The sequence below is a fragment of the Planococcus sp. NCCP-2050 genome (assembly GCF_023708025.1).
Taxonomy (GTDB): domain Bacteria; phylum Bacillota; class Bacilli; order Bacillales_A; family Planococcaceae; genus Planococcus.
This window is the reverse complement of record NZ_BRCX01000010.1, coordinates 1-47145: the sequence shown is the minus strand read 5'-3', so window position 1 is coordinate 47145 and position 47145 is coordinate 1. Positions and strand designations below refer to the sequence as shown.

At 45.6% G+C, this 47145-nt stretch carries 42 protein-coding genes, 17 tRNA genes and 2 rRNA genes; 14 read left to right on the top strand and 47 right to left on the bottom strand.

Translation table 11 applies throughout. The annotated features are described in order from the left end of the window. Nucleotides 1-131 precede the first annotated feature (131 nt). The 5 genes from yhaM to NFU07_RS17495 form a co-directional block, all read right to left on the bottom strand. Nucleotides 132-1073, bottom strand: coding sequence for a 3'-5' exoribonuclease YhaM (gene yhaM / locus NFU07_RS17515; protein ID WP_251480547.1), 942 nt, complete (start codon nucleotides 1071-1073; stop codon nucleotides 132-134). Continuing rightward, complete coding sequence (locus tag NFU07_RS17510; protein ID WP_251480545.1) at nucleotides 1070-3901, bottom strand: ATP-binding protein; 2832 nt, start codon at nucleotides 3899-3901, stop codon at nucleotides 1070-1072. The genes yhaM and NFU07_RS17510 overlap by 4 nt, the downstream gene beginning before the upstream one ends. A 3-nt stretch (nucleotides 3902-3904) precedes the next feature. Next, nucleotides 3905-5122 carry a metallophosphoesterase family protein gene (locus NFU07_RS17505; RefSeq protein ID WP_251480543.1) on the bottom strand — a complete coding sequence of 406 codons (1218 nt, stop codon included), beginning with the start codon at nucleotides 5120-5122 and terminating at the stop codon, nucleotides 3905-3907. Nucleotides 5123-5223: 101 nt separating this feature from the next. Next, a complete protein-coding gene (locus NFU07_RS17500; RefSeq protein WP_251480541.1) occupies nucleotides 5224-6474 on the bottom strand; it encodes an ABC transporter permease in 1251 nt (416 codons plus the stop codon). Then, on the bottom strand, nucleotides 6467-7366 hold the full coding sequence (locus tag NFU07_RS17495) for an ABC transporter ATP-binding protein (RefSeq protein ID WP_251480539.1): 900 nt from the start codon (nucleotides 7364-7366) through the stop codon (nucleotides 6467-6469). The genes NFU07_RS17500 and NFU07_RS17495 overlap by 8 nt, the downstream gene beginning before the upstream one ends. 120 nt (nucleotides 7367-7486) lie before the next feature. Between NFU07_RS17495 and NFU07_RS17490 the strand changes: the two genes are divergently transcribed. Next, nucleotides 7487-7672: a YhzD family protein gene (locus NFU07_RS17490; protein ID WP_235198650.1), complete on the top strand. Its 186-nt coding sequence runs from the start codon at nucleotides 7487-7489 to the stop codon at nucleotides 7670-7672. A 185-nt stretch (nucleotides 7673-7857) separates the two neighbouring features. Here NFU07_RS17490 and NFU07_RS17485 read toward each other — a convergent pair whose 3' ends face one another. The 3 genes from NFU07_RS17485 to NFU07_RS17475 all read right to left on the bottom strand — a co-directional run bounded on the left by NFU07_RS17485 (nucleotide 7858) and on the right by NFU07_RS17475 (nucleotide 10241). Then, entirely contained in the window at nucleotides 7858-8637 is a 780-nt protein-coding gene (locus NFU07_RS17485; protein ID WP_251480537.1) for an enoyl-CoA hydratase, read from the bottom strand. Nucleotides 8638-8723: 86 nt separating this feature from the next. Beyond that, entirely contained in the window at nucleotides 8724-9071 is a 348-nt protein-coding gene (locus tag NFU07_RS17480; RefSeq protein WP_052652301.1) for a YlbF family regulator, read from the bottom strand. Between the two features lie 12 nt (nucleotides 9072-9083). After that, nucleotides 9084-10241, bottom strand: a complete 1158-nt coding sequence (locus tag NFU07_RS17475) for a DUF445 domain-containing protein (protein WP_309296791.1) — start codon at nucleotides 10239-10241, stop codon at nucleotides 9084-9086. 72 nt (nucleotides 10242-10313) lie between these two features. Between NFU07_RS17475 and NFU07_RS17470 the strand changes: the two genes are divergently transcribed. Then, nucleotides 10314-10517 (top strand): YheE family protein, encoded by a 204-nt coding sequence (locus tag NFU07_RS17470; RefSeq protein WP_235198647.1) that lies wholly within the window; start codon nucleotides 10314-10316, stop codon nucleotides 10515-10517. 549 nt (nucleotides 10518-11066) lie between these two features. Here NFU07_RS17470 and NFU07_RS17465 read toward each other — a convergent pair. Both NFU07_RS17465 and NFU07_RS17460 read right to left on the bottom strand, forming a co-directional pair. Beyond that, nucleotides 11067-12821, bottom strand: a complete 1755-nt coding sequence (locus NFU07_RS17465; protein ID WP_251480533.1) for an ABC transporter ATP-binding protein — start codon at nucleotides 12819-12821, stop codon at nucleotides 11067-11069. A gap of 2 nt (nucleotides 12822-12823) precedes the next feature. Next, a complete protein-coding gene (locus NFU07_RS17460) occupies nucleotides 12824-14560 on the bottom strand; it encodes an ABC transporter ATP-binding protein (protein ID WP_251480531.1) in 1737 nt (578 codons plus the stop codon). 476 nt (nucleotides 14561-15036) lie between these two features. Between NFU07_RS17460 and NFU07_RS17455 the strand changes: the two genes are divergently transcribed. Continuing rightward, a complete protein-coding gene (locus tag NFU07_RS17455; RefSeq protein WP_251480528.1) occupies nucleotides 15037-15468 on the top strand; it encodes a universal stress protein in 432 nt (143 codons plus the stop codon). Between the two features lie 166 nt (nucleotides 15469-15634). After that, the gene (locus NFU07_RS17450) at nucleotides 15635-16069 is read left to right on the top strand and encodes a phosphatase (RefSeq protein ID WP_251480527.1); all 435 of its coding nucleotides are present in this window, start codon (nucleotides 15635-15637) and stop codon (nucleotides 16067-16069) included. Between the two features lie 53 nt (nucleotides 16070-16122). Here the strand turns inward: NFU07_RS17450 and NFU07_RS17445 are convergent, their stop codons facing one another. From NFU07_RS17445 to chrA, 3 genes are read right to left on the bottom strand one after another with little or no spacing between them, the layout of a single operon-like run. Beyond that, entirely contained in the window at nucleotides 16123-16746 is a 624-nt protein-coding gene (locus tag NFU07_RS17445) for a cyclase family protein (protein ID WP_251480525.1), read from the bottom strand. Then, a complete protein-coding gene (kynU, locus tag NFU07_RS17440) occupies nucleotides 16747-17994 on the bottom strand; it encodes a kynureninase (protein WP_251480523.1) in 1248 nt (415 codons plus the stop codon). It lies immediately after the preceding gene. 15 nt (nucleotides 17995-18009) lie between these two features. Next, nucleotides 18010-19179 (bottom strand): chromate efflux transporter, encoded by a 1170-nt coding sequence (gene chrA / locus NFU07_RS17435; RefSeq protein ID WP_251480520.1) that lies wholly within the window; start codon nucleotides 19177-19179, stop codon nucleotides 18010-18012. A 201-nt stretch (nucleotides 19180-19380) separates the two neighbouring features. Here chrA and NFU07_RS17430 point away from each other — a divergent pair, with 201 nt between their 5' ends. The 3 genes from NFU07_RS17430 (at nucleotide 19381) to NFU07_RS17420 (ending at nucleotide 22232) form a co-directional block, all read left to right on the top strand. Next, complete coding sequence (locus NFU07_RS17430) at nucleotides 19381-20685, top strand: hemolysin family protein (RefSeq protein ID WP_251480518.1); 1305 nt, start codon at nucleotides 19381-19383, stop codon at nucleotides 20683-20685. 76 nt (nucleotides 20686-20761) lie between these two features. After that, the gene (locus NFU07_RS17425; protein WP_251480515.1) at nucleotides 20762-21649 is read left to right on the top strand and encodes a cation diffusion facilitator family transporter; all 888 of its coding nucleotides are present in this window, start codon (nucleotides 20762-20764) and stop codon (nucleotides 21647-21649) included. 13 nt (nucleotides 21650-21662) lie between these two features. Beyond that, the gene (locus NFU07_RS17420; RefSeq protein WP_235198637.1) at nucleotides 21663-22232 is read left to right on the top strand and encodes a hypothetical protein; all 570 of its coding nucleotides are present in this window, start codon (nucleotides 21663-21665) and stop codon (nucleotides 22230-22232) included. A 40-nt stretch (nucleotides 22233-22272) separates the two neighbouring features. Here NFU07_RS17420 and NFU07_RS17415 read toward each other — a convergent pair whose 3' ends face one another. The 4 genes from NFU07_RS17415 to NFU07_RS17400 all read right to left on the bottom strand — a co-directional run bounded on the left by NFU07_RS17415 (nucleotide 22273) and on the right by NFU07_RS17400 (nucleotide 25671). Then, the gene (locus NFU07_RS17415) at nucleotides 22273-22677 is read right to left on the bottom strand and encodes a YndM family protein (protein WP_235198636.1); all 405 of its coding nucleotides are present in this window, start codon (nucleotides 22675-22677) and stop codon (nucleotides 22273-22275) included. Nucleotides 22678-22764: 87 nt separating this feature from the next. Continuing rightward, nucleotides 22765-24051 carry a DUF2254 domain-containing protein gene (locus NFU07_RS17410; RefSeq protein ID WP_251480512.1) on the bottom strand — a complete coding sequence of 429 codons (1287 nt, stop codon included), beginning with the start codon at nucleotides 24049-24051 and terminating at the stop codon, nucleotides 22765-22767. Nucleotides 24052-24142: 91 nt separating this feature from the next. Next, the gene (locus tag NFU07_RS17405; protein WP_251480510.1) at nucleotides 24143-25339 is read right to left on the bottom strand and encodes a cytochrome P450 family protein; all 1197 of its coding nucleotides are present in this window, start codon (nucleotides 25337-25339) and stop codon (nucleotides 24143-24145) included. Between the two features lie 110 nt (nucleotides 25340-25449). Further along, nucleotides 25450-25671: a hypothetical protein gene (locus NFU07_RS17400; RefSeq protein ID WP_235198633.1), complete on the bottom strand. Its 222-nt coding sequence runs from the start codon at nucleotides 25669-25671 to the stop codon at nucleotides 25450-25452. A 322-nt stretch (nucleotides 25672-25993) separates the two neighbouring features. Between NFU07_RS17400 and rsgA the strand changes: the two genes are divergently transcribed. Further along, nucleotides 25994-27055, top strand: a complete 1062-nt coding sequence (rsgA, locus tag NFU07_RS17395) for a ribosome small subunit-dependent GTPase A (protein WP_251480554.1) — start codon at nucleotides 25994-25996, stop codon at nucleotides 27053-27055. 59 nt (nucleotides 27056-27114) lie between these two features. Here the strand turns inward: rsgA and NFU07_RS17390 are convergent, their stop codons facing one another. The 4 genes from NFU07_RS17390 to NFU07_RS17375 all read right to left on the bottom strand — a co-directional run bounded on the left by NFU07_RS17390 (nucleotide 27115) and on the right by NFU07_RS17375 (nucleotide 32563). Beyond that, a complete protein-coding gene (locus NFU07_RS17390) occupies nucleotides 27115-27750 on the bottom strand; it encodes a response regulator (RefSeq protein ID WP_251480507.1) in 636 nt (211 codons plus the stop codon). Between the two features lie 17 nt (nucleotides 27751-27767). Then, nucleotides 27768-28883 (bottom strand): GAF domain-containing sensor histidine kinase, encoded by a 1116-nt coding sequence (locus NFU07_RS17385; protein ID WP_235198632.1) that lies wholly within the window; start codon nucleotides 28881-28883, stop codon nucleotides 27768-27770. Nucleotides 28884-28986: 103 nt separating this feature from the next. Beyond that, nucleotides 28987-30687: a phospho-sugar mutase gene (locus NFU07_RS17380; RefSeq protein WP_251480505.1), complete on the bottom strand. Its 1701-nt coding sequence runs from the start codon at nucleotides 30685-30687 to the stop codon at nucleotides 28987-28989. Nucleotides 30688-31018: 331 nt separating this feature from the next. Further along, a complete protein-coding gene (locus tag NFU07_RS17375) occupies nucleotides 31019-32563 on the bottom strand; it encodes a carbon-nitrogen hydrolase family protein (protein ID WP_251480502.1) in 1545 nt (514 codons plus the stop codon). A 129-nt stretch (nucleotides 32564-32692) separates the two neighbouring features. Between NFU07_RS17375 and NFU07_RS17370 the strand changes: the two genes are divergently transcribed. Genes NFU07_RS17370 through NFU07_RS17360 form a run of 3 tightly spaced genes read left to right on the top strand, consistent with a single transcriptional unit; the run spans nucleotide 32693 to nucleotide 34519 of the window. After that, entirely contained in the window at nucleotides 32693-33118 is a 426-nt protein-coding gene (locus NFU07_RS17370) for a disulfide oxidoreductase (protein ID WP_235198631.1), read from the top strand. Nucleotides 33119-33146: 28 nt separating this feature from the next. After that, nucleotides 33147-33617 (top strand): thioredoxin family protein, encoded by a 471-nt coding sequence (locus NFU07_RS17365; protein WP_251480551.1) that lies wholly within the window; start codon nucleotides 33147-33149, stop codon nucleotides 33615-33617. A gap of 56 nt (nucleotides 33618-33673) precedes the next feature. Next, on the top strand, nucleotides 33674-34519 hold the full coding sequence (locus tag NFU07_RS17360; RefSeq protein ID WP_251480499.1) for an RluA family pseudouridine synthase: 846 nt from the start codon (nucleotides 33674-33676) through the stop codon (nucleotides 34517-34519). A gap of 28 nt (nucleotides 34520-34547) precedes the next feature. On the opposite strand, the gene NFU07_RS17355 is transcribed toward NFU07_RS17360, so the two are convergent. Further along, nucleotides 34548-35378 (bottom strand): aldo/keto reductase, encoded by an 831-nt coding sequence (locus tag NFU07_RS17355; RefSeq protein WP_251480549.1) that lies wholly within the window; start codon nucleotides 35376-35378, stop codon nucleotides 34548-34550. A 149-nt stretch (nucleotides 35379-35527) separates the two neighbouring features. Between NFU07_RS17355 and NFU07_RS17350 the strand changes: the two genes are divergently transcribed. Beyond that, entirely contained in the window at nucleotides 35528-36829 is a 1302-nt protein-coding gene (locus NFU07_RS17350; protein ID WP_251480496.1) for an NCS2 family permease, read from the top strand. Between the two features lie 122 nt (nucleotides 36830-36951). Here the strand turns inward: NFU07_RS17350 and NFU07_RS17345 are convergent, their stop codons facing one another. The 3 genes from NFU07_RS17345 to queG form a co-directional block, all read right to left on the bottom strand. Further along, entirely contained in the window at nucleotides 36952-37260 is a 309-nt protein-coding gene (locus NFU07_RS17345) for a hypothetical protein (protein WP_251480482.1), read from the bottom strand. Nucleotides 37261-37754: 494 nt separating this feature from the next. Continuing rightward, entirely contained in the window at nucleotides 37755-38228 is a 474-nt protein-coding gene (trmL, locus tag NFU07_RS17340; RefSeq protein ID WP_235198626.1) for a tRNA (uridine(34)/cytosine(34)/5-carboxymethylaminomethyluridine(34)-2'-O)-methyltransferase TrmL, read from the bottom strand. Nucleotides 38229-38238: 10 nt separating this feature from the next. Then, nucleotides 38239-39384, bottom strand: coding sequence for a tRNA epoxyqueuosine(34) reductase QueG (gene queG / locus NFU07_RS17335; protein WP_251480472.1), 1146 nt, complete (start codon nucleotides 39382-39384; stop codon nucleotides 38239-38241). Nucleotides 39385-39454: 70 nt separating this feature from the next. Here queG and NFU07_RS17330 point away from each other — a divergent pair, with 70 nt between their 5' ends. Next, nucleotides 39455-40117 carry a B3/B4 domain-containing protein gene (locus tag NFU07_RS17330; protein ID WP_251480469.1) on the top strand — a complete coding sequence of 221 codons (663 nt, stop codon included), beginning with the start codon at nucleotides 39455-39457 and terminating at the stop codon, nucleotides 40115-40117. 148 nt (nucleotides 40118-40265) lie between these two features. Then, nucleotides 40266-41312: a C45 family autoproteolytic acyltransferase/hydrolase gene (locus tag NFU07_RS17325; protein ID WP_251480466.1), complete on the top strand. Its 1047-nt coding sequence runs from the start codon at nucleotides 40266-40268 to the stop codon at nucleotides 41310-41312. A 36-nt stretch (nucleotides 41313-41348) separates the two neighbouring features. On the opposite strand, the gene NFU07_RS17320 is transcribed toward NFU07_RS17325, so the two are convergent. From NFU07_RS17320 to NFU07_RS17215, 22 genes are all read right to left on the bottom strand, one after another. Further along, nucleotides 41349-42401, bottom strand: coding sequence for a C45 family autoproteolytic acyltransferase/hydrolase (locus tag NFU07_RS17320; RefSeq protein ID WP_251480463.1), 1053 nt, complete (start codon nucleotides 42399-42401; stop codon nucleotides 41349-41351). A gap of 324 nt (nucleotides 42402-42725) precedes the next feature. Then, nucleotides 42726-42809 (bottom strand) — tRNA-Leu (locus NFU07_RS17315). 162 nt (nucleotides 42810-42971) lie between these two features. Further along, the gene (locus tag NFU07_RS17310) at nucleotides 42972-43970 is read right to left on the bottom strand and encodes an inorganic phosphate transporter (protein WP_251480460.1); all 999 of its coding nucleotides are present in this window, start codon (nucleotides 43968-43970) and stop codon (nucleotides 42972-42974) included. Between the two features lie 15 nt (nucleotides 43971-43985). Then, a complete protein-coding gene (locus tag NFU07_RS17305) occupies nucleotides 43986-44603 on the bottom strand; it encodes a DUF47 domain-containing protein (protein WP_251480458.1) in 618 nt (205 codons plus the stop codon). A gap of 636 nt (nucleotides 44604-45239) precedes the next feature. Beyond that, a tRNA-Leu gene (locus NFU07_RS17300) sits at nucleotides 45240-45323 on the bottom strand. 10 nt (nucleotides 45324-45333) lie between these two features. Further along, nucleotides 45334-45407: transfer RNA gene (locus tag NFU07_RS17295), tRNA-Cys, on the bottom strand. Between the two features lie 7 nt (nucleotides 45408-45414). Continuing rightward, nucleotides 45415-45489: transfer RNA gene (locus tag NFU07_RS17290), tRNA-Gly, on the bottom strand. A gap of 5 nt (nucleotides 45490-45494) precedes the next feature. Beyond that, nucleotides 45495-45566 (bottom strand) — tRNA-Gln (locus tag NFU07_RS17285). 9 nt (nucleotides 45567-45575) lie between these two features. Then, a tRNA-His gene (locus tag NFU07_RS17280) sits at nucleotides 45576-45651 on the bottom strand. Between the two features lie 43 nt (nucleotides 45652-45694). After that, nucleotides 45695-45770: transfer RNA gene (locus NFU07_RS17275), tRNA-His, on the bottom strand. Between the two features lie 19 nt (nucleotides 45771-45789). Next, nucleotides 45790-45863: transfer RNA gene (locus NFU07_RS17270), tRNA-Trp, on the bottom strand. A gap of 6 nt (nucleotides 45864-45869) precedes the next feature. Next, nucleotides 45870-45953 (bottom strand) — tRNA-Tyr (locus NFU07_RS17265). Between the two features lie 5 nt (nucleotides 45954-45958). Further along, nucleotides 45959-46034 (bottom strand) — tRNA-Thr (locus NFU07_RS17260). A 22-nt stretch (nucleotides 46035-46056) separates the two neighbouring features. After that, nucleotides 46057-46132, bottom strand: a tRNA-Phe gene (locus NFU07_RS17255). 19 nt (nucleotides 46133-46151) lie between these two features. After that, a tRNA-Asp gene (locus NFU07_RS17250) sits at nucleotides 46152-46227 on the bottom strand. 3 nt (nucleotides 46228-46230) lie between these two features. Next, nucleotides 46231-46307: transfer RNA gene (locus NFU07_RS17245), tRNA-Met, on the bottom strand. 74 nt (nucleotides 46308-46381) lie between these two features. Continuing rightward, a tRNA-Val gene (locus NFU07_RS17240) sits at nucleotides 46382-46457 on the bottom strand. 10 nt (nucleotides 46458-46467) lie between these two features. Continuing rightward, a tRNA-Glu gene (locus NFU07_RS17235) sits at nucleotides 46468-46542 on the bottom strand. 33 nt (nucleotides 46543-46575) lie between these two features. Next, nucleotides 46576-46665: transfer RNA gene (locus NFU07_RS17230), tRNA-Ser, on the bottom strand. Nucleotides 46666-46672: 7 nt separating this feature from the next. Continuing rightward, nucleotides 46673-46747, bottom strand: a tRNA-Asn gene (locus NFU07_RS17225). Nucleotides 46748-46759: 12 nt separating this feature from the next. Further along, nucleotides 46760-46875: ribosomal RNA gene (gene rrf, locus NFU07_RS17220) — 5S ribosomal RNA — on the bottom strand. A gap of 143 nt (nucleotides 46876-47018) precedes the next feature. Then, a 23S ribosomal RNA gene (locus NFU07_RS17215) occupies nucleotides 47019-47145 on the bottom strand; the annotation flags it as partial.

The following is a 47145-nucleotide window of genomic DNA, read 5'->3' as shown; positions in this document are numbered from 1 at the left end:
TTCGGTTTCCAAAACTTCGGACGTGCCCGCGCGAAAATATTACTGACACACAAGTACAAGAAGTTGGGAGTTCACGTAGGTTAGGGTGAGGAGAAATTCATCTCACCCCAACATTTGACGGAGAACCCTTTTTATTCAATCGTCGGTTTATAGAACGAACGGTTATCGAGCGGGAAAAGGCGTTCTGTAAACTCGCCTGCTTTTGTCTTGCCGAGCGCCCGGTCGAGCATCATCATTTTCGCGTCGATATTGTCGATATAATGCAGCATCTCCGCTTCTTTGATCATCGGTTTTTTCGGGCTCCCCCACTCTTCTTTGCCGTGATGGGAAAGGATCATATGCTGAAGCAATAGAACTTCTTCGCTGTCAATTTCCAACTCATCTGCTGTTTTGGAAATTTCCGTAACCATGATTGAAATATGGCCAAGCAAATTGCCTTCAAGTGTATAAGTCGTTGCAATCGGGCCAGACAACTCAAATACCTTGCCGACATCATGCAAAATGATTCCTGCATATAAAAGATCTTTGTTCAGGGATGGGTAAATTTCGCAAAGTGCTTTCCCCAGTTTCAGCATGGAAACCACATGATCCGCTAAACCGGACGCATAATCATGGTGATTTCTCGTAGCGGCAGGAAATGTCAAAAACGGCTGCTGGTATTTCTTTAAGATATGGCGTGTAATCCGCTGAATCTGCGGGTTTTCCATTTCAAATAAATACTGCATCACTTCTTCGAATAATTCATCCGTGCTTTTCTCGGAAGACGGCATCAAATCCGCTATGGACTGGTTTTCTTCCGGCTTTGCCGGACGGATGCTCTTAATCCGCAATTGGTTTTTGCCGCGGTAGTTGTGGATTTCCCCTCCTACTCGGACAATCGTCTCTGCTGCAAATAGCTTTTCATGTTCATCTTTTGTATCCCATAATTTCGCTTCAATGTCTCCGCTTTTATCTTGCAGCACTAAAGACATAAAGGGATTTCCGGTGGTCGTAACGCCTTTGACCGATTGCTTGATCAGCAAAAACTCATCGATGGTTTCGCCAACCGCTCGCTGTGTGATTCCTTTGCTCATGAATATACACTCCTTTCGATAGTAGCCACGTCTATTACATAAGCATCAGGCCAAACCTGCTGCATCATTTCATGACACGTAAAGTAGACGAACTGGTGGTCTTCTTGCAGCTCTGTTATTAAGTTTATCATTTGCTGGAGCCGCCGGCGATCAAAATGAACAAACGGATCATCCATGATGATCGGGAACGGATGGCTTTTGGCCATCGATACAGCCAGTGACAGCCGCAAGGACAGATACGCCTGTTCTTTTGTTGCTTGGCTCAGCTCTGCTATGTGGAATCGCATGCCGTCTTTTCGCACCGCTTCGAAATACCCTTCTTGCGTCATTTCCATTCCCGTATAGGAACCGGAAGTCAATTTCTCAAAATAAGCTTGTGCTTTTTGAATGGCAGCGGGCAAACTCTTTTCTTTTAATTCATCCATCGTCTGTTTAATCGCTTCTGTAATCGCTTTTCCTGCAGACCATCTTTTCGCCATGTCCGCCAATTCTTCTTTCTTTTCATTGAATAGCTGCAATTGAGTTTCGTAAGCTTCGTCGGTCAACAACTGCTTCGTGAATTGTTGTTTTTCAGCCTGTTCACCCAAAAGAGCTCGCCGCTCTTCTTTCAGCCGCTGCAGATCTGATTCAAGCTTCTGGATATTTGACTCGGCCCAACGCTCTTCATCTGCTTTCGAGAAATTTCCAAGCGCTTGCAGCTGCGATTGAATCGGTGCCATTTCTTTTTCAATTTGCTCTTTCTTCAGCCACTCATCACCCAGTAAATAAAACTCATCCACGTTCTGTGCATTGGCTTCTGCCAGCAAGGCCTGTTGTTCTCCATCAATTTGCCGGTTGAGGGCATGGAGTTGTTCGAGTTCTTCTTGGACAGCTGCCGCCTTTTCCTGTAATTTTTCCACAGCCGCACGCTGCTCCTGCCGTTTGTTCATTTCTGCGCGCAACACGGCATACAATTCATCGGCTGGCACAGGCTGATCAAGCACGGTTTCCACATGAGCGAGCCAATCTGCCTGCTCCTTTTCAAGCACTGCGATTTCCGCCTTCAACCGCTGCTCTTTTAGCGAAACAGCATGGATTTCCCGCAGTTTCTCAAAAAGGCCCAAGACCGTCGACCGGCTTGCATTTTGCGGCAGGCCTAAGTTTCGCAAGAAATGCTCATACGCTAAGCGCGCCTGTTCACTGCGGCTTTCTTTGGAAAGTTTGCCGATAGAGCGCTTCGCTGCTTCTACTTGCTCTATATAGCCATCCAATTTACGGTCATAGCTGTCCAATTTGGCAATCAATGCCGCATATTCCGTTTCTTTGCCTCCATAATGGCTTATTAAAGCTTCCTGTTCGGATCCAAGCGTTTCGGGCTTCCGGTTTTTCAGCATCAGCCAGAGCCCTCCTATGGCTGCTAAAAAGCCGATAACCGCCACAAGGTAATTCGATTGCCCTAAACCGATGATGAGTGTAAGCACTCCGATTCCCATCATCGCATAATTCACTGTCTGGCTGCTGGCGGATTTTTGTGCGTTCTTTGCCGCTTTCGCTTCAGCCACTTTATGGGCAATCGCTTGCCATTCTTCAGCCATTCTTCGATCGCTTTCACTAGGTTCATTCGCGAGGAAAATTTTCAGCTCTTTTTCGGTTTCGGCAAACTTTGCTTTTTCTTCTGCCAATTTCCGGTCCGCGTAGCGATTTTCTTCTTCTTCCCTTTCGGCTTGCTGAACGAGCAGGATCAATTCTTCCTCCCGGCTCAAGGAAACATCTGCTTGAAGCGCTATAGCTTCCTCTATTCCGATTAAGGAAAGAAGGCGTCTCCGGTCATCTTCCAAACGAATGGCCTCTTCCTGCTTTTGGCGAAGTACAGAACGCAATTGATGCCATTCCGATTCTCGCGCTAGCAAGGCATTCAAAGGACCGATGTCTGCGTGTCCGTTCTCTTGGACGGTCGTGCGTTCCGCTTCTTTTTCAAGAAACGCTTTTCGCGCCTTTGCTTCAGACAACCGGTCCATTAACCGGTCCATCCGCCGCTGTCCATCGGAAGGGAATGCGGTTACAGTCAACGAGTCCAATTCGCTTTGAAGCATTCTTTCTTTTTCAATCAACGGTGCAGCCTGCCGCTGCTTTTCGACTTTCTTCATTTCCTCGCTTGCTTCATCTTCTTCTTTATTGATCAAAAGGAGGCGCTGCTCTATTTCACGAAGGCGTTCTAGATAAGGACCGTAAAGTTCGGCACGGCTTCGAAGCTCTTTCAGCTCCGCTTCCATCGCACGGAGTTCTTCAACCAATTGATTGATTTCAGGGTTGCGCCCTGTTTTCTTAAAAATGCCAGCCATTTCTTTTTCCACGCGGTCTTCAAGTTTGGTAATGGCATCGATGCCGGTAGTCCCGGAAGCCAGTAAAGTTCGGCTCAATTCGTCTTCCGTCATTTTTTCCAAGCCTTGCAGTTCGTGGATGGAAAAAGAAAATACCGATTCAAAAGCCGACCGGTCGTAATCCCTCAAAAGCATTTTCAATTCAGCATCCGATCCGCGCGTGCCATCTTCAAAATAGACGGTGACTTCTCCAGCCGCTTTGCCTTTTACTCTTTCAATAACGACTTTGCCGTAGACGGGGTCGGTGATATGCAATTGCCCGCCGTATTTCCCTCCTGCTTTCGGTTCATACCGCTGCAGGTTCTGTGTACGAAGCGGATAGCCGAATAAAGTCTGGACAATAAATTGCTGAATGGTCGTTTTTCCGGCTTCATTGGCTCCGTAAAAGAGGTTCATCCGGCCGTTCAATTCAATGCTTACATCTTGGTGTTTGCCAAATCCGTAAATGATGGCTTTTTCAATTTTCATCAGCTATTCCTCCATCCGGACATTTCGGCGGATTTTCTGAATCGCGGCTGCTTGAATAGCCGCGGTTTCATGATCGTTCAACGAGTCAAGAAAACGGCTGCCTTTTGGATGCCGATACAAATCCTTTAATACATTTTTCCAATCGGCCAATTGCCAGGAATCCATTACGCCTATGATTTTCTCTGCCAACGGCGAGATTTCAAAAGCATCAGCCCCCAATTCAGTCTCTATTGAAGAGATCCAGACAAAAGCCTCCAGTTCTTCCAACGCTTCCTGGAGCGTTTCCATCAATTCTTTTTCTGTGACTTCTTCAAAAAGTTCTTTTGTCCCTGCATCTAAATGAGTCAAATGCAATTGGAGAATAGAAGGGCCATATTCCATCAACTGGTGCTCAACACCGTTTCTGCAGGCATCAATTAGTTCGTTCATATGCATGATGCCTTCACATCCAATCGAAAGGCGGTCAAATTGAACCGCCGAAACCGGTATAAATTGAAGGCTTGTGCCTGATTTGGACAGCGAAACATCGTAAAATCCTTTCGCTCCTGCCTCATTTTTATGGCGTCCCTGAATATTTCCTGGGTAGACAATTGAAGGATTTTGATGCAGTTCTTCCCTCATGTGGATATGGCCAAGCGCCCAATAATCATAATTTTTCTCGAGCAATTGCTGTTTCGTAAAAGGCGCGTAGACCGCGTGGGCTGTTTCTCCGTCCATGCTGCCATGGAGCATGCCGATATGAAATGCTCCCGATTCTTCAGCAGGCGGAAAATCATGGATCATCGCTCGTTTCACATGCCGTTCCCCGTAGCTGAAACCGGAAATGATGACTTCGCCGTTCTGCGTTGCTAATCTCTTCTGCGAAACTTCGGGTCCAAAAACATGGACATTTCCCGGCAATTCAAAACGCACCCATTGGCCGCTCAAATGGTCATGGTTGCCGTATCCAAGCACGACCGGCACTCCTGCATCCGCTAAGCGCTCCATTCCTTGCTGGAATCGATGCTGCGCTCGGATGTTGCGGTCTTCGCCGTCGTAAATATCGCCTGCAATCAAAACAAAATCAGGCATTTCCTTTATTGCGTAATCGATTAAACGGTCAAACGCGGCATACGTACTGTCTTTCACCCATTGCCACTGGTCCTTTTTCAAACCTTTCATGCCACTGAAAGGGCTGCCTAAATGCAAATCAGCCGTATGAATAAATCGGATATTGCCCATAATTCTACTCCTTCGGAAACCGAATATTTGTTCTTATTTTACCATGACAAACAACGAAAAAAAACTGTTTACCGGAAACTTCCGGTAAACAGCTTGAACGCTTATTTTTGATTGCCTAAGCGAATTGCTTTCTTTATGTCTTTCAATGATTGGGAAGAACCGTACATCAATACACCGCCGCGGTAAACGCGTGCGCCGAACCACCCAAGCAAGCCGATGGTCACTAACATGATCCCGATCGATAAGAGCGGTTCCCATAACGGAATGTCCAACATCCCGACCCGCAAGAACATGACGAGCGGAGCAAAAAACGGAATGTAGGAAGCGACGGTTACAAAAGTGGCTTCCGGAACGGAAATTCCTGAAAACGCGATTAACGAAGCGACAACAATCAGCATCATCATCGGCAGCATTAATTGCTGGACATCTTCCGTTCGGCTGACAAGCGAACCGAGTAAAGCAGCAAGGACCGCATAAAGGAAATAGCCTAATAAAAAGAACAAGACGGCAAAAAGGAATGTGCTGATTTTAACATCGGAAAAGCCGAAAACGCTAAACGCACCTTCCGTCAATGCTGTGCCGGCTGTTTTCATGGCCAGATAGCCCGAAAGCCCGAAAATCAACATCTGTAAAATACCCAGCGTTCCGATGCCTGCAATCTTTGCAAACATATGCTTGACGGGCGAAACACTGGAAATTAAAATTTCCATGACGCGGGAAGATTTCTCGTTTGCCACTTCCATCGCAATCATGTTCGGATAGTAAATAACCGCGATATAAATGAGCAAGATCAAAATGTAGACGAGCCCGCGCGCTTGGCTTAACTCTTCCTGGGATTTGGAGGATTCCGAAATCGCTTCCCGTTCAAACGCAACCGGTGTGAAAAGTTGTCCGACTTCGCTTTCACTCAAGCCCAGGCTTTCCGCTGTCACAACGGTTTGGAGTGATTGGACTGCCTGCTCAACGTCATTGCCGCTTCCTAGTTCATTCGCGGATTCCGACACATAGCGAGCAGTGAGCGTTCCTTCCTGTTCGAGCACAAGATAAGCATCGATTGTCCCTTCTCCAATGCCTTCTTTCAGTTCTGCTTCTGTCATATCTGTCGGCATCGCCTGGACATCACTGTTTTGCTGATCCAATTGAGCTTGCAGAATCGGTGCCAATTCCCCGCTTTCATCAATCACGTGGAGAACGTTCCCTTCTTCATCCGAACCTTGAAAAACCTCAATGATATTCGACAAATTCGCCAAGAGGAAAAAGGCAGCCACGACGATTATCGTGGTGATGATAAACGATTTGGTTTTGGCTTTCGTTAAAAATGATTGCTTAAAAATAATCCAGAAACTATGCATACGCTTTCCCTACTTTCGAAATAAAGATTTCTTCCAAGGAAGGTTCTTCGATCGCAAAGTGACGGAGTTTGCCAAGCTTCATCGAACTTTCCAACAAGCGCTCAGCCGTAGCTTCATCGTTAATTTGGAATAAGGCACCGTCATGGGTTTTCGTAAACTGGACGACTCCCACTGTATTTTTTAAGGAGGAAAGATCTTCATCCATTTTAATTCGGACATTCTGTTTCCCAAATGACCGTTTGACTTCCCGGATCGAACCGTCGACCACCACTTTCCCTTGGTCCATGATTGTCATATTGTCGCAGAGTTCTTCCACATGGTCCATGCGATGGCTGGAAAATACGATCGTAGCGCCTTGCTTTTGAAAATCCAGAATGGCTTTTTTCAGCATTTCCACATTCACCGGATCCAAACCCGAGAAAGGCTCATCTAATATGAGCAGCGACGGATTATGGAGCAGCGATGCAATCAACTGGATCTTCTGTTGATTTCCTTTTGATAATTCTTCCACTTTCTTCGCTGCGTAATGAGGCACTTGAAACCGTTCGAGCCAGACCATCGCTTCTTGTTTCGCTTTTGAAGCAGGCATTTGACGCAACTGTGCCAAATACATCAATTGATCCAAGACTTTCATTTTCGGATAAAGTCCCCGTTCTTCGGGCAAATAGCCGATTTCCGGACTTGCTGCATACGTAATAGGCTTTCCCTTCCACGTAATCACACCGGCATTGGGATTCAACAAACCAAGAATCATACGGAAAGAAGTCGTTTTTCCAGCTCCATTTGCTCCCAAAAATCCATGCATCTGCCCTTGTTCAACCGTCAAAGACAAATCGTCTACTGCTGTAAAATCACCGAATTTTTTCGTAGCATGTTGTATTGATAACGTCATCCTCATTCCTCCTCTTTCTTTAATACGCCGCAAGTTTCGAAATGTTTCAAAAGCGGAGGACTTTTTCTGCAAAACCCGATATACTTAAAATGAATAACCATTCAGAAGGAGTTGTCTAGCATGAGAACCTATAAACTGACGGCCTATGAACAAACAGGCAAACTAATCACAGAAGAAACTTTCACTGCAGAAAATGACGAGCAGGCAAAAGATAAAGGGCGCGCATTACTAGAAGAAAAAGAATTGACCAACCAAACGCACCGCTTGGCTTCGCCAGCTGGCAAATTGCTGCTTTTCCATTCATAGAAAATAGTGAATGCCATCCGTGAAACTGCGGATGGTATTTTTTGTCGACTTCTTTTTGGAATTGACTGAACGCGCGCATTCTTCTGTGAACGCGCGTATTTCCTCACGAACGCGCGCATTCCTCTCTAAACGCGCATAAAACTCCCATAAAGAAAAAAAGCATGGCGCAAGGCCATGCTTTTTGATCATTGCCCTTTAAATTCGGGTTTTCTTTTCTCGACAAAAGCTTGGATCCCTTCCAGGTGGTCTGCACTTTTGCGCATCGCTGACTGGGCTCTCGCTTCCATCTCCAATACATTTTCCAGCTCGCGAACTTTCAATTGATGAAGAATTTCTTTGGACGCGAGTTTCGCCTGGACAGGAGAACTCAGCACTTCTAAAGCATATGCTTCTGCATGTTCCATCGCCCGGCCTTCTGCTGTCACTTCTTCGATCAGTCCTTTTGCAAGCGCATCATGCGCTTTTAACGTCTGTCCGGCCCAAATCAATTGTTTCGCTTTTGGAACGCCGACGCGTTCTTTCATGAAGAAATGTCCGCCGCCATCCGGAACAAGGCCGATGCCGATAAAGTTCATTGCAAGTTTACTGTTTTCTTCTGCAATCACATGATCGCAGGCAAGTGCCATGCTGAAGCCAAGGCCAGCCGAAGCTCCATGGATTGCAGCAATGGTAATTTGCGGCAAGGTATAAAGTGACTTGGCAAGCTTCGTCACTTCTTTCATGACAAGATCGATATCCATCGGATTTTCAGGATCCATCATTTCTTTAATGTCCCCACCTGCAGAAAACGCTCTTCCTTCGCCGTGGATAATCAACACTTGCAAGCTCTTTTCATCCAATAACGACTCGAAACAGTCGGCCAACTCTTTCATCATCGTGCCATTCATCGCGTTCATCGATTTCGGCCGGTTTAATTTTAAATAGCCTGTGCGTCCTTGCTTCGTTAATTCGATCGTTTCATACATAAAAAAAGACACCCTTCCATAAAATGAATTGTCATTCATCTTTACGTATTCGGTGTCTATAAGAGAAAACCCTTTAATTTTTTTAATTACATTGATTCGTATAAGGATTGAACTGGTTTGATCAAGACGCGGTTCACTTCATCGATGATTTGGCTTAATCCCATTTCCGCTTCAAGCATTGCCAGGATTTTCGGATTGCCTTGAGCAGCTTGAGCTGTCGCTTGTGCGCTCATCATTTCTTCTTCCGTGATTTCTTCGCCTTGCGCTTGCTTTTGCTGAAGCGTCATTTGAAGATCGCGGAAGCCCTTGAACAAATCATTTGCTTCTGCATCCGCTGTTACGGCTTCAACTGCAGCTTGTAATTTCGTGAATTCTTCCGTGTTGCGGAATGTACTTTCCAATTTGTTGATGTCGTCATAAATGTTTACTGCCATTATGATTCTCCTCTACATTGTATTCAGTGCTAAGCTTAAGAACCCTTGGACAATCCCGATGACTCCTCCAAGCAAAAATCCTAGCGCTGTAATCATTTTCAATTCCCTTTGCGAAATCCCAAGAACGAGTTCTTCGAGGCGGCTTAACGGCAGAGAATCGACTTGCTCTTTTACCATGCCTTCCATGTTGATCTTCTGCAAGGCTTCTTCCAATTTCTCTTCCCCTTGCTGGAATCCGAAATCCACAACAAGCGGGATGATGTTTGCACTTGTCCATTCTAACCCGTTCGGCCAAGTCTCTGCAAGTGTCGCATCCAGGCGGCCTTTAATGTCGGCAGTTTCTCTTACATATTCTTTCACTGCCCCGATTGCCGGTTCAAAGTCAAATTCCTTCAAAAAGTCATCCGCTTTGCGGTTTTGCAACTTTTCCCATTCCCCGTAAGCCAAGGTAATGACCAGTTCAAAAGTCCGCGGCGAATTCAGGAATTTGATGATTTCCGGCTGGATGCGGTCGACAATGCTTTTTGACTCGCCAAGCAAGGAATGCAGCATATTGCCGAATCTTCCGCGTGAAGATAAAAACTCATCGATGAACGTCTTGATCGTCTGGCGCCCTTCCAATGAAGCAAAATAATCCGATCCTTGATCGATGGCATATTTGACGCCTTGGATCATCTTTTGCTCTGTTTCGTCACGCCAATTCTCGGGCATCAATTCTTTAATGGTTTTGCCTTCCACATAATTGCGGATCGACACCGTCTGGCGGTCTACCAATTCATCGAGCTTCGCTTCAATTTTCAGGTCCAAGCCGCCTTGGCCTGCGCCTTCCAACCATTCATTCAAAGTTTTTGGCGAATGAAAAACGTGCATTTCCAATTGCTTCCGAATCCATCTTTCGGCTTTACTCCGCATTTCATCATTAAAGAAACGCTTTTTAAATGTTTCCGGCGTCAATAAGTGCTGGACAATGGTGCGTCCCAACTGAGTCGATAATTCATCCCGCCGCTTCGGAATCAGCCCCGGCGTAAACGGCAGCCGCCATTTCCCGATATAGACCGCTTTATACGGACGGAAAAGCATCTTAATGGCGATGAAGTTGGTAATCCCCCCGATCAATGCACCTAAGACCGCCATAATCGTAATCGTCAATAAAATACTCAAGACCTTCACTCATTTCTTTTTGTCTTTGTGAATCGCTTTCAATCCCCTATAATGATAAGAAGAACCTAAAGGAGGATTTCCATGCTTCAGCACTTTAAATTTAAACCCATGTTTGAAAACCGCCAGTTGCCTGGCTGGATTGTTTCTTTCTTCTATAAGAACGAACGCATTACAGGAGAATACCATCCGGATGGATCGATTGTCTGGGTCTCCAAGGAACCTCAAGACGAAGAACAAGTTAAAACGATGATCCACGAATTGATGCTCTTTCATGTATACGATTAATGCGCTGGAAAGTTCCGGCGCTTTTTCATTATATGTAACAGAATGAAAATTTAACAGTAATTACTATTGATTTAGTTTCTAACTGATATTCCGCAAAACAGCTTCGCTAAAAAGATATGCTCCTGCATCGCTACGCTAGCTTCGTCGCAAAGACTCGGCCTTGCAAGCTGCGGCCCTTGTCTTTCCTGCGGGCTTGCGCCGAACTAACTTTGGCTAAATACCAAAGTGGATTTCGGCACTTCACTGTCCCGCGGGAGTCTCCGCTATTTTTCTCCATATCTTAAATAAACACTTTATAATTGGATGGTTTTCATTCAATAAGGTTAGTACTGTTAACTGTATATTCCTACATACATTCTAAAAGAAAGAGCGGAAGGCGGCGACTCCTGCGGGAGCAGTGACGGAGCAAAGCGACGGAGCGACACGAGCTGAAGACCTCTGACTGAGCGCAGCGAAGGAAGGTCTGAAGCCGTGCCCGCGGAAAGCGTCCGCCTGGAGCGATTTCTTCCCCCTTCTTAAACTCCCCAACAATAAAAAAGGGAATGCCCCTTACCCAACAATTTGGGTAGGAGACATCCCTGATTGAATTTGATACATCTGGTAATATTGGCCGCCGAGTTTCATCAGTTCATCATGTGAACCCGATTCCGCAATCCGGCCATGGTCGAGCACCAAAATGCGGTCCGCATTTTTAATGGTCGATAGACGGTGTGCAATTATAAAGGTCGTTCGCCCTTTTTTCAGCACTTCCATCGCATGCTGGATGATTTCTTCCGTTTCTGTATCGATATTCGAAGTGGCTTCATCCAAAATGAGGATAGCCGGATCGAATGCGAGTGCACGTGCAAATGATACCAATTGACGCTGCCCGGAAGACAAGGTGCTTCCTTTTTCGACAACCGGTTCGTCGATGCCTTTCGGCAAATGCTTCAACACCCGCTCGCCGCCGACCGCAGCCAGGGCATCTTCCACCCGTTTCCGCGAAATCCGCGAATCGCCGAGTGTAATATTGGATTCAATCGTTCCAGTGAAGAGATAAGGATCTTGCAAAACAATGCCCATATGTTCCCGGACCGCTTGGCGTGTCATATCATTGATATTCATGCCATCAATTTTAATGGCGCCTTCCGTGACGTCATAGAAGCGGAACAATAAGTTCATAATGGAACTTTTTCCAGATCCCGTATGCCCCACTAATGCCACTGTCTCGCCCTGCTTCGCCTCAAATGAAATATCCTTCAATACATATTCATCTTCCTCATAAGCAAACCAGACCTTTTCAAACCGTACATTTCCCCGATAACGGGCAATTTTCTCATCGCTGACCGGTTCGCCGGTGCGGTCAAGCAAACGGAAAACCCGTTCTGCCGCAACTAAGGCCTGTTCCAATTTCGCAAACTGATTGACGATTCCGCTGATCGGGTTGAACAAGCGGATAATGTAATCGACAAACGCATACAAAACACCCACAGTGACGGCTGAATTGACGCTCATCGAAGCCGTGCCGAAATACCAAATGAATAAAATGAAGATGAGCGAACGCAAAACTCCAACCATGTTATGGGAAGCCGTCGCTTCCAATATCAATAGTTTTTGCTGGAATTTGTAATGCTTATCATTCAATTCCTCGAATTCATTTTTCATCTGTTTTTCGCGTCGGAAAGCCTGAATAATGGTCATTCCTTGAATCGATTCGTTGATGATCGCATTCATGTCGCTCAATTTTTCACGTACGACATGATTGTATTTCGCTGCGAATTTCCGGTATACCAGCATCCAGCCGTATAATAACGGAATCAATACGAGCATCATTGACGCAAGCTGCCAGTCCAAATAGAACAAAGCTGCATAAATCCCCGCCATATACATGAAGCTCGTTGCAAATTGAGACAACACGGTCACGAACAGTTCCCGAATGGCTTCCGTGTCGTTCGTGATTCTGGAAACTACTTTACCTGCAGGCAAACTGTCAAAATAGCGGATCGGCAAAGTCTGAACATGCTCAAAGACATCGTTCCGCATCCTTTTGATGATGCTGTTCGCCCCTTTTTGCAGAAAGATATATTCCAGATACCGGAAAATGGACGCTACTATACCAAGCCCGAGGAAAATGGCCAATAGATAAGCGATCGGTTCAAAATTCACAGTTCCGTTTGCTGGAGCGATGTGGTTATCAATGATTTCTTTCGCAATGAGCGGCGCTGCCAAATCGGCTGCCACTGCCACTGCTAAAAGCATCAAGCCCGCGAGTAAAATCTTTTTAAATTGCATTGCGTATTTAACTAAACGTTTTCCTGTCCCCATTTTTACACCTCCTCGATCTGCTGTCGGAGGTATTGCTCATTGTACCAACCTTTAGCTTTCAGCAAATCTTCATGGGTTCCTTCTTCGATGACTTTTCCATCATCGAGTACGACGATCCAGTCTGCATGATGCACAGCTGATAAACGATGCGTCGTAATAATAGTCGTTTTTCCGGCTCGTTCTGCTTGGATATTTTCGATAATCTTCGCTTCCGTCTTCGCATCGACAGCAGACAGCGAATCATCCAAAATAAGAATTTCCGGATTTTTGATGAGTGCACGGGCAATGGAAATGCGCTGCTTCTGTCCGCCCGATAAAGCCACCCCTTTTTCTCCGACCAAAGTTTCCAAACCATTCGGCAGCATTGCCAAATCTTTTTCAAAATGAGACAAGCGAATGGCATTTTCGATATCTTCCTCTGTCGCATCCGATTTGCCGAAAAGGATATTGGCGCGGATGGTACGGGAGAATAACACATGATCTTGCGGCACATAGCCGATCCAGCCGCGAAGCTGGTCTTTCGATAAATCGTTCAAATCGATGCCGTTCATCGAAATCGAGCCATCGCCGAGCGGATACTCCCGCATCAACTGTTTGACGAAAGTCGTTTTTCCGCTCCCTGTTTTTCCGACGATTCCGAGCGTCTGCCCACTGTTCATCGACAAATTGATGCCTTGCAGATTGATCGAACTTGATTGCGGATACGTGAAGTTGAAATCCCTGAAACCGATATGCTCGGGTTTTTCCGTGAATTTCGGATGCTCCGGATCAACGACATCTTCTTTATAATCCAAGGTTTCATTGACCCGGTCGAGTGATGCATTGCCTCGCTGTAAGGTATTGATCAATTCTCCGATGGCAAACATCGGCCAAACAATCATTCCTAAATAGACGTTGAATGCAACTAAATCACCGAGCGTCATGCTTCCTTCGGCTACTAAAAAGGCACCGTAGCCGAGGCCGATCATGTAGCTGATCGTTGTTAACACTTTTGTAACCGGTGCAAATAGGGCATCGATCCGTTCAACGGCCATGTTCTTTTCGTAGACATCTTCTGTCATATGTGCGAAATCTTTTTCGGATGACCGCTCTTGTACATAAGCGCGTACGACCCGGACACCGCCTACCGATTCCAATACGCTGTCATTCATATCACCAAATGCATCTTGTGCCGCCATATAGCGCACATGGATTTTTTTGCCCAATATTTGCACGATGATCGCTAAAATCGGCAGCGGGATCAACGCAAACAAAGTCAATTCCCATGACACCAAGAAGCCCATGGCCACAATGATGGTTGCCATATAAAGCGTCGAATCGACCAGCGTCAAGATACCAAATCCCGCTGTTTCTGAAATCGCCCGCAAATCGTTGGTAGCTCGCGCCATCAAATCGCCCGTCCGGTTTTTTTCAAAGAACGTCGGTGTCATCTTTAAGAAATGACCCATTAAACTGGAGCGGAGCTGCCGCTCGATGACATAGGCGCCTCCGAACAGCTGGTATTGCCAGACAAAATTGATTAAATAGGCGAGCACCATCGAAATGGCCAAAACGCCGACATATTGCCAAAGCAATTGAACTGTTAATTGCTCCTGGGCAATCGAATCGATGGCGACTCCGATCAGCCAAGGCGGAATGATTTCAAGGATATTCGCAATGAATAATAGTCCAACTGCTATGGTATAGCGCAGCCAATTTTCTTTAAAAAACCATCTTAATTTCCATAAAACACTAAACATTTCTTATTCCTTCTCTCTGCTTCGATTTTAACTAATCGCCTTCTAGCGATTCCTTGATCATGATTTTCCGTTGCTGAAGTCTTTTCATCTTCATTCTCTCCTTCGATTTTCTTATTTATTTAAACAGCATTCGCTGATTAAACCCAAAAAAGCGCGCACCTATTTTTAGGCGCACGCGCATGAAAAAAAGGCAGGTTTGCAGACCTGCCCCTAAATATCCAGTTACCGAATTAATTCAACGGGAAAATTTAGGCAGACCTGACAATGCTATTAACTTTGATGAATGTACAAATGCTATTTTTTTCATTGTCATAACCTCCCTTTTCTCCGATTTAGTACTTTAAGATTACCACCAACAATTTTGAATTGTCAAGATTTTTTGAATTTATTTTTCAAGCTCGCATTTGATGAATGTTTCTAGAATTTGAATGAGGGGTAGTTTATTTAGTAAAGAAGCAGGTTAGGAGGAATTTCACATGTATCAGAATCTGGCAGTGGCATATGATGGATCTGACGGCAGTAAAATTGCGTTGGATAAAGCGCTTGAAATTAAAAAGTCCTTTCCTGAAAGCAAATTGAATGTCATTTACGTTAACGAACAAGTCAAAGAAAACATCGGTTTCATGGAAGCCGGAGGCGCTTCCGCCCCAGTGGTATCCGCAAACGTGGACAGCAATTATGCCCAGTTCATGCCGCCGGAAATCGGCGATGACGGGTACCGCGTTCCAAGTGATTATGCAGATGACTCGATTGAGTTTTCTAAGCATATGCATAACGCTATCCAGCAGAAGATCGATTTGCTGATTATCGGCAATAGCGGAAAATCGGGGCTCCAAAAATTCTTCGTCGGGTCCGTCAGCAAGAAACTATTGAAAGAAGCACCTTGTTCCGTGCTAGTGGTCAAGTAAGAAAGCCTGGTCCACGAGCTTAGAAATAAGCTTTGCTGGCCAGGCTTCCTTATTGCTCCCAAACTTTCAATAAAACCACATAAAAATATTAGTTTACAAATATTACAGATGGGTAAACATTACTAAGAGAAAAAAGGAATTTGTATAAAGGAAGAAGGGCACAGCTATGACTAAACATACGGTCTATTTCCTGTCTCCGCAACAGCATCGCGGGCTAATGGCTGAAATCTGGGCCAATCGCTTGAATCTCCCAGATTGGGATATTCGAAGTGCCGCTTGGGGCCAGCCATTACAGTCAGATACCCCCTATGAAATCATGAAAGAAATTGTACTGGATGTACCTGATGTAGAGCCGCGCTCCTATGATTCAAAAGAAGTGAGCGAAGCGGATTTGATCATTGCCTTGCATGATGGGGATTTCGAAGTCGCTGACATTCCAGCCGATTTGCCAGCACAGAAGTTAGTTCGCTGGAATATCCGCAATCCTGAATTGCGTGCGGCAGACGAATCGGAGCAATGGGCGATTTACCAGGAGGTATGCGATGAAATCGCTATGAATATAAAAGGCTTGGAACCGTATTTCCGGTCTAACTATATGTAAAACCCTCCACTTGATGGCTAAGTGGAGGGTTTTATTGTGATTTTAAAGTTTCTTTAACGGTAAAGAACAGCACGCACGGGGCTGCCTTCCGCCCCTTTGATTTTTAACGGAAGAGCAATCAGTTCGTAGACCCCTGCTTCCACATCATCTAATACAATGCCTTCAAGGATAAAACGGCCATTTCGGCTCATGGACATATGGGTTGGCAATTCCTTGCTCGTTTCGGCATCCACTGAAGGGACATCGACTCCGAGCAGCCTGATCCCTTTTTCAACCATCCATTCAGCTATGCTTGGATCAAACAGCGGCCAAAAATCCGGAAATTGTGTACGGTCTTTCCATGTATCTGATTTTAATAGGAGCGTTGTTACGCCTTCTTCCAGCTCTGGCAGATCTTCCGGCGTGATTTTAGCCAATCCCCGCACATCTGCAACTTGAGCAGCTGAACGGTAAACATCTAGAGGCAATTTATCTATTTTGATGCCGTCGTTATTATAATGGAAAGGCGCATCCACATGGGTACCGATGTGGGTACTTGTTTTGAACTGGCCCACATTCACCGAACCGCTTTCTTCTTTCGTGACCGACAGTTTGTAGTCAAACGCGACATCTCCCGGCCATTCAGGCGTTTGGCTGCTCAATTCCATCGTGATATCAATGATTTCTGTTTTCTTCATTTATGCCACCACATTTCTTTCATTGGAATAGTTTTTGTAAAGTTCCTGTTTCATGATCTTTTCCAAGCGCTCCACCATTTCTTCTACTTCTTTGAAAGAAATGTACAATGCTACAGGTGCTAGGCGGATAATATCCGGCGCGCGAAAATCCGGAACAACTCCCTCTTCTTTTAACGCTTTGCAGATCCGTGCCGCTTCTTTATGGGCAAGCGCAATATGCCCGCCCCGCTCTTCGGCCGCTGTTGGAGTCACATCTTGAAATTCCGGCAGTTTTTCTGCAATCAATTCACGCAGATAGTTCGTCAATTGCAGGGAACGCTCCCGAATTTTATCGATGCCCAGTTCTTCGAAAATTTCTACGCTTCCGAGAAGCGGCGCCATGCTGAAAATATTAGGCGTACCAATCTGATAGGCCCCTGCCCCTTCCGCTTTTGAAAACTGATGGTCCATATCGAATTGTTTCGCTTTGTCTGATCCAAACCAGCCGGCATTTCCCGGAAGCAAGTGGTGGTGCCGTTCGTGGATGTAAAGGCCGCCCGTACCTCCTGGCCCGGAATTCATGTACTTATAATGGCACCAGACAGCAAAATCTGCTCCTATGCCGTGCAAGTTATGTGGAAGTGCACCAATTGAATGGGCCAAATCGAATCCGGCGAGTATCCCTTTTTCATGTGCTGCTTTTGTAATTTCTTCCATCGGCAACAATTGACCGCTCCGGTACAGTACGGATGGCAATAGCACAACGGCAACATCATCCGTCAATTGTTCTTCGATATCTTCCATTTTTAATGTGTAGCCATCCCGGCTCTTCACTTTCCTCATAGCCGTTTCTGGGTCTAAACCGCGGAGGCGCAGATGGCTCTCCACTGCATAAATATCAGATGGAAAATTCAATTCATCGACGACAATTGCAAACCGCTCTTCAGTCGGCTGAAAAACGGTCGACAGCATTTGGTGGATATTAGCCGTGATCGAACCTGTGACCATCACTTCATTCGGCTTGGCGCCGACAAGCGGTGCAATTCTTGCACTCAAGTTTTCCGCTAAAGAGAACCAAGGATGATTTCCTTCAGTCCAGCCCTCAATTCCGTAAACTTTCCAGCTATCCGCTAGTTCGATCAACTTTCGTTCGGATCGTTTCGACATTAATCCGAGTGAATTCCCGTCCATGTATAGCTGATTTTTACTTTGATAAAATTCTTCTTTATAAAGAGCGAACAAATCCATTTGATCTTTCTGCACAGACATCTTGCTTCCTCCTTGTTATAGAACTGCATATGCTCCTGCACCAAGCAATGCCGTTATCAAAACAACAATCCACGGTGCCAGTTTAAAATAGACTAACATTGCAAAGGCAAACACTGCAATGGCGAAGTCTGCCGGCACCCGGATAGCTGAAGTGAAAACCGGATCATACAAGGCAGCAAGCAAGATTCCGACTACTGCCGCATTGACCCCTTTTAAGGCAGCTTGGACAGAAGATTTTGTGCGGATGATGCTCCAGAACGGCAAAGTTCCGACCACCAATAAAAACGAAGGCAAGAACATCGCGATTACGGCAAGTGCTGCCCCCATTCCACCGTCCATCACCTGCCCTAAATAGCCGGCCAATGTAAATAATGGACCCGGTACGGCTTGGGCCGCTCCATAGCCTGAAATGAATAAGTCGGCTGTCATCCAATTCGGGACCACTTCCCGCTCAAGCATAGGGAGTACGACATGCCCGCCTCCAAAGACAATGGAACCAACACGGTAGAAAATATCAAAAATGGCATAATAACTCGATTCAATGATTGGACGGAGCAGCGGCAAGCCGATTAATAAACCGGCAAAAATCGTCCAGGCCGCAATTCCTGTCTTTTTCCCGAAAGTCAGCACGAGCTTCACCGCTTCAGGTGCCTCTTCCTTCCGGTAAATCAAGTAACCGATCACTCCGGCAATCAGTATAACGCCAATTTGCGCCCAAGCTGTCGGCATCAATAAAATAGCTGCAGCAGCTGCCACCGCCAAAGCAATTCTCGGTCTATCCGGCGCTAGAGATTTCCCCATGCCAAGCAAAGCATGCGCAACTACAGCAACCGCGACAATCTTTAATCCCTGTATCCAGCCGCTGTCAAAAGAGCCGTTCGTCACCAACATGGCAAACAGAACGAGAAGAAGGACGGACGGCATCGTAAAGCCGAACCAAGATAAGAATCCTCCGAATAGTCCCCCCCGCAGCATTCCGATTGAAATCCCAACTTGGGAACTTGCAGGCCCAGGAAGGAATTGGCATAAAGCCACTAAATCTGCATATGCCTTGTCATCCAACCATTTTCTTTTCACGACATATTCTTCACGGAAATACCCCAGATGGGCTGTCGGACCGCCAAAAGAAGTGAGCCCCAGTTTTGTAGATGCTTTTAAGATTTCTGCATAAGTCGATTTTTTCATAAGCCTCTCCTTATCTACGTTGTTTATAAAAGCATAACTGATTACTTATATGAAATCATATTACAACTTTGTAAATTTGTTTTCAGAATAATTTGTTTTTTATACCGAACTATTTTATCATTAAATAAACTCAAGCTTTTTAAATCAGGAGGTGAAAACTCTGCTTCTTTTTCTTCTTGGGATATGGAGCAGAGGAGCTATTTGGACATCCCCATACAATTGGCAGCATTTGCTGTCTTAATCGCAGCCTTGGCTTTTTTCTCAGCCAGTGAGTTTGCGATAGTGAAAGTCCGGATCTCCCGAATCGATCAATTGCTTGCAAATGGACAGCCAAAACACAAGTCTGTAAAAAGCATCATAGCCAACGCAGATGATTATTTATTTGCTTGTCAACTTGGAATCGTCATTTCTATTCTTGGAAGTGGCTGGCTAAGCTACTCGATTGCTGACCACTTCTTTCCTGCGATGATGGCAGTTTCTGCCCTAGCCGATAATGACCCTAGTACGATTGCGATTTTCATCTTATTTTCGCTTCTAATTTTCGCACTCGTCATCATCAGTGAACTGATACCGAAAACAATCGCTACACAGAAAGCTGAAAACATTTTGCTGGCAAATGCCTCCCTTCTGATATGGACATACCGCATTCTGTTTATACCAATTGTCATTTTCAAAGCTGCTGCGCGTCTGTTTTCGTCGTTATTCGGTTTTTCTACGGTGAGCCAAAAAGAATGGTCACATACAGAAGAAGACATCAAAACCATCTTAAGCGACAGTTTGAAAAACGGTGAAATCAATGTATCGGAATTTGAATATGTCCATAAGATTTTCGAATTTGATGAACGCATCGCGAGAGAAATCAAAGTTCCGCGGACGGCCATGTGCACCCTGGAAAAAGATTCGACTCTCCTAGAAGTTTTCAAGACCGTCGGCGTTCAGCAATACACACGCTATCCTGTCATTGACGGAGATAGGGACCATGTTTTAGGCGTCGTCAATATGAAAAATTTAATGGCCGCTTTTATCCACGATCCTTCTGCCGGTGAGTTAACGGTGGAACAATTCATCAAACCTGTTATCCAAGTCATCGAAACGATCAAAATAAATGAGCTCTTATTGAAGATCCAGCAAGAACGCATCCATTTAGCGATACTCCAAGATGAATACGGCGGCACTTCCGGCCTAGTGACCATCGAAGACATTCTGGAAGAAATCGTCGGTGAAATTCAGGATGAATTTGACGGGGATGAAATTCCGGAAATCAGGAAGCTCGGCGACGGACATTACCTTGTTGATGCTAAAATTTTGATTGGCCATATCAACGAACTCTTAGGCATCCGTATTGCCGATGACGATATTGATACTATCGGAGGCTGGTTTATGTCGGAGAGTTTTGATACAATAAGAGGACAAAAAATTATTGAACAGGGCTATGAATTTTTAGCTAAAGATGTAGATGGACATCATATCCTCTATTTGGAAGTGCAAAAGTCAGAACCCCTATAATTGGACAATCAAACGAAACGGCTCTCATTCGAGAGTCGTTTCCCTTTGTTTAGAAGACTTGGAGGCAGGAAACTTTATGGAGCTTTATACAAATTTGCGCAAAGGGGAAAAAGGCGCATGGATCAGCATCGGGGCATATGTTTTCCTAAGCGCGATTAAGCTTTTTTTCGGATATGCCGGCTCCTCGGAAGCTTTGACAGCAGACGGTTTAAACAATTTAACGGATATTATTGCTTCATTGGCTGTATTGATCGGGCTTCGCATTTCTCAAAAGCCGCCGGATGAAAACCATCATTATGGCCATTTGCGGGCAGAAACCATCGCCTCGCTGCTCGCTTCCTTTATCATGGCAGTGATCGGGCTTCAAGTGCTTAGCGGTGCCGTCCGCAGCTTTTTCGAACCCGCAGCTGAAACCCCTTCGCTTTATACAGCGGGCATCGCCGCTTTCAGTGCGGTAGTCATGTACTTGGTTTACCGTTATAATCTGAAACTCAGCAAGGAAATCAAAAGCTCGGCTGTACGCGCTGCCGCTTATGATAACCGTTCGGATGCCTTAGTCAGCATAGGCGCGGGAATCGGGATTACCGGGGCGGTTCTCGGGGCACCGATTCTTGATGTGATTACGGCTTTCATCGTTGGTGTCATCATCATTAAAACGGCCCTGGACATTTTCAAAGAATCGGTGTTGACCTTGACCGATGGGTTTGATGAAGATGAAGTGGAAACCATGTCCGTACTTGTCCGCAAAGTTCCGGGCGTTAGTGTGCTGCGCGACTTTAAAGGACGAAATCACGGAAATGTCATGTTTATCGATTTGACCGTAGCTGTCAATCCGGAGCTAAACGTCATCGAAAGCCATTGGATTACTGAGGAAATTGAAAGAAAAATCCAAAAAGTGAAACCGAATTGCGTCATACACGTACATATAGAACCGGACTATCAACATCCAGATTGGACCAGTTAGGGGGATATGTACCATGTATGATTTTGTTGACCAGAGGAGAATTGTCTACATCACGTTTGCGATCATCCTGTTTATTTCATCGCTTATTGCACCAACCGCCGTTTTCTATCCGCTAAAAACGGTTTTTATTACGCCAGCAGCTCTTTATGTCGGCACTTCCTATCTTTCTTTGATCACAGGCGGCATTGGCATCGCTTTAGTTGCGTGCGGATTGATTGCCTTGGCAGTTTTTGAAAATCGCTTAAAGAGATACTTGATAAGCGGCATTCTTTTTGCTCTAGGAATTGTTGGAGTTTCGTTGTCGCTGAGCGATTATTATTATATGACCGAGGACGAATTCTTTTATAACTCTCCGCTGTCTTTCTCCGAAGAAAGCTATATTTGGGAGGACTTTGAGAAAGTAGAAGAGCGGATCGGGAAAAAAGACAATACCAATACCGTTGAATCCATTGCGTTGTACTTTAAGAACGGCGATTCCATCGAGATGTCGTCAGGCAGAATTTTTGAAATGAGCGGTTCACTGATCAACAAAATCGAACAAGCAGGCGGTTCACATGAACGCATTGATGTGACTTCGAAATAGACGTAAAAAAAGGCCCTTTCAAAAGGCCTTTTTTTGTTCGTCAATGTACAGTTGAATGAGGATGATTCTGTTTTTCCGGGAAGACGCTTCGATCCAAGTATTTGTGGAAGAACCATTCACCCCCGCCAATGACAATGGCAGAAATAATCGCTGGGGTAATGATGTTCACATCATTGCTCACTAGCGCTTCACCCATTAGCCAAATTACTAGAAACGCTACGACAATATCTGAAACCGTCGCAATTGCGTTGCGTTTGTTTTGATCTGAGCGATCGCCCGCTTTGCGGAAGATCATCAAATCACCCATCACGTAAGCCACTAAAGTCAGAACCAAGCTGATCCATAAAGTATCGACAAAAGGCACATCAAAGAATAACGTCAAAATAACCAATAAGACCGCAGCAATCATGACAAACTTCATGGCCAATGCTTTTACATGATTCATGCTCTCTCCTCCTTCTTGGTTGTTATTGCTTTTTTTCCCGCTTTTCTTCTCCTTAATCCTGTTTTCTAATTATTTCGTTCTATCTTCTTACACAATTATCACTTTCTCATGTCCGGTCAGCTCTGCCAGCTCATCGACTTTCTGCTGGAGAAATTCCCGGTCTAATGATTTCAATTCCCCTTCGCTGATGCTTTCCAGAATATAAAGCATGATTTTCCAAATTGCATCGTGCCTCATCTCAGGTGCTATCGATGCCGCCACAATCAACGAATTGGCCATGGCAATAAATACCGAGATGTCTTTTTTGCTATGATAGACAATTTGATAAAAAGCTTTGTAAAGAATATCGCTATAAGAAGAAAACCGGTATAGCAGCCGGTTATGGCCGGTTTCATCCGTCAACACCAAACCGTCCGTCATCAAATGGCCCATCTCGCCAAGCACATGGCCGAGCCGTACCAAAATGTCGTTGGCCGTGTTTGGGTCTTGTCTTCCCGGGGAAGTCGCCCGAATCGCCACTTCGACGATTTTTTGCACAGCATACCCTAAATCCTGCTCAGCTGTCCGTTCATCTCCTATCAATAATCTTTCTTTCAAATCGAGTTTATTGGACCCGTTCGAATGGATTTTCATGATTGGCTTCCCTTCAAAAACATAGTCCCCGATTTTCACCAAAACTTCAATCTCGGCTTGTTCCTTTTCAGCAATCTCCACAAGTTCCGCGAGATTGATAAATTGCACATAGCCCGCTTTTTCCGCCTTCACCTTTCCCTGCAAAGTTTGCGGCTTCCAATTTTCCAAGGTTGCGTGTTTTTGATCGTACAACCCTTTGTAATAAGCAATGACTTTTTCAGCATCTTTGATTAGTTTATTGATCAATGTACTAACTTGGATATTGGTAGCGACAAAATGGATATAGTAGGCAAATGTCGCAATGCAAAGAAAGACAATGACGATTCCGATCCATGTCGACAACACTTCATGGTCGAAGACCCCTTCCTGCATATAAAGAAGCGACAGCATATTGTATAAAAAGCCTCCAAGGAAAATGCCGAGTACGTGGCGAGTCGTAGCGCTTCGGATGAAATTTTCAGGGGCACGCGGAGAGAACTGGGAAGAATACATAGTCAGCACGACCAGCACAGTCGAAAACGTAAACGTCGTCATTGTCAGCATTGCCGCTGTTAAAATCCCCAGGATGGTTTGCCCTTCATCCACTTTCGTCAAAAAGATGGAAGGAATGTAATCGGTGATTTTGCCGATTACGAGCAAGTCGAGATAAAATGCAGCCAGTGACAATAGAATCGCACCGATGCTGTATAAGGCGGGCGTAATCCAGATTTTTTCTTTGAATACATAAGAAATGGGCTTCATTTATCATCCCAACTTTCTATAGCGAGTTAGCCCGTAATTTCCCTTTTCAAAAAGAATGCAAACCAAAAAGGCTGGAAGCATGCTCCAACCTTTACTGGATGCGAAGTGGGATCTCTTTTACCCCGCGGACAATCATTCCAGGCCGCCAGTCCAATTCGCTTTCGTCCACAGCTAATGCCAAAACAGGAAATTTTTCGAGCAATTTTGAAAGGGCGATTTCGCCTTCCAGCCTGGCCAGAGGCGCGCCTAAACAAAAATGGATGCCCATTCCAAACGCCAGGTGTGGACTTTTTTCACGGGTAAGATCAAAAGTTTCCGGATCCGTAAACCTTTTTGGGTCGTGGTTTGCTGCATTTAAAGACACCACGACAAGATCCCCGCGATGGAATTGCTTCCCTTGGAATTCCATGTCTTCATTTGCCCATCTCGATGTACTGAACTCGACGGGTCCGTTAAAACGCAGTGATTCCTCAAGCGCTTGAGTGATCAATTCCGGATTTTCTTTTAAAAGCCGCTGCTGTTCCGGATAGGCCAATAGAGACAAGACTGTATTTCCAATCAAATTAACGGTTGTTTCATGCCCCGCGATAATCAGCAGCGATACGACTCCATACAGTTCTTTTTCGGTCAGCCGGTCGCCTTCTTCTTCTGCAATGATGAGTTTGCTGATCAAATCTTCTCCAGGCTGTTCACGCACTTTTGAAAACCACTGCCCTAAATACTGCACAAATTGCGTCATGTGTTCGTAAACGCTGACTCCGGCTTCACCGCTGGTCCCTTCAATCAACGAGTTCGACCACCGGCGAAACTTGTCCCGGTCTTCCGAAGGCACGCCAAGAATTTCGCAGATGACGATGATGGGCAACGGAAAAGCAAATTCATCGATTAAATCGACTTGTTCTTTGTCCGCCATCTGTTCCAATAATTCGTCTGTGATTTCCTCGATCCGTTCACGCATCCCTGAAATCATTTTCGGCGTGAACGCTTTTTGGGCAAGCCCTCGGAGCCGTTTATGGTCCGGCGGATCTGAAAACAGCATGTTTTGTGTAAAAACTGACATTTGGTCCATACTGCTGCCATAAAGCTTGGAGAAATCTTTGATAAAACGGGGGTCTTTCAATACCGCTGTCCCGTCTTCATAACTGGTAACAAGCCAGCCGCGTTGTCCATCCGGAAACCTTACTTGATGGATCGGGTCCATACTGCGGAGCTTGGAATAAACCGGATACGGATTGCGTGTAAACTCGGGCGAAAACAATTCCACATTTTCTGAATGAGATGAAGCCATCGATTCCCCTCCTTTTTGTTATCTATACCCAATGAGTCTAAGAAAAAGCTCATCCTATTTCCTTATTTTTGAAAAACAAAAGACCACTCTATGAGTGGCCTTTCAGCGGATTATTCTGCTTCGTCCCCGTCTTGGTTATCTTCTTCCAAATCATCATCGGTCTGATCTTCACCTTGAGGTCCTTCGCCTTCCGGATCTTCATCTCCAGTAACTGGGTCATCCACTTCTATCGTATCGTCGTCGCCATCTCCATCTCCGTCGCCGCATGCTGCAAGCATGCCAACAGATAGAAATGCAGCTGCTCCGAGTTTCAGCCATTTCGAATGTGCCATCCAACTTCCTCCTCTTTCCGTAATCCTTGCTTATTTTAGTTCATACCCCTTTTTACTTCCGTTTTAACAAAATCAAGAAAAATAGACAATAATAATTTTTCTGAAAAAGGCTTGACCATTTCAGGCTTATCCAGTATCTTTAAATTAACTTGAAGAAAGAGGTGAGGCATTATGGCTATTTCATTGTTTTTTAAACCGCAAATCCAATCCATAATGTCCCGCTCTGTGTATCGCTGACGATACGCTTCTTCCATTATGCCCGGGAACCATGGATTGCGATTTGCGCGCATCCATGGTTTTTTATTTTGCATAATAGGAGGAAATTACATTGAATTTAATCGAACATTTTGGCTGGAATGATAAATGGCAAGAAAATAGAGGGGCTGTCGGGATTCCGGGCCGCGTCGTTTTGGAACATAAGAATATGTATCGCGTCGTTACCGATAACGGGGAGTGGCTGTCTACTTTATCCGGAAAATACCGCCATGAGCACGTTCACGGTGAATTTCCGGCAGTCGGCGACTGGGTAATGGTCGAACAGATGCCCGGAGAACAAAAAGGAATCATCCACAGCATCCTTCCGCGTTCTTCGCAGTTTTCAAGAAAAGCAGCCGGAGAAACTTCGGATATCCAAATTATCGCTGTTAATGTGGACTACGTATTTCTCGTCATGTCGTTGAATCATGATTTCAACGTGCGGCGTTTGGAACGCTATCTACTGGCCGCTTGGGATTCCGGAGCAAATCCAGTCGTCGTCTTGACGAAAAGCGATGAGTGCGAAGATCTCGCACCTTTCATCACCGAAGTGGAAAGCGTCGCATTCGGCGTTCCGGTCTATGCCGTTTCCAGTGTGACCGGCGCGGGAATCGACCAATTGCAGAAATTGCTCGAAGACCACAAGACCGGCGCGCTTTTAGGCTCGTCCGGAGTCGGAAAATCCAGCTTGATCAATGCCTTATCCGGCAAAGAATTAATGGCTGTCCAAGACATCCGTGAAGACGACAGCAAAGGCCGCCACACCACCACACACCGTGAATTGGTTCTGCTTCCGGGAGGCGGGTTATTGATCGACACTCCAGGAATGCGGGAATTCCAGTTGGGCGATTATGAAGAAGGCGTTGAATCCGGCTTCTCTGATGTCGAAGATTTGGCAGAACTATGCCGTTTCCGGGATTGCGAACACAATAACGAGCCGGGATGCCGGGTACAGGAAGCATTAGCGAGCGGTGAATTGAAATATGACCGCTACCAAAGCTACCTTAAGCTTAAACGGGAACTCGCCCATATGGAGCGGAAAAGCAATTTGGCCGCTCAAAAAGCAGCCCGCAATAAATGGAAACAAATCACGAAAGACAGTCGAAAACGCCCTGTCCAAAAGCGTTGAATCGGAAACCCATGCCAAAAAGAAGCAACTTCCCCTTAAATGGAGAAGTTGCTTCTTTTTCATTTGCCTGGTTCAGTTAAGCCATGTTTCACTGCATACAAGGCCGCTTGCGTCCGGTCCTGTACTTCCAGTTTCGCAAAGATATTGGAAATATGGGTTTTCACTGTTTTTTCGGTTACAAAAAGTGCCGAAGCGATTTCCCGATTGCTTTTCCCTTTCGTCAGTTCAGCGAGCACTTCCTGTTCACGAGGCGTCAATAAATTGATGGTGTGGGGAGCCGGGGCTACTGGTCCCTTGGCAAGCTCGGAAGTCGCTTTCGGATGCAACGTGTTCTCCCCGCGCATTAAACTGCGAAGCGATGCCACCAGCTCATCCGGCTCAATATCTTTTAATTGATACCCAGCTGCCCCTGCTTCCATCGCTGGTACGACATGGTCGCGGTCTGAAAAACTCGTAAGCATCAAGACAATTATGTCCGGAAACTGTTCTTTGATTTTTCGTGTTGCCTGGATGCCGTCCATTTCCGGCATCACTAAATCCATCAAGACGATATCTGGCTGAAGCTGAACAGCCATTTCAACCGCTTCTCTGCCGTTGACGGCTTCTCCCACAACCTCAATGTCTTTTTGGGTTTTCAGGAAAAATAATAACCCACGCCGTACGACGTGGTGATCGTCTGCAATCAATACTTTCATCGGGTCTCCCCCTTTCCCTAATAAGGAATTCTTACAAGAATTTCGGTTCCTTTGCCGATTTCACTTGACCAATCGACGGTCCCACCTTCTGCTTTTGCCCGGTCCCGCATGCTTTGGACGCCGATAGACGGCAATTGCAGCCGTTCATCCACGATAAATCCTCGGCCCTCGTCTTTGATGACCATTAACACATCCGAAGAAGTCACCGTCAAAAATAATTGTGCGTTGTTGATCCCAGAATGCTTGCGGATATTATTCAACGCTTCTTGTGCGATGCGGAACAAAGTTTCTTCTGTACGAGAAGGCAATTGGATCACGCCGGTCACTTTCATTTCCAATGTCAATCCGAGCATTTCCCCGTAGGCTTGTATCGCTTCAAGCAAACCGCTTTCGAGTCCCTTTGGACGCAGCTGCCATATAAGTGCGCGCATTTCATTGAGCGCTTCTTGCGTCAAGTGTTGGATATCGCGGAAAGTGCCTTGGACATTTTCCTCTTCAGACATTTCGATGCCGCCGCGTGCCGTCAACGTCACTGAAAACAGCAATTGATTGACCGAATCATGCAGATCGCGAGCCAGCCGGTTGCGCTCTTTGACCAGCGCCATTTCCTGTTCCTGTTTCGTCAAGCCGATGCGTTTAATCGCTGAACCAATCTGAAAAGCTACCGACTCCAATAAAGCCAGTTCATCTTTTGAGAAGCGGACCGTGTCCGGAGCTGCAATATTCAACAAACCGAATTTTTCTTCGCCCGATTGCAGCGGAACCGTGGCGTGATGCGTAATTCCTCCGTGGTCCACGGCATTAGCTGCAATCGAGTTTTCAATGCGCTGGCAAGCAATGATGTTTGAAGCTTTTTCCAAATCCCCGTCATGGTAACGTTTGACACACCAGCAGCCGCCTTTTTGCAAATGCCGGCATTCATTTCGCTGAAGGGCTGGCGGAAGGTTTGCATGAGTCACTAATTGATGCTTGCCTTTTTCGTTGATAAAAAAGATCCATGCGCTTTCAAAATTCGAGCCATTCAATAGTTTCCAGACCGCTCCGTCTAGCATCCGTTTCATATCGGTTTCTTCGTTCAATAATTCGGCGATCTCTTTTAGCAATGTCACATTTGAATGTTCGTCCATGACCATTTTCTTCACCTCTTTGCCAATACTCTTACTTTACACGTTTTTACAGTTTCTATGCCTCGTACTTTCGAATGAAAAAGCCCCCTTGGCTAAGGGAGCTTTTAAATTAGCGGTTATTCAATTCGTTGACGAAGGATTCTTTGATGAATTCCAGTTTTTCGTCGCTTTCCTGCTCGGTCTCAGCCGTTACTCCGAAATAGTATTTCACTTTCGGTTCCGTGCCGCTTGGCCGCACACAAACCCACGACCCGTCTTCCAAGAAGTATTTCAAAACATTCGACTGCGGCAATTCAATTTTTTCATTCGTGCCGAGGTCGACAAAAATCCGGTTCTGGGTTTCGTAATCTTCGATCGAAGCTACAGGAATTCCCGCAATGGCTTGCAGCGGTTCATTTCGAAGCCCTTCAAGCAATGCGCTGATTTCGCGTGCGCCATCGACGCCTTTTTTCGTGATCGACACGAGCGATTCGCGGTACCAGCCAAAACGTCCGTATAATTCGACCAATACATCGTGAAGGCTCTTGCCTTGTGACTTATAGAACGCAGCCGCTTCGATGACGAGCAAGACCGATTGGACAGCATCCTTATCACGTGCAAAGTCGCGGATCAGATAGCCATAGCTTTCTTCGTATCCGAAAAGAAAATCAAAAGTCGGATTTTCATCGTTATGCTTGAGTTTTTCACCAATGAATTTAAAGCCTGTCAATACATCTTCGCAATCCGCTCCGTAAGATTCAGCAATCACACGGCCGAATTCCGACGTGACGATGGTTTTAAAGATACGGCCTTTTTCAGGCATCGTGCCTTTTTCTTTTTTCTGGCTGAGTAAATACTCAATTAAAATGGCGCCGGTTTGGTTGCCCGTCAATAATTCGTAATGCGTGCCTGTCCAGACAGCAAGACCTACGCGGTCTCCATCGGGGTCGACAGCGATCAACACGTCGGCACCGCTTTTTTCTCCGTATTTCATCGCGATTTCAAAAGCGGAGCCTTCTTCCGGATTCGGCGATTTCACCGTCGGGAATTCTCCGTCCGGCTGCATTTGCTCGTCCACATAGACGATATCGATATAGCCGGCTGTATCAAGCAGCCGTTTAACGGTTGCCCCTGATGCTCCGTGGAGCGGCGTAAAGACCGCTTTGATCGGCGCTGCCGTGTGTTCCTGTACTGTAAGGGCATGGTCGATATATACTTTATCGATCTTTTCATCAATTCGGACCAGCAATTCCGGTTCGAAGTGTTCATTTTCAATCTTCAATTCGTCTTCTACTTTTCCGACAAAGCTGATGACTCGGTCTGCATCCTCCAAGTTCAATTGTGCTCCATCTTCGCCGTAGACTTTATAGCCGTTATATTCTGGCGGGTTATGGCTTGCAGTGATGACAACGCCCATAAAGGCATTTAGATACCGCACACTGAATGATAATTGCGGAGTTGTCCGCGGCCCATTATAAAGATACGTATGGATGCCGTTTGCAGCGAATGTCCGAGCCGCTTCTTCGGCGAATTCCGGCGACATTCTTCTGCTGTCATATGCAATGACGATGCCGCGGGCTTTTGCTTCTTCACCATTGTCAGTTATGTAATCAGCGATTCCTTGGGATGCTTTTCTGACAGTATACACATTCATCCGGTTCGTGCCCGGGCCAATTTCCCCGCGCATGCCCCCTGTGCCAAATGTTAAATCCTGATAAAATGCGTCTTCTGCCATCTTTTCATCGTCTTTCAGGAGCGTCAAAGCTTCCCGTGTCAATTCATCCAGCCGGTCATGTTCAAGCCAACGTTTGATCCGTTCCTGCCATGTCATATCCATCCCACCATTTCTATGAGTCTTTACCATTCAGTTTACCAAATAATCCAGAAAAAAACCGCTTCTTTGTGAGAGGCGATTGTGTAGAGCATCAAGAAATCAGTCGAATTAAAGCATCCATTTTTATAGACCGCTTCGGCGCTATGGACAGGATTCCCACAATAAGCCGAGGATGCAAGGCAGCAGATAAGCTATTAATGTACCATCACGCTTTTAAACTCCTACTCTTGCGCAAAACAGCTGCGGAGTAACGGTTTCTGAATGCAACTTAGTAAATTTTATTTTTAATATACTGAAAAACCGCTTCTTTGTAAGAAGCGGTTCAGGATTAATCTTTTTTGTATTCTACGTTGTAGACGTCGTGGCGACGGTCTTTCAATTGCTTGACCGTCCCGTTTTGGCGCTGGCGGCGAAGAATCTCAAGATCTACATCCCCGATTAACACCATTTCCAGGTTCGGATTGGTTTCACCGACGATGCCGTCGCGGGCAAACTCGAAATCAGATGGTGCAAAAATGCCGGACTGGGCATATTGGATATCCATGTTTTCCGTTTGCGGCAAGTTGCCGACTGTTCCCGAGATGACCGTGTAGATCTGGTTTTCCACAGCACGGGCTTGTGCACAATAGCGGACGCGCAAGTAACCTTGGCGGTCTTCTGTACAGAATGGCGTAAAGATGATATTTGCGCCCATATCCGTTGCAATGCGGGCAAGTTCCGGGAATTCGATATCGTAGCAGATTTGAATCGCGATCTTCCCGCAATCCGTATCAAATACGCGCACGGAATCTCCGGCAGAAATCCCCCACCATTTGCGTTCATTCGGCGTGATATGGATTTTGTATTGTTTATCGATCGATCCATCACGGCGGAATAAATACGCAATGTTGTAGATCTCGTCATCTTCTTCTTTGACGAAATGCGAGCCCCCGATAATGTTGACATTGTAGCGCACCGCAAGATCCGTAAACAATTCAATATACTGAGGTGTATATTCCGTTAATTTCCGTACCGCTTGGCTCGGAGACGGTTCGTTTAGGAAAGACATCAATTGCGTCGTGAAAATCTCAGGGAAAACCACGAAATCTGAATGGGCATCTGATGCAACGTCCACAAAGTATTCCACTTGGTTCGCTAAATCATCGAATGATTCGATTGCGCGCATCAAATATTGAACGACGCAAATGCGCACTGGCAGACTCGTTTTAAAATGGCGTTTCGAAATCGGCTTATAATCCACGTTATTCCATTCCATCAATGTCGCGTATTTACCGGATGCAATATCATCCTGCAAATAATTCGGGTTGATGCGCATCAATTGGAATCCATTCATCAACTGGAACGTCAAGACCGGATCGTAGATTTTATGGCGTGAAACAGCGTCCACATATTCTCTAGGAGACATTTCATCTGAATGTTTATGGTAATTCGGAATGCGTCCGCCAAGAATGATCGACTTCAAATTCAATTCGCGCGCCAATTCTTTTCTTGCTTCATACAGGCGCTGGCCAACTTGCATACGGCGGTAATCCGGATGGACCATCACTTCAATTCCGTACATATTGTAGCCGTCCGGATTGTGGTTCGTGATATAGCCGCCGTCGGTTACATCGTCCCATGTATGGCGGTCATCGTATTCATCAAAATTTATTAAGAGGCTGGAACAAGAACCGATCACTTTGCCGTCAAGCTCTGCCACCAATTGCCCTTGTGGGAAAACCCCTAAATGGCTTCGTAATTGTTCTTCTTTCCATGGATCCATTCCAGGAAAACAGAGGCGCTGCATTTCCAAAATCGCGCTAATATCTGAATAGGTCATTTCCCGGATGATCATGCTTTTTTCAAAATGGGATAAATCGAATTGTTCTGGCACTGCAGCCACTCCTTCACAAAAGTTTCAAACTTTATTATATAGGAACGCTGTCCAGGTTGATATTATTTTACTTGCTGAGCCAGAACATTTATAATTTCAAAGATGTTACTATAGAAAAGAGGGACTTTCGTGACGAAACGTCAAGATAATATTTTGCTCTCCATGTGGGTCGTAGCACTTGTTGCTACAGCCGGCTCCCTTTATTTTTCTGAAATCAGAGGCTACGTTCCTTGTACGCTATGCTGGATCCAACGCATTTTCATGTATCCGCTGGTTCTCATCATCGGCATTGCCTACGCTCAGAAAAATGTACGGATTGCTTTGACTGCCCTGGTATTTTCACTTATCGGCGGATGCATTTCGCTTTACCATTATGGGCTGCAAAAGCTGGACTTCCTGTCTGATTCCGCTCCTTCTTGCGGACAAGTTCCATGCACTGGGGAATACATTAACTGGCTAGGATTTATCACCATTCCGTTTTTAGCGCTGACTGCATTCATCTTAATTGCCGGAATGAGCATGTACTTACTGAAAACCCTTAAGGAGGAAGCGTAAAGTGAATACGAAAACAAAGAAAAGCGGTATTTCAAAATTAATTTGGATTGCTGCAGCCGTAGTTATCATCTTTGGACTTATCATCTTTTTGACCAATCAGTCCAATAAAAGCAAATTAGCCGATAATCCATACGACAAAGAAGATTTGAACCAAGCGACGATTGACCAGCTGGATGACGAGAACTACCAGAACATCGCGTTGCCGGATGAAGTCAATGAGCAAATCCAAAGCGGGGAACCGACTACGGTTTACTTCTTTAGCCCGACTTGTCCGCATTGCCAAGCAACAACTCCTATTCTAATGCCAACAGCAGAAGATATGGATGTGGAAGTTCTCCAATACAACCTATTGGAATACGACCAAGGCTGGGAAGATTATTTCATCGAAGCAACGCCTACACTCGTCCATTATGAAGACGGCGAAGAAGTCGCGCGTTGGGTCGGAGCACAACCGAAAGAAAACATAGAAGAATTCTTTAATCAAGTCGTTCTAAAATAATAAGATATAAAGGGTCATGTGCGGTGCGCATGGCCCTTTCATTTGGAGGAATCGTTATGGCGTGGAGCTATACTATACAAGACGACGGCATGACCGTCGAAGAATTATTGAGGAAAGAATGGGGCCTCGGCAAAAAAGTGGTCCATGAAATGCGCATGGCCAAAAGTGTGAAGAACAAGAAATTCCAGGAAGTGATCTGGAAAGAACCTCTTGAAAAAGGAACCGTGCTGCAATTCGAGCTGCCGCCTGCCGCATCTCCTTACGAGCCGAAGCATGACATAGAATTGCCGATCCTTTTCGAAGACGATCATTTCATTGTGGCACGCAAACCGAAAGGCATGGCCACTCATCCGAATGAAGTCGGACAGATTGATACGTTCATCAATGCCATTCTCGGCCATATCATCCGGGGCGGCGGATCTTACGGCGAGCATGTCCATCGCCTTGACCAAGGCACATCCGGCCTGTTGATGGTCGCAAAACATCCTGTCGCGAAAAATGTGCTGGATCGCATGCTTGAACAAAAACAGCTGGTGCGCGACTACGAAGCGGTAGTAAAAGGCAAAGTCCACAACAAATCCGGGACGATCGATTTCCCGCTTGGCAAAGACCGCCATCACCCAACCCGCCGCCGTGTCTCGCCTACCGGGCAAAGTGCTGTCACGCATTATAAAGTGCTAAAGCAAATGGAAGGAAAATCATTGCTGCATTTGACGTTGGAAACTGGCCGCACGCACCAGATCCGGGCGCATTTGTCCCATATCGGCCATCCGATCATCGGCGACGAAATGTACGACGGACCAGCGACACAAGACGGTGCATACCATCTTCATGCATTCCGCATGTCGTTCATCCATCCCTTCACCCATGAAAAAATTGTCGTAGAAGATTCTGCGCGTTAAAAAAAGCCGCCAAATTTGGCGGTTTTTTTTATAAGCTGATTTTATCCGGATGCGTTCCTGAACGCCAATCCTGGTTTAACCCGTCGATCATTTTCATTTCCTCTTCCGATAAGGAGAAGTTATAGACATTCGCATTTTCAATTATGCGGGATGGCGTCACCGATTTCGGAATGACGATGAGATCACTTTGCAAATGCCAACGGATAACTACTTGCGCAATCGATTTTCCGTGGGCTTCTGCAATTTTTGCCAATACAGGATCTTCCAGCAGTCTGCCGCGTGCAAGCGGTGACCAGGAAGTAATGGCAATATTATGCTCTTCACAAAATTGGCGCAGCGGTTCTTGCGTCAGTTGAGGGTGGAGCTCAATCTGGTTGACCATCGGCTTCGTGTTCGCAGTAGCGAAAATCTTTTCCAGATGGTGGATCTGGTGGTTAGATACCCCGATCGACCGCACCAATTTTTCATCGTATAGACGCTGGATTGCACGGTAAGTATCAACAAAAGTTTCCGGAATAGCCCAATGCGTCAAATACAAATCCAAATAATCAAAGCCAAGGCGCTCAAGCGACGCCTCAAAAGCACGGAGTGTTTGATCATATCCTTGGTCGGTGTTCCAAACTTTCGAAGTGATGAATAATTCATCGCGTTTAACCCCAGACGCCCGAACTGCTTCTCCAACTTCCCGTTCGTTCTCATAAACTGTGGCCGTATCAATCGCAGGATATCCCGCTCCTATCGCAGCTTCCATCGCTTTTAGCGCTTCATCCGGCTCTTTCATTTTATACACGCCGAGTCCGAAGCGAGGCATTTCAACGCCATTATGTAAGGTTTTTGTTGATTTAATCGTTAATTCCATGTCAATCATCCTTTCTCTCCTTTATTGTACAAATAACTTCCACTTATTTCGACTATTACGATTTCTTAAAAAGGGTTGCATTTCATAATAAAAGCGAATAATATAGTGGATGTTGTTTAAATCGTTCGTGTTTGAAAGGAAGTAATTCAATGTTTCACTTAAAAGAAAATGGAACGACTGCCAAAACAGAAGTTTTAGCTGGAATGACCACTTTCTTGACGATGGCTTATATCGTCATCGTCAACCCCGTTATTCTCAGCGCTGCAGGCGTGCCTTTTGACCAAGTTTTCCTTGCGACCATCATTGCCTCCGTGATCGGCACCTTGTGGATGGCGCTGATGGCCAATTATCCGATTGCCATCGCTCCCGGTATGGGGTTGAATGCCTATTTCACTTCCATGGTTCTTGGATCGGATGGAGCCATCGATTATATCACTGCTTTTAGCTCTGTATTTGTGGCTGGACTTCTTTTTGTTATTTTATCATTGACGCCCTTGCGTAAAGTATTGATCCAAGCGATTCCTGAAAACCTGAAGCATGCCATTACAGCTGGCATCGGACTGTTCATCGCCTTTATCGGTATGCGCATGAGCGGACTTATCGTCGCTAATGATGCCAATCTTGTCGGTCTAGGGGATTTGACTTCAGCGCCAGTCATCTTGACCTTAATCGGCTTATTCATCACTTTGATCTTCATGTCGCTGAATATTCATGGCGGAATTTTCTTCGGAATGATCGCTACTGGAATCATCGCCTTTTTCACCGGCCAACTGAAATTTGAAGGAAAACTTTTGGAACTTCCCTCGCTGCCGGATGGCATCATCGTCTGGAATCCGATAGAAGCCTTCCAGATGGTTATCGATTTCGGCTTATACGGCGTTGTTTTCTCCTTCCTGTTAGTTACCTTGTTTGATACGACGGGCACCATGGTCGGTGTCGCAAAACAGGCCGGCTTGATGAAAAACAATAACATGCCGCGAATGAGACAAGCCTTGCTTGCCGACTCAATCGCCGGTACAGCCGGCGCCATGGTCGGCACTAGCCCGACTACCGCTTTTGTGGAATCTTCATCAGGAGTTGCTGCAGGCGGGCGCACAGGTTTAACGACGTTAACGGTAGCCATCTTGTTTATCTTGGCTGCATTCTTCAGCCCGCTTGTCGCCGCCTTATCAAATGTCGCAGCCATTACAGCACCTGCTTTGATCATCGTCGGCAGTTTGATGATCGGCTCTGTGAAAAACATCGAATGGGAAAAATTCGATGAAGCTTTTCCTGCATTCTTGATTGTTCTTGCGATGCCATTGACATCGAGCATTGCAACCGGAATCGCACTCGGCTTTATCTCTTATCCGCTTATGAAAATCTTTAAAGGAAAATGGAAAACGGTACACCCGATTCTCTATATATTCGCTGTCCTTTTCGCCATTCAACTTTTTATTGCACCGCATTAAGAAAAACGAAAGCGCCAGTATAGATTTAGCGGGCATAAGAGGCTTTGGCTCATGCCCTGAGAATTTGGACGCTTGAGTCTGGACGCAAAAAAACCGCCCTTCGGGGGCGGTTTTTTGATTGATTAAATTCTAGCGGTGCGGTTTGAAACAGCTGCACTGATCAGCAAGACGATGGCGCTAAGCAAGTGCATTGCCCAGCCGATAAGCGGGAACCACGAAATGAGGCTTGTGATAATCCCAAGAATCGAGCCTGCTTTTGGAGAGTATTCACGGAAACAGAAGAATAGCGTAATGGCGTGAAGGACGAACATGACGCCTAAAACACCGTATCCTGTGCTTAAGACAACAGAACCTCCGATAAATGGAATCGCCAGGAACGCCTCTGCTAGTCCCGTAATCCATAACAATGCTACAGAAATTTTCATTCTCATTATTGAATCATCCCTTCTTTTAATGCCTTTCTTTATATACGTTTGGCCAAGCGATAAGTTTCGTTTTCTTCAGCAAATCAAACAGCTTCCGACAAAACTTCTCCATATTTGGCTGGAGAGTTATATTTCATTTTTCCCGCCTTTGCGCTATACTAAACAAAGATGCAAATTTCAAGGAGGTCGTTACTTATGAACTTAATCCTTATTTTAGGTATTTGTGTAGCGTTCCTAGCTGCTATTTTCACTGCAGGCTACGACGACAAACCAGGTACTCCAGAAGACAGATAATGAAAAGGCTGTGCAGTAAGTCAAATAAAGACTTACTGCACAGCCCTTTTGTTTTTAATAATGCGTATGATTATACTATCGTTTCTGTTTCTGTTTCTGTTTCTGCATCGCTGCGCTAGCTTCGAAACATGGCAGGGCGTTTCATCGCTGCGCTAGCTTCGTCGAAAAAGGGTTGTCCCAAATTGCTTTTGGGACAACCCTTTTTCCTATTTCAATCCTGGATAATCCTGTTGGCGCAGCGCTTCATACATTAAGATAGCAGCTGTATTCGACAAATTGAGCGACCGGATATTTTCATTCATCGGGATTCGCAGGCAATGATCAAGGTTCGCATCGATCAACTCTCTTGGCAAGCCTTTCGTTTCCTGTCCGAAGACGAAGAAATGGTCTTTTTCAACATCCGAGAAATCGAAAGTCGTATACGTTTTCGTTCCAAATTTCGTAATGTAATAAAATTCGCCGTCTGCATAACGATCGAATAACTCTTGAAGCGAATCGTGGTAATGGATGTCGACGTGCTCCCAATAATCGAGTCCAGCCCGTTTCAGCATTTTATCATCCGTTGAAAAGCCAAGCGGGCGAATCAAATGCAATTTTACTCCTGTACCTGCGCACGAACGTGCAATATTCCCTGTATTTGCTGGAATCAGCGGTTGGTATAAAACAATGTGTATAGCCAAGTTCTTTCACTTATCCTTTCAATTCTTCGGCGTAGAACGCCAATCCTTTTTGAATTTCTTCTGCCACTTCCGCATCCTGTTCGACGAGCTGGGCTTGTTTCAATGCTTCAAACCCTGATTCGGTGCCGATCTTCCCGATAGCCCATGCGGCCGTTCCGCGAATAACCGGCCGTTCATCGCTTTTCAACAGCTCGATCAATACAGGCACAGCCGATTCTTCTTTAAAATGGGCCAATGCCAGAATCGCATTCCGCTGAATCGGCTTTTTGCCTCTCCAAGAACCCGACACATAACCGAACTTCGCTTTGAATTCTTTATTGGAAATCTTAAGCAAAGGCTCTAAAAGCGGTTTCGCAATTTCCGGATCCGGTTCAAATTCCATATGGATTTGATTTGCCTTGCGCTTATTCTTCGGACAGACCGTTTGGCACGTATCGCAGCCATACAACCGGTTGCCGATGACGCCCCGGAACTCGTCCGGCAAAAAGCCTTTCGTCTGGGTTAAAAATGAAATGCAGCGCGTTGCATTCAATTGGCCGCCTTCAACAATCGCCCCTGTCGGACAGACATCGATGCATAACCGGCAATCTCCGCATTGGTCTTCCATCGGCTCATCGTAACGGAACGGGATATTGGTGATCATTTCCCCCAAATAAACGTAAGAACCGAATTCCGGTGTAATGATGGATGTGTTTTTCGCACTCCAGCCGATTCCCGCGCGTTCGGCCACGGCACGGTCAGATAGCTCGCCAGTGTCCACCATTGAGCGCATGCGCGCTTCCGGATAATGGGCTGCAATAAATGCCTCAAGCAGGACCAACCGCTCTCTTAACGCCGCGTGGTAATCTTTTCCCCAGGAAGACCGCGAAAAAATTCCGCGGCGTGCACCTTTGACGCCTTGAGGCGCATCTTTCATTTTTGAAGGATACGCAATCGCAATGGCGATGATGCTCACTGCTTCATCCAGCAGTAAATCGGGCCGGATCCGCTTTTCAATATCGGGTTCTTCAAAGCCGGATTGGTATTTCAATTGCTGCTGGCGGATCAGCCGATGCTTTAAATTATAAAAAGGCTCTGCCGAAGCAAAACCGATTTTATCAATTCCGATCTCCGAGGCATACGCAACAAGCTCTTCTTGAAATTGATCGAGATTCATGCTGTAACCCCTCAATTCTATTCTATGATACTATAATGATTAACTACTATTACTTGAAAGGAAGAGTGCCATGAAAGCTTCCATCGACCCTCATATCAAAGAAATCCTTCCTGATTTTAAAATAGGCATCATTCATTATAACAATATCACCGTTTCCGATTCACCTCAAATGTTAAAAGGCCGCCTTCAGCTTTTCCAGGAGCAATTGTATTTCGACTTGGATGAAAAAGAGTTGACAGATTTTCCGGGCCTGTTGGAATGGAAACTGGCATGGAAAGCGTTAGGTGCAGATCCGAACCGCTACCGCCACTCCGCAGAAGCCCTGTTCCGCCGGATCAAAAAGCAGAATTACTTGAAGCCGGTGCATTCAGGCGTCGACATGAACAACTTCCTGTCGCTGCAATACGAAATTCCGCTTGGCCTTTACGATGAAGACAAGATCAGTGGCGATGTGGAAATTACATTAGGTACGGACCAAGACCAGTACGAAGGCATTAACAATCGCTTGAATACACTTGCCAATATCATTGTGGCAAAAGACAGCCAAGGGCCGTTCGGCAGCCCGTATGTCGATTCCATCCGGACCGCTGTCACAGAAGAAACCAAAAATGCGCTCCACATCTTTTATTTGCGTCCATCGATGGACCGCGATACGGCGCTTGAACTGTTGACCGCTGCATCCAATATGTTCACCGGCATCAACGGCGGCGACGCTGAATTTTATATTCTCTAATTTGGAATTTGCCCCGCCTCCTTCCCGAGCGCTAGGCAGATTCTTTTTCTTTCCGAAAAAAATGCAGTAAACTCGGGGTAGCTCGAATTCGAGAGTTTTTCACAGACTCACAGAAATTCGCTAATTTCCAATAAATGAGGGATCGCCAGTGAAAAAAGTCCACAGTGATATTATTCAATTTCGCGGCAGCCATTATGATTTCGGTTTTAAACAAGGCGAGTTGTTAAGGGATTCCTTTATCCTCCCCAACCGCAAAAAACAATGGGGCTCCAAAAACAAAAATTTTCTAATAGATGAAACACAGGCAACCAACACGCTGCTTGCGTTTGCTCCGAGAATTTGGGAGGAAATCAATGGATTGGCCGATGCACTCGAATGGAGTATGCAAGACGCCATCCGCGAATTCGGCGGCTATTATTTGGAATACACGAGAAGCGGCTGTTCGATTTTTACAAGCAGCGCATACATGGTCCGCAATTACGACAGCTCTCCCGAAGGCTACGAAGGACGGTTTGCCCTGTACCAGCCGACAGACGGCGGCTATGCCACAATCGGACCGACCATGCAAATTACCGGCAGAACCGACGGGTTAAATGAAAAAGGGCTCGTCATGGGCTATAACTTCATCAATCGGCGCAATTCTGAAGACGGTTTTATTTGCAATATGATCGGCCGGTTGATCTTAGAGAATTGTGCAACTGTGGAAGAAGCGATTGAATTGCTGGAAGAAATACCACACCGCCGTTCTTTCAGCTATGTGCTGCTCGACCGAAGCGGGAAATCCGTAGTCGTTGAAGCTTCTCCACGCTCTGTCGTTGCACGCACTTCAAACGTTTCCACCAATCATTTTGAATTGCTGACAGAAGAAAACCGCTACCAGATGAAAGATTCGATTCGCCGTGAAGAAACCATTCGCACCCATTTAAACGAAGCAACAGATGCCTACAGCGCCTTTCGCAGATTGAACGATTTGGAACAAGGCGTCTTTTCGGAGAAATACAGCACGGCTTCCGGAACGCTCCATACCGCTTTTTACTTCCCGGAAAGCTTGGAAGTCGGTTTTGCCCTCGGTCCGAATCGCTTGCCGCTCCTGTTTGATTTTAAGAAATGGCTGCAAGGCGAACGACTGCTTGCTAAACGCATCAACGGAAAAATCGATACGAAACTGCCATTCCCGCATATGGCAGAAATGTAAAAAAAGCGCCCTCCACCGGGCGCTTTTTATATTTGCTTAAATAAACTGCTTATCCAAATGGGCAAAACCGATATCTGTATCGATCTCCCCGTAGATTTTATGTTCGGTGAGGTCTTCTCCCGCCAGCCATTTTTTGAAATCAAAAATTTCTGGTTCCTGATTGCCCCCTAAAGCAAACCATACCGTCAATTCTTTCGGCAAATAAGCAGATGTGTGGATGGTTCCTGCCCAGCTCTTATACAACTTTGAAAACACACCTTTATCTACATCATTGAACAGGCGAAAAGCCTGATAAGCATCCTGCGTTGCATCCGGCTGCTGCCTGATCGCATCCAAGCGTTCATACGAATCGTTTAAGTAATTCCGGTTTTCATGTTGTTGAATTTCAAAATGGTTGGTGCACGCCGCATCCTTCCTGACATCGACTGCTCTCGGGCTTGCTTCAATGATGGCAGACTCGCCGCTCTTATCTTGCACAACGTAGCTAAACGAACCGCGATGCGGAATTTCTTTTAAAAGTGCAACTGCTTCTTGAATCGTCGAACAAGTCTCAAGCATGATCCGGCCAATCATATAGCAGACAAATCCGTCTCCCGGCTGTTTCCGATGCGTGAAATTATACCCCATCGCAAAGCCCTTCTCATTCATGCCATCCATGCGCCCCGTTATGCGGGAAGAAGGCCCAATAAAGGCATAGCCGCCATCCGTTGGCTGAAACAGCAAAAAACGCCCTTCATAAGTCTGAGGATGGAAATCATAATTGCGGACCAAGAAGTCATCTCCTGTCACAATCGAACAGCCAGACGGCATCGCATCGATGCGGCAGCCTCCGAAATCCCTTAGCACTTCCTCCATCGGCAAATCCAAGCTTTCCTGAAGCCCAAGCAACTCTTCCCAAATCCCCGGAGCAAACTGCAAAAAGGCAGTTTTGGTTTCATTTACATCAATTTTAAATCTCGGCCGTTTCGCTTTCCATTGCTTTCTGCGGTTATCCAAAATAATGGATTCCCTTAACCGTTCTCCTTGCATCTTTCCAAACTCATAATGGCTGCCACGGAATTGAAAAATATCGCTATGTATCTGCTTCATAGGCTCCTCCTTCTGCTTTTAAACACATTTTCTCCCGTCATTATATCAAGCAAATAATGGATAAAGACAGGAATTGTGCTTTTTGCCGGTTTCTTTAATAGACTCATGGAGCATATATGCCTCTAATTCTTCTTTTAAGACACTTAACAGCTGCAGAAATACTTTAGTGGAATAACTCTTCCTATTGATTAAAAAGTGTTTCTACAGCAAGCTCCCAAGCTTTTCAGCGATAACCCTCTTCTTCTTCTTCAATAAAAGAGCATAAAAAAACACTTCTTGCATGAAGCAAGAAGTGTTTCAGCATCCGCTAAGCGGTGCAAAGTATACCGGCGGTCGGGGTCGAACCGACACTCCCGTGAAGGAACGGGATTTTGAGTCCCGCGCGTCTGCCAATTCCGCCACGCCGGCTTAATCGAATTGGACAAGATTTATCTTAACATAGCTTTTATAAATTGCACAAGCCTTTTTTGCGAAAAGTCTCATCATCCGTCTAAATACATAAGCTATGAAAGCCGCTGCCAAAGTCCAAAGAAAAACAGGGCTTTGAATATCAAAGTCCCTGTTTTTATTTTAAAGGAAAATATTAAGGATGAAATAGATGGCTGCGGCTAATGCTGCCGATATCGGCATCGTAATCACCCAAGTGATCAGCATCGTTTTACCGGTTCCCCATTTCACGCCTTTAAGCCGATGTGAAGCTCCTACCCCCATGATGGAAGAGGAAATGACATGCGTTGTACTAACCGGTAAATGAATGAATGTCGCTCCGAAGATAACGGCTGCTCCAGTCAAATCAGCAGCTACGCCATTGACAGGACGGATTTTCATAATCTTGCCGCCAACGGTCTTAATGATCCGCCATCCACCAACAGACGTCCCCAATGCCATTGCGGCAGCACAAGTAGCTTGCACCCATAACTGAATATCATCTGAAGATTGGTAGTTGTTGACGATCAACGCCATTGTGATAATCCCCATCGCTTTTTGTGCGTCATTCGTACCATGCGAAAATGATTGCAAAGCCGCTGTCGCAATTTGAATCAAGCGGAAGTTTCGATTCGTTTTCGTTAAATTATTATTTTTGAATACTACTTTAAAGATACTATATACAATATACCCCACAGCGAAAGCCAGAATAGGCGATAAAATCAACGCTTGGAGAATTTTTATAAACCCTCCGTAATTCAATGCTGCAAATCCTGCCGCTGCAATGGCAGCACCGGCGATAGATCCGATTAAAGCATGAGAAGAACTACTCGGAATTCCGTAATACCAGGTAACCAAGTTCCAAGTGATTGCAGCAAGCAAAGCGGCTAAAATCACCACCGACCCATTCGTCAATGTAAATGGATCAACAATATCCTTCGTGATTGTTTTTGCTACTCCTGTAAATGCCATAGCTCCGACAAAGTTCATTACCGCAGCAAGCATAATTGCATGACGCGGCTTTAAAGCTTTTGTAGAGACTGCAGTAGCTATTGAATTGGCTGTATCGTGAAAGCCATTGATAAAGTCGAATATTACAGCAAAAACGACAATTAAAACTGTTATTAGCAGAACCATATCCATCGGTCATCTTGCTCCTTAAGCGTTTTTCATGATAATAGACTCAAATGTATTTGCTACCTTTTGGCAATGGTCTGCAATTTCTTCAAGCTCTTCATAGATTTCTTTATATTGAATGATGCGGATCGGATCTTTTTCCGTCTGGAAGAGATGTTTGATCGCATGGCGTCTCGTCACATCACATTGGGACTCGTAATCTTTTATTTTAATGGCGTGCTCTCTCATAGCCGGCAATTTCTTAGCAGACATCAAATCCACAGCCGTTTCGATTTCAATCGTGCTGAGGCGGATCGCTTCTACAAACTCCAACATGAATTCATCCGCATTGACGATTGAATACATTTCAAACATTGAGGCAGTATGATCTAAACCATCTAGCACATCATCCATGCTCATAGCCAGTGCGAGAATGTCTTCTCTTTCAATAGGCGTGATAAAAGCGTTGTTCAAGTCCTGGATGACTGTATGGACATAATTATCGCCTTTTGTTTCATAATCTTTCATCGTATTGGAGAAAATCTTCAAATCACTGATTTCCCGCAATTTATAGTCAGCAAAATAAGCTGCACTCTCTTTTAAATTCAAAGCGATATCCCCTAGTAGAACTGCAAACTTATCTTTTTTCTTGAAAGCCATTTTCTTACCTCCGCTAATTTCTAAAATAAATTCAAAGCTAGATTATAATAGCTCTTTTTAATCTTTTTTAATAGAACTTTAATCCCAACTTTACAAAACCTTAATAAAACAAATGATTATGAATTCCCAGTTTAATCTATTCGATTTTCTTTAATCTCCATTTCTGTAATAACGTAACGGCTGCTGGTCTCCTTCGCCATTTAATCTGATCTCTGTTAAAGAGAACTTCTCAAATTAGCTAATTTAGTATAAAACATTCCATAGAAATTAGAAAGACTTTTATCTCCTACGTCCTAGCCTGCATACAGCTGGAAACCGGTTTGTTTCTTTTTTAAATCTTCCTGATATTTTCTTCCTTCCCTTAGATGGAGATCTTTCATAAAAGAATTCATTGAGGAGATCGTCCGCAACTCGATTTAAATCTCTTAACCTCATTCCTGGGCCCCGATAAACGGTTCTGTTCTATACAAATTCATCCTATGAAAAACTGCAGATGCGTACTTTTATTTCGCTCATTGCTGTTTAAACATCCTTTTTCAAAACCATTTCCTACCCTCTTATTTAAAGCACAAAAAAACCTTCAGCATCCGAAGATGTTGAAGGTTTTATGAAAGGACAGGCAGGTCCTTTGCAAGATACCGGCGGTCGGGGTCGAACCGACACTCCCGTGAAGGAACGGGATTTTGAGTCCCGCGCGTCTGCCAATTCCGCCACGCCGGCATAATATAAATGGAGGCGGCAACCGGACTCGAACCGGTGATAAGGGTGTTGCAGACCCATGCCTTACCACTTGGCTATGCCGCCAATTTTATGGAGCGGAAGACGGGGGTCGAACCCGCGACCTCCACCTTGGCAAGGTGGCGTTCTACCACTGAACTACTTCCGCAAAAGCTGGGGTACCTGGATTCGAACCAGGGCATGACGGGATCAAAACCCGTTGCCTTACCGCTTGGCTATACCCCAATAATAAGATGGGGCGGACGAGGGGAATTGAACCCCCGAATGCCGGAATCACAATCCGGTGCGTTAACCACTTCGCCACGACCGCCACTTTACTATTTTTATAAGTGCATTTAATTGAAATTAAAACATGGGGCGGACGAGGGGAATTGAACCCCCGAGTGCCGGAATCACAATCCGGTGCGTTAACCACTTCGCCACGACCGCCATCATATAATTTTAAAATTGGCAGGGGCAGTAGGAATCGAACCCACATCGGAGGTTTTGGAGACCTCTGTTCTACCGTTAAACTATGCCCCTAAAAACTGGTGGTGGGGGGCAGATTCGAACTGCCGAACCCGAAGGAGCGGATTTACAGTCCGCCGCGTTTAGCCACTTCGCTACCCCACCAAAAATGGTGCCGGAGAAAGGACTTGAACCCTCAACCTACTGATTACAAGTCAGTTGCTCTACCAGTTGAGCTACTCCGGCATGGAGATGAAAATTAAAAATATGGTGGGTCAGGACGGAATCGAACCGCCGACACTTAGAGCTTCAATCTAATGCTCTACCAACTGAGCTACTGACCCACATTTGAAAGATTAAAAATGGCGGTCCCGACCGGGATCGAACCGGCGATCTCCTGCGTGACAGGCAGGCATGTTAACCGCTACACCACGGGACCATTTGGTTGCGGGGGCAGGATTTGAACCTGCGACCTCCGGGTTATGAGCCCGACGAGCTACCGAACTGCTCTACCCCGCGACAATAATAATTGAGTTTATTTCCTATATTATAGAAGAAACTCATATTTACAAGTTTTACTTATGTATTGTAAATGGTGGAGGATGACGGGATCGAACCGCCGACCCTCTGCTTGTAAGGCAGATGCTCTCCCAGCTGAGCTAATCCTCCAGATATATAATGGTGACCCCTACGGGATTCGAACCCGTGTTACCGCCGTGAAAGGGCGGTGTCTTAACCGCTTGACCAAGGGGCCATTAATTTGTATGGTTCATTTGGATATTGCTACTGGCGGAGAGCAAGGGATTCGAACCCTTGAGACGGTTGCCCGCCTACATGATTTCCAATCATGCTCCTTCGGCCACTCGGACAGCTCTCCAAAAGAATGGCTCCGAAGGTAGGATTCGAACCTACGACCATCGCATTAACAGTGCGGTGCTCTACCACTGAGCTACTTCGGAATAATATTATCAGCCTGGCAACGTCCTACTCTCACAGGGGGAAACCCCCAACTACCATCGGCGCAAAAGAGCTTAACTTCCGTGTTCGGGATGGGAACGGGTGTGGCCTCTTTGCCATCACTACCAGACTAATATTTATTTTGAAAGACAAGTTTTATTATACCAATTCTGACCGGTATTTCAAGCTTTTTTTAAAAAAACTTTTGCCTTATTCTTTCAAAACTGGATATTCGACATTGAATACAGGAAACGCGCTCTTCACAAAGCCATATTGGTTAAGTCCTCGATCGATTAGTATTCGTCAGCTGCACGTGTCGCCACGCTTCCACCTCGAACCTATCTACCTCATCGTCTTTGAGGGATCTTACTTGCTTGCGCAATGGGAAATCTCATCTTGA

What these genes read in the sequence shown, in the direction of transcription:
- NFU07_RS17310 (WP_251480460.1), bottom strand. Translation starts at nt 43,970, where the DNA reads ATGGATATGGTTCTGCTAATAACAGTTTTAATTGTCGTTTTTGCTGTA.
- NFU07_RS17410 (WP_251480512.1), bottom strand. Translation starts at nt 24,051, where the DNA reads ATGAAGCCCATTTCTTATGTATTCAAAGAAAAAATCTGGATTACGCCC.
- NFU07_RS17500 (WP_251480541.1), bottom strand. Translation starts at nt 6,474, where the DNA reads ATGCATAGTTTCTGGATTATTTTTAAGCAATCATTTTTAACGAAAGCC.
- NFU07_RS17350 (WP_251480496.1), top strand. Translation starts at nt 35,528, where the DNA reads ATGTTTCACTTAAAAGAAAATGGAACGACTGCCAAAACAGAAGTTTTA.
- NFU07_RS17345 (WP_251480482.1), bottom strand. Translation starts at nt 37,260, where the DNA reads ATGAGAATGAAAATTTCTGTAGCATTGTTATGGATTACGGGACTAGCA.
- NFU07_RS17415 (WP_235198636.1), bottom strand. Translation starts at nt 22,677, where the DNA reads ATGAATCATGTAAAAGCATTGGCCATGAAGTTTGTCATGATTGCTGCG.
- NFU07_RS17405 (WP_251480510.1), bottom strand. Translation starts at nt 25,339, where the DNA reads ATGGCTTCATCTCATTCAGAAAATGTGGAATTGTTTTCGCCCGAGTTT.
- NFU07_RS17495 (WP_251480539.1), bottom strand. Translation starts at nt 7,366, where the DNA reads ATGACGTTATCAATACAACATGCTACGAAAAAATTCGGTGATTTTACA.
- NFU07_RS17390 (WP_251480507.1), bottom strand. Translation starts at nt 27,750, where the DNA reads ATGAAAGTATTGATTGCAGACGATCACCACGTCGTACGGCGTGGGTTA.
- NFU07_RS17490 (WP_235198650.1), top strand. Translation starts at nt 7,487, where the DNA reads ATGAGAACCTATAAACTGACGGCCTATGAACAAACAGGCAAACTAATC.
- NFU07_RS17380 (WP_251480505.1), bottom strand. Translation starts at nt 30,687, where the DNA reads ATGACATGGCAGGAACGGATCAAACGTTGGCTTGAACATGACCGGCTG.
- NFU07_RS17445 (WP_251480525.1), bottom strand. Translation starts at nt 16,746, where the DNA reads ATGAAGAAAACAGAAATCATTGATATCACGATGGAATTGAGCAGCCAA.
- NFU07_RS17505 (WP_251480543.1), bottom strand. Translation starts at nt 5,122, where the DNA reads ATGGGCAATATCCGATTTATTCATACGGCTGATTTGCATTTAGGCAGC.
- NFU07_RS17455 (WP_251480528.1), top strand. Translation starts at nt 15,037, where the DNA reads ATGTATCAGAATCTGGCAGTGGCATATGATGGATCTGACGGCAGTAAA.
- NFU07_RS17470 (WP_235198647.1), top strand. Translation starts at nt 10,314, where the DNA reads ATGCTTCAGCACTTTAAATTTAAACCCATGTTTGAAAACCGCCAGTTG.
- NFU07_RS17485 (WP_251480537.1), bottom strand. Translation starts at nt 8,637, where the DNA reads ATGTATGAAACGATCGAATTAACGAAGCAAGGACGCACAGGCTATTTA.
- NFU07_RS17385 (WP_235198632.1), bottom strand. Translation starts at nt 28,883, where the DNA reads ATGGTCATGGACGAACATTCAAATGTGACATTGCTAAAAGAGATCGCC.
- chrA (WP_251480520.1), bottom strand. Translation starts at nt 19,179, where the DNA reads ATGAAAAAATCGACTTATGCAGAAATCTTAAAAGCATCTACAAAACTG.
- NFU07_RS17330 (WP_251480469.1), top strand. Translation starts at nt 39,455, where the DNA reads ATGAAAGCTTCCATCGACCCTCATATCAAAGAAATCCTTCCTGATTTT.
- NFU07_RS17460 (WP_251480531.1), bottom strand. Translation starts at nt 14,560, where the DNA reads ATGTTTAGTGTTTTATGGAAATTAAGATGGTTTTTTAAAGAAAATTGG.
- NFU07_RS17450 (WP_251480527.1), top strand. Translation starts at nt 15,635, where the DNA reads ATGACTAAACATACGGTCTATTTCCTGTCTCCGCAACAGCATCGCGGG.
- queG (WP_251480472.1), bottom strand. Translation starts at nt 39,384, where the DNA reads ATGAATCTCGATCAATTTCAAGAAGAGCTTGTTGCGTATGCCTCGGAG.
- yhaM (WP_251480547.1), bottom strand. Translation starts at nt 1,073, where the DNA reads ATGAGCAAAGGAATCACACAGCGAGCGGTTGGCGAAACCATCGATGAG.
- NFU07_RS17400 (WP_235198633.1), bottom strand. Translation starts at nt 25,671, where the DNA reads ATGGCACATTCGAAATGGCTGAAACTCGGAGCAGCTGCATTTCTATCT.
- NFU07_RS17320 (WP_251480463.1), bottom strand. Translation starts at nt 42,401, where the DNA reads ATGAAGCAGATACATAGCGATATTTTTCAATTCCGTGGCAGCCATTAT.
- NFU07_RS17480 (WP_052652301.1), bottom strand. Translation starts at nt 9,071, where the DNA reads ATGGCAGTAAACATTTATGACGACATCAACAAATTGGAAAGTACATTC.
- NFU07_RS17355 (WP_251480549.1), bottom strand. Translation starts at nt 35,378, where the DNA reads ATGGAATTAACGATTAAATCAACAAAAACCTTACATAATGGCGTTGAA.
- NFU07_RS17420 (WP_235198637.1), top strand. Translation starts at nt 21,663, where the DNA reads ATGTATGATTTTGTTGACCAGAGGAGAATTGTCTACATCACGTTTGCG.
- kynU (WP_251480523.1), bottom strand. Translation starts at nt 17,994, where the DNA reads ATGTCTGTGCAGAAAGATCAAATGGATTTGTTCGCTCTTTATAAAGAA.
- NFU07_RS17510 (WP_251480545.1), bottom strand. Translation starts at nt 3,901, where the DNA reads ATGAAAATTGAAAAAGCCATCATTTACGGATTTGGCAAACACCAAGAT.
- NFU07_RS17465 (WP_251480533.1), bottom strand. Translation starts at nt 12,821, where the DNA reads ATGGGGACAGGAAAACGTTTAGTTAAATACGCAATGCAATTTAAAAAG.
- NFU07_RS17305 (WP_251480458.1), bottom strand. Translation starts at nt 44,603, where the DNA reads ATGGCTTTCAAGAAAAAAGATAAGTTTGCAGTTCTACTAGGGGATATC.
- NFU07_RS17360 (WP_251480499.1), top strand. Translation starts at nt 33,674, where the DNA reads ATGGCGTGGAGCTATACTATACAAGACGACGGCATGACCGTCGAAGAA.
- NFU07_RS17425 (WP_251480515.1), top strand. Translation starts at nt 20,762, where the DNA reads ATGGAGCTTTATACAAATTTGCGCAAAGGGGAAAAAGGCGCATGGATC.